Consider the following 46,081-nt stretch of genomic DNA (forward strand, 5'->3'; position numbering starts at 1 on the left):
CAAACCCGTCAGCTTAAATCATTGAGAAGTTTCGGATTGCCAGATTAGACCCGAAATTTGTGGATAAAATCGAGCACTCTGGATCAAAGACGGAACAGGCTGGCGCCCCACGAGAATCCGCCGCCCATGGCCTCGGAAAGGATCAGGTCACCCTTTTTCGCCCGGCCGGAGCGCACAGCATGGTTCAGCGCCAGTGGAATGGACGCCGCAGACGTGTTGGCGTGCTGATCGACCGTGATGACGACCTTCTCTTCCGGAATGCCGATTTTCTTCGCGACCCCGTCGAGGATGCGCTTGTTGGCCTGGTGCGGCACGAACCAGTCAATGTCCTCTGCCGTCAGCCCTGTCTCGTCGAGCACGGCCTGGATCGCCGAGGAAATATTCGTCACCGCATGCTTGAAAACGCGGTTTCCCTCCATGCGCACATGACCGATCGTCCCGGTCGAGCTGACGCCGCCATCGACATAGAGCAGGTCGGACTTGGTGCCGTCGGTGCGAATATGGTGCGTGATGATGCCGGCATCATCGGCGCCATCCCATTCGACCGCCTCGATCACAACCGCGCCGCCGCCATCGCCGAAGAGCACAGCCGTGCCCCGGTCAGACCAGTCGAGAATGCGCGTGAAGGTTTCAGCGCCAATCACCAGCGCCCGGTTGAACAGGCCCTGTTTCAGCATGCTGTCGGCTGTTGCCAGACCGAAGAGGAAACCCGAACACACTGCCTGCACGTCAAACGCCGCGCTCGGGCCGCAGCCAAGCTTGGCCTGCACGGCCGTCGCCGTGGCCGGGAATGTCTGGTCCGGTGTCGTTGTCGCCAGCACGATCAGGTCGATATCCTGAGCCGTCATGCCCGCTGCTTCCAGCGCCTGACGGGCGGCCGCCGTCGCGATGTCGGACGTCAGCTCGCCGTCCGCCGCAACATGGCGCTTCTGGATACCCGTCCGCTCGCGAATCCATTCGTCTGACGTGTCGAGCATTGTCGACAGGTCTTCATTGGTCAGCACCTTCTCGGGAAGGTATCCGCCAGTGCCGCGAATGAAGCTGCGTCGTGTCATGAAAGTCCCTTCCTTGCCCGTCCTGCCTATTCGGCGGCCAGGCCACCTTCTCTTATGCGTGCGAGATTGGCGAGTATTTCGTCGCGGTAGTGGCTGCTGGCAAGGTCTGCCGCAAGTTCACATGCACGGGCAAAGCCGCGGGCATCCGTGCCGCCATGGCTTTTGACCGAAACGCCGCCAAGGCCCAGCAGGACGCCGCCATTCACATTGCTCGGGTCCATTTGCGACCGCAGTGTCTTCAGGCCCGCCATGGCCAGCGCCGCGCCGATTTTGGTCATCAGGCTCGCGGTTAAGGCTTCGCGCATCCGGCTGCCCAGCATGCGGGCAACGCCCTCGCCGGCTTTCAGCGCCACATTGCCCGTGAAGCCGTCGGTCACCACCACATCGACGGCGCCCTTGGAAATGTCATCGCCCTCGACAAAGCCGCGATAGTCGATGTCCAGCTTGGCCGCGCGCAGCCATTCATGGGCCTCGCGCACCTCGTCATGGCCCTTCATCTCTTCCGAACCGATATTGAGGATGCCGATGGTCGGTTTGGCAATGCCCAGTGCCGCGCGGGCATAGGCTTCGCCCATGATCGCAAAGGTCACCAGCTGCGCCGCATCGGCCTCAAGGTTCGCCCCGACATCCAGCACGACCGTGCGTCCGCGCAGTGTCGGCCACAGCGCCGTCATGGCCGGGCGGTGTACGCCCTCCATCTTGCGCAGGATCAGCATGGAAATCGCCATCAGCGCGCCGGTATTGCCCGCAGACACAGCTGCGCCGGCCTCACCATTCTTGACGGCCTCAACCGCATTCCACATCGACGAGCCCTTGCCCCGGCGCAGGGCCTGGCTGGGCTTCATGTCGCTCGTGATGACCGTATCGGAATGAATGATCTGGCAGCGGCCCGCCAGGGCCTTTTGCGCCGCCACGAGCGGCGCCAGCACAGGCTCGTTGCCATGCAGCAGCACTGAAATATCCGCGCGATCTGCCAGCAAGGCTGCCAGGCCATCGACCACGACACCGGGCGCGGCATCGCCGCCCATGGCATCAATCGAGAGAATTGTGCCTTTAGCCATAAGGGCCTTCCTGCTGCGGGAAAACTTGACGCTTCCACTCTGGCGCTGTTTACGGCGCGTCACCACCCTTGGCAACGCTGCGCCTGTATGTGCTAACGCACTTTCGCGCCGGCCAGCCAGTCAAGATTTCCGGCCAGTATCTCCGAGTCCTGTTGCGCTTCAAGCCCATCGGCGAGCGTGCATAACCAGGCCCCGAGCCCTGCCGCGCGACTGCTTTCGGTCACCCCATTGCGGGCGAGCACGGCCTCGACACCGGATTTGCGTGTTTCCTCACGCTTTTCGTCCAGCGCGGCTGTCAGAGCGAGGCCCAGACCATAATAGGCCTCAGCCAGTTTGCGCACCTTTCGCGCAATCGACGAATCACCGACGCCCTGCTCGCGATAGGCGGCGTCAAAACCGTCCAGAACGCGCGTATTCAGGGCGGCAGCCAGCCGGGCGCCTTCCTGTCCGGGAATCGCCTTTATGCGCCGCAGCGCCAGCGCCGCGTGGACCATCACCATGCCTGCGCGGCCCTCGAACGTGTCCGCAACGTCGCCTGTCAGATAGAAATCAGGCGCCAGTGCCGCCTTCATCAGGCCGGCATAGGCCTTGCCTGCGGCTGCCTTGCGGGCCCGCCGCCGCGCCAGCCAGCCGATTGAAATTCCTGTCACCTATGTACTCCTGTGTTGCCAAGGGGGGGCTGCAACCGCTAGGTCTTTCGCGAAGCCTTAACAGGAGTTTCTCCATGTCGCGACGTGCGATTTTGGCCATTGGCCTTCTCACCCTGCCGCTTACGGCATGCCTCACGCCCGCGCGCGACTTTCACGGCTATGTGGCGGACGATGCCCAGCCCCGTGACATGAAACCCGACGAAGACACCCGCTCCTCTGTGCTGGCCCAGCTCGGCAGCCCCTCTACAGAGGGCCTTTTCGACGACAAGACCTGGATCTACATGTCAGACGTCCAGGAACGCATCGCCTTCCTGAAGCCGAAGATCACCAAACGCTCGATCACCGCCATCCGCTTTGGCGATGACGACAAGGTCGATGAAGTGCTCGAATACACCGCTGCAGACGGCGAAGTGATCAACTACGCCGCCCGTGAGACGCCAACCCGTGGCCGCGAACTCGGCCTCTGGGAACAGATCTTCGGCACCGTCGGCGCCGTCCGCCTGCCAAACAGCGACGAAGCAACACCGGGTAACCCGACAGGCCGCCGCCAATAGGCTGCCTATTCCGGCAGGGACAAGCTCAAAGACAGCACAAGATGGTCGCCATCGGCGTCCACTTGCATGAACGCTATCTTGCCTGGCGCAAGGGCATTTCCCGAAAACTGGATGAGTTGAGGCGTCACCGACGCTTCATTGCCCGCAGACACATACCCGGCTGCAAGAATCTTCTCCCGCAAGCCACTCGTCACGGCTTCCGCATTCATATCCGCCCAGGAATAGCCCTTCAGCCTATGGCTCACGGACGAATCCCCCGGCAGCTTTATCCGGTTCGTCTCGAAGATCACGAGGTCGTCCGGCAGCGGGATATCATCGGGCAACCACACCGGCCGCGCTGACGGCGCATTGCCCTTCGCTTCCGCCGCCGTCTGGCCCGTTTTCATCTCCTTCATCGGCGACTCGGCTGCCCCGCAGGATGCCAGCAGAAGTGCACCCGCCAGCAAGATCGCAGCACGCGTTCGGCTCATCGCCTATTCCTCCATGTCTGACGGATAGAGGTTGATCGACACCGACAAGTATCCCTCTTTCGGATTGAGCTGGATCTGGCCTTTCCTGTGGCCCTCGCCACCGAAAATGAGACTGCGGATCTTGCCGCTCGACTGGTCGTACAGCGTGTACCCACCCGCCTCATACTCGCCCTTCAGCGCCGCATAGCTGGCATCGACATCCTTCGGCAGCGGCGCCTTCCCATGAAAGCCGGTCAGGTCCTTCGCCTGATTGCACGTCTCGATTTTCAGCCCGTCAGGCACCGGAATGCCCTCCGGAAACGGTATCGCGCAGTCCGCACTCTGCGACGGCGTCTCACCGCCTGGCGACGGCGCCGATGGCTCGGCACTGGTCTGGCCACAGCCGACCGCCGTCACGAGGCAAACCCCAAACAAGAGCGCGCGTGCGCCGCTTCCCACACCTGGATTGAACCGCATCTGAAACTCCTCTGGCTGCATCTCCACTGCCCTCAACGCATGCGAGGCTTCGATCCCGCCACCTTTTATGGCGGGTCCGGAGCCTTTTTTCCGTGGAGCACAAGGCAGGATCACACCATCACTGGGGCAGGCGTTGAAATGAAAATACGGCACGACGCGGACACGCTTGTCCTGACCGAACCAAGCTGGGTCAGCGCCGCCCTGGTCTCGCTCGGCGGCATTGTCATGATCACCCTCGCGGCCCTCGATCTCGCCTCGGACGTGGAGCACGCCCGCCTCGTCCTGTTCCTCCTCGGGGTGGGCGTTCTCCTCGTCGGGTTGCTTGGCTCCAACCACCTGGAAGTGGTGTTCGACAGGCCGGCAGACCGCGTGACGCTGACGACCCAGCCCGTCATTCCCGTGGAATGGGGCTTCATGCGGAAACGCATCCTCGTCCGCAATCTGTCCAAGTTCCGCAATGCCTATGTGGAACTCGCCTATCGCTCGAACGCGGCCGGCGAAAACGGGGCCAAGCACTACAAGCTGGCCCTCGCCAGCGGCGATCTTCCCGAGGAGGTTCTGCAGGCAAAGCGCCGCCCCTTGCAGGTCGCGACCGATGAAAGCGTCCGCTGGATCATCAGCACGCATGCAAGCCTCAGCGCCCAGCATGCGCTCATGCTCGCCAGCGAGATCAATGGCTGGATGGGCGTCACGCCGCCGCCCCAGCACATCCCCTAGCAAAAACGTGGCGGACCACGTCGCCCCACTGCGTTGACCGGAATGACGGCCGATCCCGGCTATCTTCAATCGCCCAAGGAGCCCTCGCCCATGAACCGCATCTTTCTGCACGCACCCTTGGCGGCCTGCCTCGCCGTTGCGCTCGCCGCCTGCGGCAATTCGAAAGCCGAAACGCGTCATGAAGTCGCCGAGCATGCGAGGGAATCCACCAGCGACCTGCGCGATCATCTCAAAGGCCTCAGGAGCGGCGCCAAGGAAACCCTTAATGCCGCCCGGGCGCCCACCGAACGGCCGGACAGTTTCCCGAAAGACATCTGGCTACCTGACGATTTCGAGATCACCCAGGTCATGGACATGGGTAGCATCGGCTACAGCCTGCGCGCTATTTCCAATGAGCGTGCAAATGATTTGATTGCCGCCTACACGTCTCATCTTGCCGAAGCTGGCTATTATGTCTTTCCCCGTGAGCAGGTCGCATCGGCAAATCAGGTCGTGTTCGATGGCAAGGGCCTGAACTCCGGCACAGTCGACATTTTCGATGCCGACACACATCGCGAAATCCATATCGGCTTCGCTTCCGACTAACGCAGTCGCACGGCCTCCAGCGCCTGGCGTACGTCTTCTGAAGCCGCCGCCTTGTCTGCCGGTGTTCGGGCTGTCTTCAGTTTGCGCGCTGCTGATTTCAGGTCGGCAAGAGGGACTTCGACAGCGGACGTGGATACTCGCCGATTTGACGGAACGAAACTGTACTCGACCTTCAATAACACCTTGCCGGACGACGCGCCGGGCTGCCGGGCCATACTGTCCGACAAGGTTATCAGGTCAGAGAGCTTCTTTTCGGCTTCGTCGTCGATCACCTGTCCGCGTGATGGCGCAATGAAGGCCCGCTTTATCTGGTCGACCAATGCAACATATTCGTCTGGCGACACGGCCCAGGCAGGTTTGGCCAATGCCGCCAATGCCAGGAATGCCGCACTGGCGTGAAACAGGCGCTTGGACATAACGTTTCTCCTTGCTCAAGATGTCTTTTCAGCTCCTTCCACGTTCTCCAGCGCCAAACCCCGCCACACGAATGGCTGGCGGGGTTTCCCGTTGTGTCGCGTTGAAGGAAGGCAACCTGGATGTTCTGCGCATGCGATCTCGATTTATGGCTGTCGTTTCAGCACTGGCCTGTCTGGCCGTCTTGTCGGCCAATGGCCTGACAGCGTCCGCCCAGCAGAAACCTGTCGATGCATGTGCCGAAATTTCATGCCCCTCCGGCATGGCCTGTTACGAGGGCGCCTGCTTCCCGACGAGCTTCGGTGACGAGACGCCAGATGACCCCTGCGCGGACGTGTCCTGCCCGGCCGACATGGCATGCTATGAAGGCGGCTGCTTTTTGAGCATGGATGAACCGTCTGAGTCTTCAGACGATCCTTGCGCCGGCGTGACCTGTCCATCATCAATGGTCTGCTACGAGGGTGGATGCTTCGAGAGCATTGATGCGCCCGCCGATGCTTCATGCCCGCAAGGATCCGTCGCCAGCAATGGCGCTTGCAAGCCCTCGACAAAACGCCAGACGGATCCGTGCGCTGACGTGCTCTGTCCGGCTGGCGAGGCCTGCTACGAAGGCGGCTGCTTCCCGACAACCATAAAAGAGGCAACCACGCCACCCCTTGTCTATGTAGGCCGCACCCAGAGTTTCACCACGCCGCCTCTCGTCTATGCAGGCCGCACCCACCAGAGCTTCACCACACCTCCCCTTACCTATGTCGGCACAACGCAACCGGACACACCCACCCCCGCCCCCGCAGGTGGCCTCGAGATCATCGCCCTTCCCACCGGCCGGCGCACGTCGAGGTATCTCGCCATCGACGACGCCACCCTCGCCCGCGACGAGACCCTGCGCCTCACCTATTCCGGCTTGCCTGAGAAGCCCGCTCGCATCGTCCTCTTCTACATGGGTGGCGAAGCGCCACGATTCGGAGGGCGGTTCTACCTGCCCGTCAAAACCACGAGTGGCGTCTATGAGCGCGAGGGCCACTCGCTCGCCCCCTTTACCGGCCCGTATAAAGCCTGCATCGGCTTTGATCCTGACATTCCTGCCAATGCGTCTTCACCTGACGCCTATGCAGACTGCGTGGACTTCACGATGGCCGGCACCGGCAGCCGCGACGCGCAACCTGCGCTCTCCCTGTCCGTACCCGAACCTAAAGCCGGCAAGCGGTTTACCGTGAACTGGTCCGGCTTTCCGCCTGTCAACGCCATGATCAACCTGATCGACACGCGCACCGGCAAGAGCATCTCAAGAGTATATTCCTCGTCCAAACCGGCAGGCGAATGGGATGTCATCGTTCGCGAACCCGGCACCTATGAATTCCAAATCTACTTTGAGGGCGAAGCCCTGCGCGCCCGCATGCCTCTGGAGGTCACGAAATGAAACGATTTTGCGCACTATTTGCGGCCCTGGCCATCGCCTCGGCACTTGCGGGATTGAACGCCGGCGCCGAAACCGAGCCGGACGCACAATACGCTGCGGACAAAGCCGCTGCCTATGAGGCCTGCATCGCACCCTACAAGGAAAGGGACCGACAAAGCGCGGCCGCCTTTGAAAAGTGCCAGGAATCCGGGGAAGGATTTTGCTGGCCAGCTCCCTCCGCGGCCAATAACTCTGCCACACTTACTTTGTGCTCCGTCAGCGCCGAAGCAAAGGCGGACAAGCTCCAACGCGCGCGGTTCCTTGCCCAATCAGCTGGCGCCACAGACACCAACTTGCCCAAAACCACGCCCGGGACCACCAGCGTCAAGCTGCCCGGCCTGGACAAGCCGGCCATTAAAACACCCGTCACCCTGCCAGCCGCCGTCAGGCCGAAAACCGGCCTGACCCTGACAGTCCCGGTCAAGGTCACCAATTTCCACACCAGCTGGAACGGCCAGCAGCTCGCCTCCGGCGACGCCTCCATGATCGTTGCCTGCCGCGTCATCGCCAACGACTACAGCGTTACCGGAGAGGTCCACTCCGGGTTCACGGAGCTTCCCCCGATCGCGGAAGGCGGCAGTCTCGATACAAGTGTGGACGTGTTCATTGACGCGAACGTCCTCGGGCTGGGAGACGATTATGGCAATACGGCCGAATGCCTGCTGATGCGGCCGGACATGGACAAGAGCGAGGACACGTTCCTCGGGATCACGATGGAAAATGCCCCGATGCGGGCCTGCGGGGAATGGAACGACAACCCTGCCCAATGCCGCGTCGTCATCTACTGAATCGATCCCCGTCCTGATCTATAGATTTTACCTATAGGTCCGCATTCCAGTTTCAATTGGGGCGCTGTCTCCGTCCGTGTTACCCTCCGTCAAGTCGCAGAACATCTCTTCAACACACATCGGAGGAAACTATGGACGGAAACGACACACCCAGCGTTGGCAAATGCCCGGTCATGCACGGCGGCATGACCTCTATGGGACGCACCGTGATGGAATGGTGGCCCAACGCGCTCAACCTCGACATCCTGAGCCAGCACGACACCAAGACCAATCCCATGGGCAAGGACTTCGACTATCGCGAAGAACTGAAGAAGCTCGACGTCAAAGCCCTCAAGCAGGACCTCACCGACCTGATGACCGACAGCCAGCCCTGGTGGCCGGCTGACTGGGGCCACTACGGCGGCCTGATGATCCGCCTCGCCTGGCACGCTGCCGGCTCCTACCGCCTGTTCGACGGTCGCGGCGGCGCAGGCACGGGCAACCAGCGCTTCGCCCCCCTCAATTCGTGGCCGGACAATGGCAACCTCGACAAGGCCCGCCGCCTCCTGTGGCCAATCAAGAAGAAGTACGGCAACAAGGTTTCCTGGGCCGACCTCTACATCCTCGCCGGCAACGTCGCCTACGAATCCATGGGCTTCAAGACCTTCGGTTTCGCCTTCGGCCGCGAAGACATCTGGGCGCCGGAAGAAGACGTCTACTGGGGCTCGGAAAAGGAATGGCTGGCCGACAGCGTCCTGCGCTACGCCAACTCCGAAGATCCGGCCTCGCTGGAAGCGCCGCTCGGCGCCGTCCACATGGGCCTCATCTACGTCAACCCGCAGGGCCGCGACGGCAAGCCCGATCCGCTGAAATCCGCGCACGATGTCCGCGTCACCTTCGCCCGCATGGCGATGAATGACGAGGAAACCGTTGCCCTAACAGCAGGCGGCCACACCGTCGGCAAGGCGCACGGCAACGGCCTCGAATCCAATCTAGGCCCGGCGCCGGAAGCCGCCGACATCTCGGAACAGGGCCTCGGCTGGATCAACCACAAGACCCGTGGCATTGGCCGCGACGCCGTGACCAGCGGCCTTGAAGGCGCGTGGACCAGCCACCCGACCCAATGGGACAATGGCTATTTCGATCTCCTGCTCAATCACGAGTGGGAGCTGAAGAAGAGCCCCGCCGGCGCATGGCAGTGGCAGCCTGTCGACATCAAGGAAGAAGACATGCCCGTCGACGTCGAGGATCCCTCGATCCGTAAGATGCCGATCATGACCGATGCCGACATGGCGATGAAGATGGACCCGGACTACCGGAAAATATCGGAGCGTTTCTACAACGACTTCGACTATTTCTCCGACACGTTCGCCCGCGCCTGGTTCAAGCTGACCCACCGCGACATGGGGCCAAAGGCACGCTACTTCGGCCCGGAAGTGCCGCAGGAAGACCTGATCTGGCAGGACCCGATCCCGGCTGGCAGCACTGGCTATGATGTCGATGCCGTCAAGGCGAAGATCGCCGCCAGCGGCCTCTCCGTCAGCGAGATGGTCTCCACCGCCTGGGACAGCGCCCGCACCTACCGCCAGTCCGACATGCGCGGCGGCGCCAACGGGGCCCGCATCCGCCTTGCCCCTCAGAAAGACTGGGAAGGCAACGAGCCTGCCCGTCTGACAAAGGTGCTGAAAGTGCTCGAAGGCATTGCCTCCGGTTCTGGCGCCAGCCTGGCTGACGTCATTGTCCTCGCCGGCAATGTCGGTATCGAGCAGGCCGCCAAGAAGGCTGGCGTCGACGTGAAGGTGCCATTCTCACCCGGCCGCGGCGACGCAACCGCCGAGATGACCGATGCGGATTCCTTCAATCCGCTGGAGCCACTGGTCGACGGTTACCGCAACTACCAGAAGGCCGAGTACGACGTCAGCCCGGAAGAGCTGATGCTCGACCGCACCCAGTTGCTGGGCCTCACCGCGCCGGAAATGACTGTCCTTGTCGGCGGCATGCGCACCATCGGCACCAACCATGGCGGCACAAAGCATGGCGTGTTCACGGATAATGTCGGCACCCTGTCTACCGACTTCTTCGTCAACCTGACCGACACCAACAATTACTGGCGTCCGTCCGGCAATGGGATCTACGAGATCCGCGATCGCGCAACCGACGCGGTGAAGTGGACAGCCACCCGCATGGACCTGGTGTTCGGTTCGAACTCCGTCCTCCGCGCCTATGCGGAAGTCTACGCCCAGGACGACAGCAAGGAGAAGTTTATCAAGGACTTCGTCGCCGCCTGGACCAAGGTGATGAACGCCGACCGGTTCGACATCGCCTGATCGACACCGTCCCCAAAACAGGAAAAGCCCCGGCGCATGTGCACCGGGGCTTTTTTAATGGATCAGGCTCTGGCGCCTAGTGCGCGGCAAGCACCGCCAGAAGCAGCAAGGCCACGATATTCGTGATCTTGATCATCGGGTTCACGGCCGGGCCAGCAGTGTCCTTGTACGGATCGCCCACTGTATCGCCCGTGACAGCGGCCTTGTGGGCTTCAGAGCCCTTGCCGCCATGATGGCCGTCCTCGATATACTTCTTCGCATTGTCCCATGCGCCGCCACCCGAAGTCATCGAGATGGCCACGAACAGGCCCGTCACGATCACGCCAAGCAGCATGGCCCCGACAGCTGACAGGGCAGCGCCCGGTCCGGCGATCAGCATGATCACGCCGAACAGAACAAGCGGTGACAGCACCGGCAACAGCGACGGCACGATCATTTCCTTGATCGCGGCCTGCGTGAGAATGTCCACGGCCCGGCCATAATCAGGCTTCACTTCGCCTTTCATGATGCCCGGCATTTCGCGGAACTGCCTGCGCACTTCCTCGACCACAGCCTGCGCCGCGCGTCCCACCGCCATCATCGACATGCCGCCGAAGAGGAACGGCAAGAGACCGCCGAACAGCAAGCCAACCACGACGTAAGGGCTGGAGATCGAGAAATCGACCACGACATTGTGGAAGAACGTGCCCGGGTCGGCCTGAGAGATGAAGTATTTCAGGTCTTCCGAATAGGCCGCAAACAGCACCAGCGCGCCGAGGCCCGCCGATCCGATCGCATAGCCCTTGGTCACGGCCTTGGTCGTGTTGCCAACAGCGTCCAGCGCGTCCGTCGTCTTGCGGACGTCGGACGGCAGTTCGGCCATTTCCGCGATGCCGCCGGCATTGTCCGTCACCGGGCCGAAGGCGTCGAGGGCAACAATGATACCGGCCAGCGCCAGCATCGTCGTCGTGGCAATCGCGATGCCATAGAGGCCCGCGAGATTGAAGGTGAGCAGTATGCCCGCCATGATCGTGATCGAAGGCAGCGCCGTCGATTCAAGTGACACGGCCAGGCCCTGGATCACGTTCGTGCCATGGCCGGACTCGGAGGCTTTCGCAATCGAGCGGACAGGGCGGAACTTGGTCTCGGTATAATAGGCCGTGATGTAGACGATGAGGCCCGTCACAACGAGGCCGGTCACACCGCAGAGGAACAGGTCGAGCCCCGTGATCTCTCCGGTCATGCCGAGGCGCTGGGCCGCTTCATTCAATACACCGAACCCGTTCGGCAACACGCTGCTGATGGCAATCGCGAGACCACCAATCGACAGCACGCCCGTCACGATGAGGCCCTTGTAGAGCGCCCACATGACATCGGTGGAGTTCTTGCCGAGGCGCACGAAGAACGTGCCCACGATCGAGGTGACGATACAGACGGCGGCAATTGCCAGCGGCAGCATCATGACAGCGGAAATGTCCGCCGAGCCGGAGAAGTAGATCCCGCCGAGCACCATGGTCGCAACCAGCGTCACGGCATAGGTCTCGAACAGGTCGGCCGCCATGCCGGCACAGTCGCCGACATTGTCGCCCACATTGTCCGCGATGGTGGCCGCGTTGCGCGGGTCATCTTCCGGAATGCCGGCTTCCACCTTGCCCACCATGTCGCCGCCGACATCCGCACCCTTGGTGAAGATACCGCCGCCGAGACGGGCAAAGATCGAGATTAGCGAAGCACCGAAGCCGAGCGACACGAGCGCGTCGATCACCTGGCGTTTCTCGTCACGCACCGACAGGTCGAGATCGAGCGGCCCGGTCAGCAGGCCGTAATAGAGAACGATGCCGAGCAGCGCGAGGCCAACCACGAGCATGCCGGTAATGGCGCCAGACTTGAACGCCAGCGCAAGGCCGGCCGAAAGGCCGCTCTTGGAGGCTTCCGTCGTGCGCACGTTGGCCCGAACCGAAACAAGCATGCCGATAAACCCGGCTGCGCCCGACAGGACGGCACCGATGATGAAGCCGAGCGCCGATTTCCAGCCGAGAGCAACCAGCAGGATCACGACGACAACCGCGCCAACCATGGCGATCGTACGATACTGGCGTTTGAGGTAGGCGTTCGCGCCTTCCTGAATGGCCAGCGCTATTTCACGCATGCGATGGTCGCCTGACGGGGCCTTCATGATCGAATTGATCTGTAGGTAACCGTACAGGACAGACACAACGCCCGCGGCGAGTGCTAGATAAAACCACATGGGTATTTCCTTCCTTCCCTGAGTTCTTTAGCGGGCCCGGGTTGATCCCGGATCTCCAAAACCTGGTTATGGTGGGTAATTGCTGCCAGCCGCACCTGAATGAGGCAACCCGCCTCCCTTCAGGAGCGAATATCAGCTACCCCCACTAACCATGCTCGAACCCCAGAGTTTCAGGCAGGTTAACGTTTCGCCCCCCGCGTTCGAGGGAAAGGCCTGATCCAGCAACAATTTTCCCGATAGACGTGATTTCGATACCAGAATTTTTCGCCTCACGCGAGATCAACTTGGAATTGTTCTCCGGCGCCGTGAACAGCGTCTGATAGTCATCGCCCCAGGTCGCCAGCTTCAGCATCTCGGCAAGGTCCGTCTCGCCGCCTGCGAAGGCGACCGCATCCAGATCCAGCTCCATGGCGACGCCCGAAGCCTCGGCCAACGTCTTGGCATCGATCAGCAGGCCATCGGACACATCCATCGCCGCACTCGCGTGACCCGCCACCAATTTGGCGGTCGCAAGCGGCGGAAGAACCGGCAAACGGTAGGCATCGGCCCCGGAAGAACCCGGGAACGGACTCGGAATACCCCGGGAATGGTCCTGCCACGCCCGTGCGGCGGCCCCGATTGTCCCCGTCAACCACACCAGATCGCCCGGTTTGGCGCCCATCCGGCGCACCGGGCCCGCCTTGAAGCACCGCCCGGTCAGCGTCAAAGAGAGGAACAGCCCGCCGGGGCTCGTCACCGTGTCGCCGCCAATCAGCTGCGCCCCCCAGGCCGCCAGCTCATCGCCCAAAGCTGCTGCAAATGCTGCTATTTCCGCCTCGCCGCGCCCCTTGGGCCAGCCGAGCACGAGCAGCGCTTCCGCCGGCTCCGCTCCGCTCGCCAGCAGGTCCGACACATTCGTCCGCACCAGCTTGCGCGCCACGGTATCAATGGGATCAGTGCCAAGGAAATGCACCCCCTCCACCATCGCATCTGTTGTAATTGCTACAGGATCGGAGACATCCAGCTGCGCCACGTCATCGCGCAACCCGGCCGCACCAGCGCCCTGCGCCAGCGGCGCGAGATAGCGGGCGATCCAGTCCTTTTCCGCCATTGTCAGTCGTCCAGCGGGCGCTTTTCCCCTGCCAAAACAACGCCCCAGACCGGAATGCCGGTCCACTTGTCCCCGGCAACGGTCAGCGGATTGGCGCCCAGAACAGTAAAGTCCGCCTTCTTGCCAACCTCAATCGACCCGATCTCCCGGTCCAGCCCGGCCGCCTTTGCTGCATCAAGCGTTACAGATTCCAGCGCTTGGTAAGGCGACAGCGCCATCTCCGCCTCATACACGCCGCCCTCCTTGGTGGCCTGCGTGATATGGACGCTCGCCGCCCGCAGCGGCTCCGGCGGCGCCAGCGGCGCATCGGAGTGAACGGCCACGACAGCCCCCGCCTCTTTCAGCGCGCCCAGCGGCGTAATCCACTGTGCGCGCGGCTGTCCCAGCGGATCGGCATAGGGCTCGGCCATGTAGTAAACATAGTGGCTGGCGGCCGAGACATTGGCCTTCAGCCGCCCCGCCTCAGCCACCTGCTCCGGCGAAAACAAGCCGCCATGCTCGATGGTAAAGGAATTCCCTGCGCCGCCTTCGCGCAACTTGCTGAGCGCCGCCAGCGTCGCGCCCTGCGCGGCGTCGCCATTGGAGTGGATATTCACACCGAGGCCGGCATCCCAGTAAGGCTGGATAGCAGGCACGATCTGCTCCGGTTTCAGCACCCAGAGTCCCTCAGTCCCCTTGGATTGCCCCGAGAGGTATCCGGGCGGAGAGAGGCGCATCGTCTGGCTATAGAACGCCCCATCGGTGAAGAACTTCACCCGTGGCAGAACCGGCGCCGCAGCCCCGCGCGCGCCCGTCGCGAGATCAAGCATGGCTTGAACCCGCCCATCGCCATACGTCCGCGCCAGCGCGCGAAACTCCGGCACGAGATAGAGATTGTACCCGGATGTCTGCGGGTCCACCCAGTTATTCCGGATATTGGCGTCTTCCAACTCATAGCCAAACAGGCCGTAGCCCATCTCGACCGTCGTGGTGACACCCGCATGGCGCAACATCCGCGAAAAGCCATGGAAGCCCGCGCTCGCATTTTCCGGCGCCAGGATCACATCGGCATAGGCCTGCACCACGGCAAAGGCCGCATCCTCATAGATACGCCCCGTCAGCTCGCCCTTGGCATCAAGGTCCACACCATGGAACTTCTCCGCCAGCGCAGGCGTGAACCCGGCGCGCTTGATAGCCGCGCTGTTCAGATAGAAGTCGTGGCTGGAATAATGCCAGATCACGATCGGCCGTTCAGCCGATATCGCATCGAGATCAGCCCGCGTCAGGTCGCCGTGAACGAGGTTGTGATAGCCATAGATCACGGCGGGCTGGCCGGGTGGCATGGAGGCCGAGATGGCCGCGACTTCCGACAGGAAGCCCTCCCGCGTGCCAATGCCCATCCGCATGCCGTCCGGCGTCGCCATCGGCCAGGGCGGCGTCAGCGGCAGCGCATATTGCAGCGCGCCCAGCATCACATGCACATGCGGGTCGATCAGGCCGGGCACCAGGGTCAGCCCTTCGAAAGTGCGGTCCACCTCAGCCTTGGGCAGGTCCTTGGCAAGATCCGCCTCGCTGCCAACGCCTAAGATACGACCGTTCTTGACCGCAACAGCGGTCGCCATAGCGCCCTCGCCCGCCATCGTAACGATGCTGGCGGCCGGATAGATTACCGCGCCCTCACTGTGATGCTCATGCTTATCCGCCTCGCCGCGCGAGCATGCGACGGCCAGCAGCATGGCCAGTCCGGTAATGATATGGCGCATGGAATGCCCTCCAACGATCTGGCGCGCAGCCTGACGGTTCGGGCGGCCGATTACAAGCAATCCCTAAAGGATCTCGCGGCCAATCGCATAGAAGCGATCCCGGCGCTGACGGCGCAATTCCTGAGGCGACAGGCCTTCCAGGTCCTTCAGCGCGGAATCGAGCGCCTTGGCTGCGGCGGCCATGGCCCGTTGCGGGTCGCGGTGCGCGCCGCCGACAGGCTCTTTCACCACGCCGTCGATCACTTTCGTTTTCAAAAGGTCCGGCGCCGTAATCTTCATCGCGTCTGCCGCATCGCGTGCCTTGGCCGGATCGCGGTAGAGGATCGAGGCGCAGCCTTCCGGCGAGATCACCGAATAGATCGCGTGTTCCATCATCAGCACCGTATTGGCCGCCGCGATGCCAATGGCGCCGCCCGACATGCCTTCACCGATGATCAGCGTCACGAATGGCACGCCCAGCGACAGGCCGCGCTGCGTGCCGCGCGCAATGGCTTCGGCCTGCCCGCGCTCTTCACCGCCCTTGCCGGGATAGGCGCCTGCCGTATCAGGAAAGCTCAGGACCGGCAGGTTGAACTTCTCGGCCATGTCCATCAGGCGCACTGCCTTGCGGTAGCCTTCCGGGTGGGCCATGCCGAAATTGTGCTTCAGGCGCTTCTCGGTCGTGCGGCCCTTCTCGTGGCCCATGATGACCACAGAGCGGCCCTTGAAACGGGCCAGGCCACCAATAATGGCCTCGTCATTGCCAAACAGGCGATCGCCGGCCAGTTCCTCGAAATCCTCGAAGATGGTGTCGATATAGTCTGACAGGTGCGGACGGTCCGGATGGCGGGCCACTTGCGTCTTCCGCCAGGCCGACAGGTCTGAATAGATGTCTTTCAGCTGCTTGGTCGACTTGGCCTTCAGCTTGTTCAGTTCGTCCTTGATGGACGGCCCGCCCTTCTGGCCGGAAAGGGCTTCAAGCTCGGCAATCTTGGCGTCGAGTTCGGCGATTGGCTTTTCAAAATCGAGATAAGTCGTGCTCATGCTGAACTATCTAGCAACCCATGCCTGACTCGCCTAGCGCCCTTTTCACCCAAGTGCACCTTGCAGCATGACCACCGCTGGCAGGACCAGCACGCCCAAAAGCACCGGAAAAACGAAGAAAACCAATGGCAGCGTGAGTTTTGCAGGCAGGGCCATGGCCTTTTCCTCGGCGTAAAGGATGCGCCGCTGGCGCATATCGGCCGAAAACACGCGTAGCGTCTGACCCAGGCTCGTGCCCATTTCCTCGGCCTGGCGCAGCATCGTGGCCAGCGAACCGGCCTCCTCGATTCCCATCCGGTCGGCAAAACCGCGCCACGCTGCCTTGCGCGCCCGCCCGGCCCGGAGTTCCAGCGACAGCGTGCGCATATAGCCCGCAATGATCGGATGGCGCAGTTCCAGTTCCTCGCCGACACGCTGAACGGAGGCATCAAGGCTGAGCCCCGCCTCAACACAGGCGACCAGCAGGTCCATCATGTCGGGAAAGCCGGACGAGCATTCCTGCTGCCGCTTCTTGGTCCGCTGGTCGAGATACATGCCGGGAGCGATCAGGCCGATCAGTACCAGCATCACCGAAATCATGATCGGCATGGTTCCGGGCAGTTCTGTCAGGTACGGCAGCGCCGCCAGCAGCGCCAGTTGCGGCAGGACAATGCAGAGCAGACGCGCAAAATAATAGCGGGCGACCGCCGACTGACCAGTAAAGCCCGCTGCAGCGAGGCGTGCCTTGGCCACACTCACGCCCTGCTCGTCATCGCCGGGGGCCATCTGGTCGGCCAGGCCGGTGACCGCGCGGCCAATGCGGCTCTTGTTACGCTCGGCCTCAGCCACTGCTGACACAGGCCCACGGCGCGCAAGGCGGCGCTCGACGCTTTCCATGTCACGGCGGCTTTTCAGGAATGTCAGGACGGCCGGAAATGCCAAAGCCAGCGCCGCCCCCAGCATTAGCAAGGGCGCCCACAGTGCAGGAGAGGATGAAAGGTCAACGTTCATTGCCCGGCCCTACATCTTGAAATTGATCATTTTGCGCATGACCATGTTTCCAATGAACATCCAGATGAACAGGCCCGCAAAGCCATACTGGATAAGAGGGTCGTGGATAACGCTGCCATAGAATTCCGGCCGCGTGAGGTGGATGGCGAGCATCACGAGAAAGGGCGCCGAGGTCAGGATCATTGCCGAAGCGCGGCCCTCTGACGAGGCGGCCTTGACCTTCAGGCGCATGGTCTGGCGTTCGCGGATCGTCGTCGTATTGGCCTTCAACAACTCACAAAGATTGCCGCCCGTTCGTTCCTGCAGCCGCACCGTGGCGCCGAACAGTTCAACATCGGGGTCGCCTGCCCGCTCGGCCATCCGCTGCACGGCATTGGTCAGCGAAAAGCCATAGGAGACTTCGTCCGCCGTCATGCCGAATTCCGTGCCGATCGGGTCCGGCATCTCCCGCGCCACAAGGGCGACAGCGGTCGCCACCGGGTGACCGGCCTCAAGGCTGCGGCAGACGATCTGGAGGGCGTCGGGCAATTGCGCCGCCAGTTGCTTGCGACGCTTGCCCGCGACATGTTTGAGGAAAAGAAGCGGGCCGACGGCAAAGACGAGCAGAGCGATGCCCGCCGCCGGCATCCAGCCGCCAACAAAGTACATGTACGCACCCGCGGCCACGGCGCCACCGGCCGCCGACATAGCCCACCATTTAAGCGGCTGAAAGGCCAGGCCCGAGCGCACGACCAGCTGATTGAACCGCTGCAGCGGCATCGCAAAGTTGCCGTCGGAATCCAGCCCCCGGCTCTTGCGCAATTCCACCATGGCTTCGCTCGTGGACGCGTACTTGTCCTTGAATTGCAGGCGCCGGTTCACGATCCGCTGGGTCTTGGCCTGGTTCAAAAGGTCCAGAACCGACTGGATGACAAAGAAGAACGCCCCCGCCGCCATGATGGCAGGGATCACCAGGAACAGGCTGAGACCGGAAATGTCTGGCAGGCCAAACACGGCTAGAACACCGTTGACGGATCGAACATGCCCTTGGGCATATGCACGCCGCGCCGTTCCATTTCGTCGAGGAATTTAGGGCGCAGGCCCGTCGCCACGAACTTGCCGATCACCTTGCCTTCTTCCGACGTGCCGGTGCGCTCGAACTTGAAGATTTCCTGGATCTGGATAACCGAGCCTTCCATGCCGGTAATCTCGGCAATCGACATCACCTTGCGCGAACCGTCCGACAGGCGGGAAGCCTGAACAATGAAGTTCACGGCGGAGGCGATCTGCCCCCGGATGGCCTCTTCGGAAATCTTCATGCCGCCCATCATCACCATCTGCTCAAGGCGTGTGATCGCGTCGCGCGGGTTGTTGGCGTGGATCGTCGCCATGGAGCCTTCATGGCCCGTGTTCATGGCCTGCAGCATGTCGAAGGCTTCCTCGCCGCGCACCTCGCCAAGGATCACGCGGTCAGGGCGCATACGCAGCGCGTTCTTCACCAGCTCACGCTGGCGTATCTCGCCCTTGCCTTCGATATTCGGCGGCCGCGTCTCCATGCGCGCGACGTGCGGCTGCTGCAGCTGAAGTTCCGCCGCATCCTCGATCGTGATCATGCGCTCCTTCGGGCTGATCGCAGAAGAAAGTGCGTTGAGCAAAGTTGTCTTGCCCGACCCCGTACCACCGGAAATCACTGTGGACGCCTTGCACTTCACGGCCCCCAGAATGAACTCGGCCACGGGCCCCGGAATGGCGCCAAAACCGACCAGCTTCTCCATCGTCAGCGGCGACTTGGAGAATTTCCGGATCGAGACGAGCGGACCGTCAATGGCAATCGGCGCGATCGCCGCGTTGACCCGGCTGCCATCCAGCAAGCGTGCGTCAACCAGCGGCTGGCTCTCATCCACGCGCCGGCCCACGGCGGACACGATACGCTGAACAATGCGCAGCAGGTGATCATTGTCAGCAAAGCGGACAGGCGCCAGCTGAAGCTCGCCATGGCGTTCGATATAGACCTGGTCATAGCCGTTGATCAGGATGTCCGCGATGGAATCATCCTTCAGCAGCGGCTCGATCGGGCCAAGCCCTGTCATCTCGTCCATGACAGCGTCAGCGAACGACATTTCCTCAACCGATGACAGCGCCATCTCTTCCTTGCGGATGATCTCGGAAATGATGCCGCGCACGCGCTGGCGCATCGTGGCATCGTCCATCTTGTCGAGTGCAGACAGGTCCAGTTCGTCAATCAGCTTGGCATGTACACGCAGCTTGGCGTCCAGCAGGTCGAAAGCCTTGTCATCGCCTTTTGACTTGCCAACGGCCGGCATCGTCGCGGGCTTTGTCTCTGCTGCGGGCGTCGATGGAACGACAAGGGGTGTCACAGGCGCAGTACTGGATCCGAAACGGCTCATTTGGCGCGCCTTTTCTTGCTGGCTTGCGGCGATGCCTCAATGGCATCTTCAGGCAAAAGCTTCTCCACGAATGCCGCCACGTCGGCGACAAGCGGGCTCTTCGGCTTCACATCGGCAATCGGCTTGCCGAGATTGACCGCAGTGCGTGCCGCATCCCAATCAGATGTAATCGTGGTATGGATCTCGCGTTCAATGGCCTGTTCGGCCTTGTCGACGGCAAACTCAGCGCGGAATCGCTTCTTCGGGAACATGCGGTTCAGAACCAGTTTGGACTTGGCGCCATCCGCGCGCAGGGCATCCGTTTCGCGGCACATGTCTGCGGCCGCATGCAGGCTCGGCACGGTCAGCTCACTGACGACAATCGCTTCATCAACGGCGCCGAGAACGGACTTGGTCCAGGGCATCATGTGCCGGGGCATGTCCACGATCACATATTCGAACGCGCTGCAGGCCACATCGAGCAGGCGCAGGATCGCCGCTTCCGTCGCCAGCAGGTCCGCATCCGGGTTGCGCGGCGCCGCGATCAGCGACACGCCATCTTCATGCTCCCAGCACCAGGCCGCCAGAAGCCGCTGGTCCAGTCGCTCCGGCGCTGCCGCCAAGGCATGAAGGTCCAGCTTCGGCACGGCTTCCAGAAACGACGTTGTCATCCCGTCGGCAAGATTGAGATCAACAAGACACACCTTGCCGGGGCCAACCTTGCGCGCAAGCCCGAAGGCACTCTCGATGGCCAATGTCGAGACTCCCGCCCCGCCCACAGCGCCGCGAAAGGCCCAGCATTTTGATGTCGCGCCCGAGCCCTGGATGGACTGGGTCTCGCGCAGCTGCTCTGCCACGTCGATGATTTCCTCGACGCCCGCAGAGGTCGGCACGATGTCGGACGCCTCCAGCTTCATCAGAGCCCGCACCATATGTCCAGGCAGCTGGTCGGAAATGACAATCACCGCTGTGCCCGGTCGCTCAACGGCCAGCGTCAGGATCACCTGGTCATAGCCCGTCACGCCCTGCTCAACGAGCACAAGGCCGCCGCCATGACGCAAAACGATCTCGGATGCCGAAAGGCCAGCGAGGTCGGAGAGTTCGGCGCAGCAGCCCTGAAGGGCTTCCATCAATGCAGGTCGCGCCAGCGCGGCAAGTGCGGGAATGGTGCGGCCGGAAGGCGGCCCGCTGGCTTCAGGCTTTCGGACGGGGTCAAACATGTCAGCTACCTGTCTGGTTGGCTGAAGCCTGTCCCAGCTCCTGCGTCTTGCCCTCATTGAGGGCCTTCACAGCCTTGACCGCGCGCACACCGGACGAGGCCTCGACCTCACGGGAATTCGGCAGGTTCACATCGCGCACCGATTGCGCCGCGATATTCCGTTCATTCGCGTCGCCCAGCAGGTACACATCCTGATGGTCAAAGCTCGCGCAGCCCGTCAGCACAGACATGCCCACCACCGCACAAACCGTTTTCAAAGCATGTTTCATTGTGCGGCTCCTGTACCTGCGGGTTGAACAATTGCGGTCTTGTCGAGCAGGAAGAGTTCCGCTTCGGTCGGCTCGGCAAACGCGTCAAAGGGCGTCTCAAGCATGCCCGGATGCGGCGCCGGCTGCACAAGGCGCGGCGTCACGATGATCACCAGTTCGCTCTCGTTCTTCTGGTAGCGCTTGGAGGCGAACAGGTTGCCCAGGATCGGCACGCTGCCGAGCCAAGGCGTCTGGCGCACATCATTGGAATAATCGTTCTGGAGCAGGCCCGCGATGGCAAAGGCCTGGCCGTCGTGCAGCTCGATGGTCGTGTCCGCACGCCGGACCGAAATGCCCGGTATCTCGATATTGTTCGCACGGATGCCATTGCCGCGATCCAGCGCCGAAACTTCAGGACGCACCCGCAGGTTCACAAGGCCGTCGCCCAGAACCGTCGGCGTGAAATCCAGGCTCACCCCGAACTTCTTGAACTCGACCGTGATCTCGCCATTGTTGCTCGACACGGGGATGGGATATTCCCCACCCGCCAGGAAGCTCGCCGTATCGCCCGAAAGCGCGACGAGGTTCGGCTCCGCCAGTGTACGGATCACACCCTTCTGCTCGAGGGCCCGCAGCGTGATGTCGACATTCTCGTTCCCGACATTGGTGAACAGCGCGATGGTCTTTTCGGCGATGCCCGAAACCGTGCCGCCTTCGGTCACGCCGACAACATCATTCGCATCGAACGAGTTGCCAAAGCCGATCTCTTTCACGGCCGTCCGGCTCGCCTCGACAAAGCGCACCTCCAGCAGCACCTGCTGGCTCTGCCCCACAGAAAGGCCATTCGCGACGCCGCCCGGCACATGCCGCTCGGCCAGCTGCAGCGCCATCTCGGCGGCAGCGGCCGTGGTCACCTTGCCATCAAGGAACAGGCCATCATGCACGGGATAGACATTGATATCCTCGCCCGGCAGCAGGTTCTTCAGGTCCGTGCGCAGCTCGTCGAGCCCCAGCTCCACCTCGACATCGATCAGTTCCGCAATCTCGCCGGCGGCATTATAGATCAGCACCGTCGTCGTGCCCGGCACCTTGCCACGCAGGAAGAAGGACCGGTCCGACGTCGCCATCGCATCGGCAATCTCCGGATCCGCCACCACAAGCGTGGCAAACTTCGCCTCGGCTTCGACGACCGTGGAGCGACCCTTTTCCAGCACGAGCACAACTGCGCCCTCCGGCGCGCTGCGCTGCAGCCACGCAAATGCAGGCGGCGCCATCATCGCAGCCAGCGCAAAGGCGGCTGCGCAAAACCTGTATGTCATTTTCATTGGCTCGCTCCTCCGGCAGGCGCCTTGGGCGCGGCCACCGGCGTTGTGACTTCTGTCTCGGCGTCACCGTTGATCACGCGGATGCGCGCCGTCGACGGCGCCCGCACGATACGTGGCCGCGAAACAGGCACCGGCGCCTTGCGGATTTCCGCCACGACCTCTGCCTCTTCCTTGCGGCCGATAAGCGCCAGCCCCAGCGCGCCGCGCTGGCTGGCTGCGCCAAGCATCAATGCGTCATCGGGCGAGACTTCAAGTGTCACCGTGTTGGAAGGCCGCGCGCCCTCCAGGCCCTCATCAAAGGTCTGGTCGATGGCCAGCACTTTCACATTCTTTATCACAGACCGCGCAATCACATTGCCCGACATCCGCTCGCCATCATGCGCCCTGCCGCCGCTCGCCTCATCGCGCGGAACGAACTCGTTCACGTCGACGCGGTCTCCCGGCAGCACAAAGCCTGCCACGCCGGTATCACTGCCAACGACGACCGCGACCGCGCGCATGCCGGGGGCAATCGCCGCCGCCAGCGTCAGCACGGATCCTGTCTCGTCAATCTTTGTACGCATCAGCGGTTCGCCCGGCACGATCAGGCCGCGCGCATAGGCGACGTCCTTGATATCCTCCAGGCTGCGCACTGCATCGGCGGGCACGGCGTCTGCCGGCCATGGCGTTGCCTTCAGCGTGGAATGGTCGATCAGGTCGCCGGTCTCGATGACAGACGTCGCAACGATCACGGACGACATTTCAACAGCTGGCATGACGCTTGCTGCAGATGCCTCGTTCTTGTCAGACGTCATGTAGCTGCGGCCCAGAAAAACCGCGCCGACGCCCAGTACGAGCGACAGGCCAAGGCTTATCAGCGTTGTTGCCTTCATAGTCGTGTGTCTCCCAGTCCACGCCCCGTGATTGGGTCAGATTGGGATATTAGGTACGAGGCGATAAGGTCTATTGAAGACGGCGCGCCAAATCTTGGGCGACGACAGAACGCCCTGTTAACCAAAAGACAATCTGTATTAAGCGCAAATGAATCATGGCTTTGCGCTCAAAACATGCTCCGCTGGCATATGGCCTTCGGGCAGTTTTCTTAGCTATGAAGGAAGGTCGGCGCCTTGCCCGGCACCAGGATCGCCGCCGTGAGCTGGCCCCCATAAACGGCGCCTGTATCGACATTGATGCGACGTCCGCCATGCGCCACGTCGGGCTCATTGTCCTCTGTCGGAGAGTGCCCATGCACAACCGTCTGCCCGACAAGGTCCGGTGACGTCCAGCACCGGGCATCGAAGAAATCCTTGCGCCGGGTCCACATCTGCACGCGCTCGCCGCAGTCGGGGAAATTGTGCGGGTCCACCCCCGCATGGACAAAAACCAGACCCTGCTCTGTGTCATGGTGCAGGGTTGGCAGGGACTGCAACCAGTCGAGATGATGATCCGGTGGTCCGTCCAGGCCCCGGCGCCGATAGCTGTCCATCGTTTCTTCGCCGCCCCATTCAAGCCAGTGGCTGCGCGATTCCGCATTCTGCTCGCGCACCGCTTCGATCATCATCTGCTCGTGATTGCCACGCAGCGTCACGGCGCGCGGGCCCATCCGTGCTTCCAGATCGATCAGGTAGTCCACCACGCCGCAGGAATCCTGTCCCCGGTCGATCAGGTCGCCGAGGTGCACCAGCGTCACGTCCGCATCGCGCAGGTACTTGCGCACATGAAAGCCCAGCTGGTCGTGCAGGTCCTTCAAACGGTCAAGCTCGCCGTGAATATCGCCAATGGCGCAGTAAATGCGTTGTGTCATGTCACCGAAATAAGGCGTCGAATGCCGGGAAAAAAGGTCAGCTCCACATGCATCAGCTCTCAGCCGGCCAATGCTCCGGCCTCAGCCCCGTCCCCACCGCCCGCGCAGTCAGCCCTCTCAGGACCGGAACGCAGTTAATCAGTTTGAGAATGAAGGGCGCCTTCAGCGGCGTACCGCCGCGAATAACGGGCACCAGAACACGGTCCTGCGCCGCAATCTGCGCCCGCTGCGTCATCCGCGCGGGCCACTCGCGCCGCTTCTGCACAGCGGCCAGCGCCGCGTCAGGAGCCCGCCCCTCGCGCAGCTCCGGCGCCAGCATGCGTGCCGCCGCCGCTGCATCCTGGACCGCCAGATTGATCCCCACGCCGCCGATGGGTGACATGGCATGGGCCGCATCACCGATGCAGAGCAGCCCGGTCCGCCACCATCTCTTCAAATGGTTCATCTGCACCGTCAGCAGCTTTACGTCATCCCAACTCTTTATCTCGCCCGTCACCGGCGCAAGGTCCGGCGCCAGCCGTCCTATCCGCTCCCGGAACGCTTCCAGTCCCTCGGCGCGGATCGTGTCGGCTGCGCCCTTTGGAAATGGCAGCGCGCATTGCCAATAGTCGCCCCGGTTGATCAACACGAGGAAGCCATCCACGTCAGCCAGTGCCATGGAGTCGAGCGCGCTCTCCGCCGCGCGCGGCAGGCGCATCCAGAACACATCAATCGGCGCCCCCATATCCTCGACCTCAAGGCCGGACTGGTCACGCAACTGCGAGTCGCGCCCGTCAGCCGCCACAGTCAGCACACTGCGCACCTCGAGAGGCCCATCCGGCCCCTCCGCGCGCAAACCCACCACCTCGCCCTCTTCTTCAATCAGGCTCGCCGCTTTGGCCGACATGAACAGGCGGAAGTTGGGTAATTCCCGCGCCGTGTCTGCCACGAAGTCCAGCAGGTCCCATTGCGGCATCATCGCGATGAAACCATGCTCCAGCGGCAGGCGGCTGAAATCGGCTATCTTGTAGGGTTTGCCGGAAATGCTCACCGAAAGATGCTCGGTCTTCTGGTAGGGCCGCATCAGCAGTCCGTCATCAAGGCCCAGTTCCTTGAACAATTGCAGCGTGGAGGGATGAACCGTGTCGCCCCTGAAATCGCGCAGGAAGTCAGCGTGCTTTTCCAGCACGATCACGTCCACGCCCGCGCGTGCCAGAAGGTATCCCATCATCAGGCCCGCTGGCCCGCCGCCAGCGATACAGCATTGACTGGTCAACATGGTCATGGGGCGCTCCTTTGCAGGCGCGCCAAGTGTATCACATGGCTGGTCCGAAATTTAGTCGCGGCCTGCGAGCACATCCGCATAGAGCGCCGCGTCCACATTCCCGCCGGTCACGACCACGCCAACGCGGGTGCCGCGCATCGCGTCGGGCAGTCCGCGCACCGCCGCTGCCAGCGCCGCTGCGCCGCCCGGCTCGCCAACGATCTTGAGATACCTGAAGGCCTGCCGCATCGCTTCGCGCACGTCGGCATCGCTCACCGACAGGCCACCAGCCAGCAGGCGCTTGCCAATCGCGAAAGTCAGGTTGCCCGGCTGCGGTGTCACGATCGCATCGCAGAAGGTGCGCATGCCTGGCGCATTCGCCACGATCTCGCCTGCCGCGAGTGACTTCGCCCAGTCGTCATGGGTCTTCGGTTCTGCCGTCCATATCTTCGTGCCAGCCGACAGCCCCTCAAAGGCCAGCGCGACGCCGCTGATCAGCCCGCCGCCGCCCGCACAGCAGATCAGATGGTCCAGCGGCTTGCCCATGGCCGCCGCCTGACGCGCAAATTCCAGCCCCAGCGTGCCCTGCCCGGCAATCACGTTGAAATCATCAAAGGCGGGCACCACAATTGCCCCGCCGCTGGCCGCCGCAATATCGCGGGCAATCGCTTCGCGGTCTTCACTGTTGCGGTCATAGAGGTGCACTTCGCCGCCATCGGCCAGCACGCCGTCCACTTTCACCTTTGGCGCATCAGATGGCATCACGATCAGCGCCGGCATGCCAAGCAGCCGCGCAGCCCGCGCCACCCCCTGCGCATGGTTGCCGGACGAGAACGCCACGACACCCGCCTTGCGCCCGGCTTCCGGTATCTGCGCCAGCCGGTTCATCGCGCCGCGTATCTTGAAGCTGCCCGTCACCTGCAGGCACTCGGCCTTCACAAGCAGCTCAGCCCCGGCCGCCGCATCGAGCGCCGCATGGGTCAGGATTGGCGTTTCACGCACAACGCCCGCGATCCGCTTTTCAGCGGCCAGGACATCTTCGAAAGTCGGGAGGGAAAGCGTCTCGGTCATGCGCAAGCCCTTAGACCTGCGCGCCATCCAATTCAAACCGCATTCGCCGGGATGCGATCAAAAATACGTAACGAATGGCAATATCGCGTGCCCTGTCCCGCCAACGGACACGGAACGGTCCGAGAAGGGGCACGGAACGGACAGGCTGGCCGCACGAACGGTCATGAAGTGGCACATGAAGCGCCGCAGAAGACTAGAGCCCGCCAGCCATCTTCCTGACCAGTTCGCGTGCGCCCTCAGCCGTTTCCGGATTGTCGAGCGCAAAGGCGAGAACCGCCTCGAAATAGCCGAGCTTCGAGCCGCAATCATAAGGCAGGCCTTCGAACTCGTAGGCGAAGAAGTCCTGCATCTCCATCAGGCGCGCCATGGAATCGGTCAACTGGATCTCGCCACCCGCGCCTTTGCCCTGATCGGCAAGCAGGCCGAACACTTCCGGCTGGAGGATGTAGCGGCCAGTGATGGCGAGGTTCGACGGCGCGGACTCGACCGGCGGCTTCTCCACCATGCCCGACATCTTTATCAGACGGCCATCCCGCGATTCCGGCGCGATCACGCCATAGGACGACACACGCTCTATCGGCACTGGGTCGACCGCTACGATATTGCCGCCCACCTCGTCATAGGCCTTCACCATCTGCGCAAGGCAGGATGGTTGTCCCTTGACGATCACGTCCGGCAGCAGAACCGCGAACGGCTCATTCCCGACAATATCCCGTGCACACCAGATCGCATGGCCAAGGCCCAGCGGCGACTGCTGGCGCACGAAGCTCGCCGTTCCGGCAGGCAGCAAGGTCTCCTGAACCTGCTCGAGGATCGCCGCCTTGTTCTTCTTCTTGAGGGACTCTTCCAGCTCATACGAGATGTCGAAATAGTCCTCGATGGCGCCCTTGTTACGCCCCGTCACGAAGACGATGTGCTCGATGCCCGCTTCAAGCGCCTCATCGACAACATACTGGATCGCCGGCCGGTCAACGACGGGCAGCATCTCCTTGGGAATGGTTTTCGTGGCGGGCAGAACCCGTGTACCAAAGCCCGCAACCGGGAGAACTGCTTTCCTGACGCGCATCGAAGGCTCCTGTAAAAGATCAGATTTGGAATACCCTATCGCCCGGATTGGACGCAAAGGCCAGATGGAGGCGCCTAGACCAGCGCGCTGTAAACGATGATCCCCGCCACGCAGGTGGACAGCAGCATGACCAGCACGGTCGCCAGAATGCGGCGCCCGGAGAAATGGTAGGATGTGTTGAGGCTCTCAGCGATACGGACCTGCAGCGCATGCGCCGGCGACGCCACGTGACGGAACGCACCCGGGTTTTCGATAGCCTTTACCTGGCTCTCGGCAGATGCCTGTTCGGCTTCGGTCTGCGGCAGTGGCTTTTCGACGGGCTTGGCAGCCATGGGGCTCTCCGGTGCATTGGTTACCGGCTTATGGCAGACAGGCCCTAAGTTTTGCCTAACGCAGCGTATTGAAATGGTTAGGCCTTTATTGACCTTGCCCGCGCGTCAGAGCGGCATCAGCAGGTGCCCGCCATCGACCACGATCGTCGATCCGGTCATGAAACTGCCGGCATCCGACGAGAGCAGCAGCAGCGCCCCGCTCAACTCGCCATATTCCCCGAACCGGCGCATCGGCACCCGCTTGCGCATTGCCTCGCCGGCATCGGAGTCGAGATATTCGTCATTGATCTCGGTCTTGAAATAGCCCGGCGAGATCGCGTTCACACGCACGCCGAAGCGGGCCATCTCCACCGCCATCTGGCGTGTCATGTGGTCGACGCCCGCCTTCGACACGCAATAGGCCGTCGTCATCATCTGCGGCTGGTGCGCCGTGATCGACGCAATATTCACGATCGATCCCTTCGCCCCGGCTGCCACCATGGCATTGGCGCCATGCTTGGCCACGCGCCATACGCCGGTGAGATTCGTGTCGATGACGGCGTTCCAGTCCTCTTCGGCCATGTCGCGAAACCAGCCTTCGCGCGACATGCCGGAATTGTTGATGATCACATCACACGGGCGGCCCAGCGTCTCGCCAATCGTCGCAAACGCGTCGCTGACGCTCTTGTCGCTGGTCACGTCCATCGCGACCGTCATGGCCTTGCCGCCGCGTGACCCGATCTCGGCCGCCACTTCTTCCAGACGGTCCATCCGCCGCGCGGCCAGCACGACGTGTGCGCCAGCATCTGCCAGCACACCGGCGAAGTGGCGGCCCAACCCGCTCGATGCGCCGGTGACCAACGCCGTCCGATTAGCCAAACTAAACATACTCATGCCCCTGATCTCCAAATTTGGTGTTGCGTGAGGCAATAAATTGCCCCTATCTCCCCCACATGAAGATATCAGTGCTGAGGGAGCGACGCTCCGGTGAGACCCGTGTGGCCGCAACACCGGAATCCGTCAAGAAATTGGTTGGTCTGGGACATTCCGTAACCGTTGAATCGGGGGCGGGAACAGTCGCGGGCTTTATGGATGATGCCTACAAGGCCGAAGGCGCAAGGATTGGCAGCGATGCCGCCGAAACCGCCAAAGGGGCTGATGTAGTGTTCAAGGTACGTGTGCCGGAAGTTGCCGAAGTGGCATCCCTTCCGGACGGCGTTGCCCTGATCACGCTGATGGACCCCTTCGCGCTTGAACCCGGCCTGCTGGACGCGCTCAACGCCAAGAAAATCGCAGCCCTGTCGATGGAATTCACCCCGCGCATATCCCGCGCGCAGTCCATGGACGCCCTCTCTTCCCAATCCAACCTCGCAGGCTACCGCGCCGTCATCGAAGGCGCACAGATCTATGGCCGCGCCATGCCAATGATGATGACAGCCGCCGGCACGATTGCTCCGGCCAAGGTATTCATCATGGGCGTCGGCGTTGCCGGCCTCCAGGCCATCGCAACGGCCCGTCGTCTTGGGGCTGTTGTTACGGCAACGGACGTTCGCCCCGCCGCCAAGGAACAGGTCGCCTCGCTGGGCGCCAAGTTCATCGCGGTCGAGGATGAAGAGTTCAAGGCCGCCGAAACCGCTGGCGGTTACGCCAAGCAGATGTCGCCGGAATACCAGGCCAAGCAGGCCGAACTCACCGCCAGCCACATCACCAAGCAGGATATCGTCATCACGACGGCCCTGATTCCCGGCCGCGCGGCACCTGTTCTCGTCACCGAGGCCATGGTCAAGACGATGAAGCCCGGCTCGGTCATCGTCGACATGGCCGTGTCGCAAGGCGGCAATTGCCCGCTGTCGAAATCCGACGAGATTGTCGATGTCGGCGGCGTGAAAGTCGCTGGCTTCTCAAACCTCCCTGCCCGCCTGCCCGCCGATGCGAGCTCGCTCTTCGCCAAGAACCTGCTGGCCTTCCTGCCACTCGTGACAGCCGAAACCGGCGCGCTCAACCTCGATACCGATGACGAAATCGTCACCGCCATGCTGCTCACGCGCAATGGCGAAACCGTGAATGACAGGGTGAAATCATGAAACGCCTCAGCAGCCTCGCCGCCTCGGCGTTCCTACTCGCTGCGCCTGCCTTTGCAGACGCCGGCGGCGTAAACCCCACCATCTTCCTTGCCGCCATCTTCGTTCTGGCCTGCTTCATCGGCTATTATGTCGTCTGGAGCGTCACGCCCGCGCTGCACACGCCGCTGATGGCCGTTACCAACGCCATCTCGTCCGTTATCATCGTCGGCGCCCTCGTGGCTGCTGCGGCTGCCGGGCTCACCGCCGACAACTGGATTGCCAAGATCCTCGGCGGCGTTGCCGTGATGCTCGCCAGCGTCAACATTTTCGGCGGCTTCCTCGTCACCCAGCGCATGCTCGCCATGTATAAAAAGAAGGGGGAGTAATCTGATGGATAGTTTCCACTCCACCCTCGCGCCCGCACTCTATCTTGTTGCAGGCGTACTCTTCATTCTGGCCCTGCGCGGCCTGTCCTCCCCGGCAACCAGCCGCAAGGGCAACCGCAACGGCATGCTCGGCATGGCCATCGCCGTCGGCACGACCATTGCGCTGCTCTGGAACCAGCTTGATCTCGCCACATGGGGCATCATCCTCGGCGCTGTCGCCATCGGTGGCACCGTAGGCGCCGTCATCGCCAAGCGCATCGCCATGACCGCGATGCCGCAACTCGTCGCCGCCTTCCACAGCCTCGTCGGCCTCGCCGCCGTGCTGGTTGCCGGCGCTGCGCTCTACGCCCCGCTCGGCTTCGGCATTGCAGACGCAGAGGGCATCCACGTGGCTTCGCTGATCGAGCTGTCGCTCGGCTCGGCCATCGGCGCGCTGACCTTCACCGGCTCGCTGATCGCCTTCGCCAAGCTCAACGGCAACATGGGCGGCGCGCCGATCATGCTGCCCGGTCGCCATGTGCTGAACATCGCGCTGGCTGCAGGCATCGTTATCCTTGTCGGTGTCCTGATGGCCAGCCACGGGCACGCCCACTGGGCCTTCCTTGCCCTCACCGCGCTCGCGCTGATCCTCGGCATCACGCTCATCATCCCGATCGGCGGCGCCGACATGCCCGTCGTCGTGTCGATGCTGAACTCCTATTCGGGCTGGGCCGCTGCAGCGCTCGGCTTCACGCTCGGCAACTTCGCCCTGATCATCACCGGCGCGCTGGTCGGCTCATCGGGTGCGATCCTGTCCTATATCATGTGCAAGGGCATGAACCGCAGCTTCATCTCGGTCATCCTCGGCGGCTTCGGCGGCGACGATGCAGCCGCGGGTGGCGGCGGCGTTCAGGTCGACCGTCCGTTCAAGCGCGGCTCTGCTGAAGATGCAGCCTTCATCATGAAGAACGCCTCCAAGGTCATCATCGTGCCCGGCTACGGCATGGCCGTGGCGCAGGCCCAGCACGCCCTGAAAGAAATGTGCGACAAGCTCAAGGAAGAAGGCGTCGAGATCAAATACGCCATCCACCCCGTAGCAGGGCGTATGCCTGGCCACATGAACGTGCTCCTCGCCGAAGCGCAGGTGCCCTATGACGAAGTCTTCGAACTCGAAGACATCAACTCCGACTTCCGCAATTCCGAAGTCGCCTTCGTCATCGGCGCCAATGACGTGACCAACCCGGCCGCCAAGACCGACAAGACATCGCCGATCTACGGCATGCCTGTCCTCGACGTGGAAAACGCCGGCACGGTCCTCTTCATCAAGCGCTCTATGGGCTCCGGTTATGCCGGTATCGAAAACGAGCTCTTCTTCCGCGACAACACGATGATGCTGCTCGCTGACGCCAAGAAGATGGTCGAGGATATCGTCAAGAACCTCTAGGCGGCGAAAGCGGCCCGGATCGCGTCAGTCGCGTCCGCATCCAGCACGCAATCATCCGGACGGCCCGCCGCTTCAAGCGCGCGGGCCGTTTCCTTTACGGGCACCCCGTTCACCACCAGGCCCGGCGCAATCTCCGCCAGCGGCATCAGCACGAACAGACGCTCATTGATGCGCGCATGCGGCAGGGTCAGCACGTCGCTCTCCAGCGTCACGCCGTCCATCGTCAGAATATCGATATCGATCTCGCGCGGCCCCCAGCGCTCGCGCTCCACACGCCCCAGATCGCGCTCGATGCCCTTCACCGCCGCCAGCAGGTCGAGCGGCGCCAGATCGGTCTCTATCAAGGCACAAAGGTTCAGGAAGTCATCCTGATCGGTCTTGCCCCATGGCCGTGTCCGGTAAACGGACGAGGAACGGACTCGGAAGCACCCGGGAATGGACTCAATAGCCCTCAAAGCGGTCACTAGATGGTCCACACGGTCACCCATGTTCGACCCAAGGCCCAGCGCCGCCTCAGCCATCGCGGCTGCGCGTCACGGACACACCAACATGGTCGACCGCATACTTTATAGGTGCCGATGGCTTGCGCACCGTGATCGTAACCGTCTGAACAAGCTCGAATTTTTGCAGGATGGCCTCAGCCAGCTTGTGTGCCAGTGTCTCAATCAGATTGAACACTGTTGCCGCCGAAACCTCCGTCGCCAGGTCACACAGCTCGCCATAGTGAACCGTATCACTCATCTGGTCCGCCGCATCAGCCGGCCGCGCCACAGCGCAGTCAATATCGACCATGAAGCGCTGTCCGAGCGACTTCTCAGCCGCCATCACGCCATGATGGCCATGGATATGCAGGTTCGAAACGAAAATCCGGTCTGTCATCCTGCCTCGTCTATCGCCTTCAGCATTTTCAGGGCGTCCGCGTGTTCACGTACATCGTGCACCCGCAGGATCGTGGCGCCTCTCTGGACGCTGGCGAGCCCAGCGGCAAGCGTGCCGATCAGCCGGTCCTGCACTTCGCGCTCCAGAAGGCGGCCAATGAAGGACTTGCGCGAGACACCGACCAATACCGGCACATCGAAATCCATCAGTACATCCAGCCGCGCCAGCACGTCGAAATTCTGCTGCCACGTCTTCCCGAAACCGACACCGGGATCGAGAATCACATGCTCACGCGGAATGCCCGCCGCTGCCGCCATGGCAAAGGCATTCGCGAAGAAATCGCGCATGTCGTCAGCAATGTTGATGTCGGGCTGTATCTCGCCGCGATTGTAGGTAACGACCACAGCGCTGTCAGTTTCGGCCACGACTTTAGCCATGCCCGCATCACGCGTCATGCCCCAGACATCATTGATGATGACAGCGCCTGCTTCCGCCGCAGCATGGGCCACCTCGGCCTTGTATGTGTCGATGGAGACAATTCGGGAATAGCTGGCGCAAAGACCCGGGATCACGGCCAGCACACGCGCGGTCTCGTCTTCCGCGCTGACAGGCGCAGCGCCCGGCCGCGTTGATTCCCCGCCAACGTCGATAATGTCGGCTCCGGCGTCATCAAGCGCCTCGGCCTGTTCAAGCGCCGCGCGCGGATCGACGAACATGCCTCCGTCCGAAAAGGAATCGGGCGTGACGTTCAGAATACCCATCAGCAGGACCTGATCCTTTGCGCGGGCCAGTATCTCGTCGCGCAATGCGGCGCGCTTCCTGCGATTTCCGTTCATGGCCATGTCCAAGCAACCTCGCGGCCGCTTATAGGCTTAGACTGCCTCCAAGCAAGCGCAGTCGCTAGCGCTTGGTCTCTACGCCGGGATCGTTCTTCGAATAAGCATCTTCCAGTATTTCATTGTCAGGCGCTGCCTTGAGGGCCCCGGGCGTGGCCTTTCGGCTGCCCTTGTCCGCGTTCAGCGTATCAGGCGTGTTCGGCATGCGCTGATCGCGGGGGCTCACCACGGGATTGCGCTGGGCATCTATATGCTGGCTGTCATCGCCTTCGGGCCGGGGCTGGCCGTCATCGCGAAGCACACCATGGTCACCGCCCATGTCAGTGGCCTCACCGCGGCGGAATCCTGATTCGGCAGTCTCGTCCTTGCGGCCCGGCGTTTCGCCATAGCCCCGCTGCTCGCTGAGGTCCTGTTCGCGTTGCGGGTCTTTGTCGGCTGTTTCCTTGGTCATCTGGATCTCCTTCATGTCTGGAGAACCAATGACTGAGAGGGCCGCACGTTCCGCTTCGAGGGCATGCCTGCCCGCTCTATGGGGGTTTTGGGACGATGCAGGGCTTCGATAAGGTTTCCCGCCGGGTCTCTGACGGGTTCTGGTGTGGGAATTCCTGGCGTATATAAGCGACGTTTTCCGACGCCGCGTCCCGCCTTTCAAGGGCGCGTTTTGTTTGAAAGAGGGGGGATGGTGTGCCCAGCAGGGTTCGAACCTGCGACCTACTGATTAAAAGTCAGTTGCTCTACCAGCTGAGCTATGGGCACGCCGAAGGCGCCATTTAGGCAACGGCGCCTTCCGGGTCAACCGCTACCTGCACAGGATGGCTTGATGTCGCCATATTTTTCACTTCACCCTCGCCTCATGAACGCAAAAATCGCCTATCTGGCCCTGTCATTGGGTCTCGCCGCCTGCGCCAGCAGTCCGCAGTCCAGCCAACCCGTCGAGAACGCGGCGAACCCGTCCCTGCGCGAGGATGTCAGCATGGCGGCCAACAGCGCCATCGCGCAGACGCGCAAGGGCCTGCCGGACGCTGCCCTCTCGCCGCTTGAAGATCTGAACCTGCGCCGGGACGAGATTCCTGAGGTTCTGGAGGGCGTCGAGAGCCCTTACGAGCTGCCGCCAACCATGACCTGCGAGGATGTCGAAGCGCGCCTTGCCAGCCTCGACAGGGTTCTCGGTCCCGACTGGGACACACCTAATCCCGATGACCGGCTGAAGACGGAAATCCTGGCTGATTCGGCAGCGGAAGCGACGCTGAATGCGCTGGCCTCAGAGGCGCGCGGCTTCATCCCTTTCCGCGGCCTTATCCGCAAGGCCACCGGCGCCGACCGCCACGAAAAGAAATACAACCGTGCCTTCAAGATCGGCGCCCAGCAGCGCACCTATCTCAAAGGCTATGGCCTCGCGAAGGGTTGCCCGCCCCCGGCCCGGCCGGATTTCATGGTTCAGCCGGCGCCAGACAATACAATCCAGTTCCGGGGCGACACGCCGCAGCCCCTGCCCGCGCCTAAGCCTCAGGTTCAGCCTTCGGAGACGACTTTGTCGCGGCCCACCGCACCGCCAATTCAGAGCGAAGGGCTTCAAACCGTCCCTCCAGAATACTGAGGCGGATCTCCGCCATCAGCGACTGGAAGAAGGCCGTATTGTGCCAGCTGAGCAGCATGGGGCCCAGATACTCGCCGGCCTTGAACAGGTGGTGATAATAGGCCCGCGAATAGTCACTGCTGGCCGGGCAATCGACCCCCTCGTCCAGCGGTGACAGATCTTCGGCGAACTGCGCGTTCTTTACGTTAACGGGGCCAGCCCACGTCCAGGCCTGCCCATGACGGCCTGAGCGCGTTGGCAGCACGCAGTCGAACATGTCGATGCCACGCGCCACGCTCTCGACAAGGTCTATCGGCTTGCCGACACCCATCACATAGCGTGGCAGATGGTTCGGCAGGTGAGGCACGGTCATGTCGATGGTCGCACACATCTGCTCATGGCCTTCGCCAACGGCGAGCCCGCCCAGCGCGATACCGCCAAAGCCCTGCGCCACGACACCCTTGGCCGACTGCTCGCGCAGGTCAGCGAAGTTGGAGCCCTGGATGATGCCGAACAGCGTCTGACTGTCGCGGTCACCGAAAGCGTCCAGCGAGCGCTGGCCCCAGTCGAGCGACAGCGTGAGGCTCCGTTCGGCTTCCTTGTGGGTGCACGGGAAGTTGGTGCACTCGTCGAGCTGCATGGAAATGTCGGCGCCCAGAAGGTCGGCTTGGATCTCGATACTGCGCGCGGGCGTCAGGCGATGCGTGGAGCCGTCGATATGGCTCTGGAAGGTCACGCCATTAGCGTCCATCTTGCGCAGCTGGGCGAGGCTCCAGACCTGGAACCCGCCACTATCTGTCAGCATCGGGCCATCCCAATGGGCAAAGCTGTGCAGGCCGCCGAGCCGCTTCACGCGCTCCGCGCCGGGCCGCAGCATCAGGTGATAGGTGTTTCCGAGGATGATATCGGCGCCTGCCGACTTCACCTGGTCCATATAGAGCGCCTTGACGGTGCCCGCCGTGCCCACGGGCATGAAGGCTGGCGTGCGGATCTCGCCGCGCGGCGTGGTCAGCGTACCGGTGCGGGCGGCGCCCTCGGTGGCTTTGATCTGGAAGGGGAATGTGGCCATGGGCGAGGCCTATAAGGGTTGCGGCCTTTCCTGCCTAGGGTTCCGATGCGTCACGACTTGTCGCCGCGACATGCGGGGCGCATGCTTAAAGAAAACGAGGGATGGAAATGAAAGATCTGGCTGGCAAGACGGCATTCGTAACAGGCGCAGCATCAGGCATTGGGCTCGGCATCGCGACAGCCCTGGCGCAAGCGGGCGTCAAAGTGATGATGTGCGACATAGAGAAGGATGCGCTCGACATAGCGATCAGCAACCTGAAGCAGACCAATGCGGACGTCGCCGGCGTGATCGCGGACGTCTCCCTGAAGGACCAGCTGCAGGCCGCTGCCGACGAAACGATCAAGCGCTTCGGTAAGGTTCATATCCTCGTCAACAATGCCGGCGTCGGCGGCGCAGGCGGCTATGGTCAGTGGAACGACGCCGCGTGGGACTGGACCATTGGCGTGAACCTGATGTCCGTAATCTGGGGCATCGAGATATTTGGACCGCTGATCGAATCGCATGGTGAAGGTGGCCAGATTGTTTCGACAGCCTCCATGGCGGGCCTCGTGGCTGCTGTCGCGCCAGCCTATAATGTGACCAAATATGGCGTCGTCGCCCTCTCGGAGGGCCTGCGCCCGGAACTCGCACTGCGCGGTATCGGCGTTTCCGTGCTCTGCCCAGGCTTCATCCGCACGAAAATCATGGAATCAGGCCGCAACCTGCCCGGCCGGTATTCGGACAAGATCGACATGGAAGCGGCAGCCGTCCAGGCCAACAAGTCCGAATTCGCCCAGATGGCGGCCGACCTCATCAACAAGGGGATCGATCCGCTTTATGTCGGCGAACTGGTGCGGGAAGGCATTGAGGAAGATTGGCCGTACATCTTCACCGACACCATGTTCGAGTCCGGTGTGGATGAGCGGTTTGCTTCGATCAAGGCAGGCTTTGACAAGATCCGGGACCGGACACCGCGTCACTAGAACTCGATTTCGGCGCCCACGAGTTCCGGCAGCTGCAGAACGATCAGGAGGTCGCGCATTTCCTGGCGCGCGGCCACATGGCTCATCGTGAAGGACACGTTCGAGCCCTTCTCGGTGAGGTCCAGCAGGGTCAGACCCGCCGGGAAGAGTTCGCGATAGATCACGCGCTCGGACAGGCCTGGCGCAAGACGGAAGCCGATGCGCTTGGAGAGATTCTCAAGCGCTTCGCCGACGCGTTCCTTGTTCTTGGCCGCCAGCGGTGACATGCGGTTACGCATCACGATCCAGTCGATCGGACGGCGGCTGGCCTGCGCCTTCTTCTTGCGGCACGACCAGACCATCTCGGAATAGAAGCTCGGCCGGATGACTTCCAGCGTCTGCGGGTTCACGTCGCCCAGCAGGTCAAAGTCGACAAAGCTGTCATTCAGCGGCGTGATCAGGCTGTCGGCGCTGACATGGGCAAGACGCGACAGGAACGTGTCGCCGCCGGGTGCATCGACCAGCACGAAGTCACAGGCTTTCTTGAGGCGCGCGAGGCTGGAGAGGAAACGCTCGGTCTCTTCGGCTTCGGCCTTGTCGAGATCACGCTCGGTGCTGGCATCGACGCGGATGATTTCCGGCATCGGCAGCTTTGCGCCGGTGGACTGCATCCAGCGCAGGCGGTTTTCCAGGTAGCGGGTCAGGGTGCGCTGGCGCACGTCGAGGTCAACGATGCCGACCTTCTTGCCCATGCGCATCAGCGCGACGGACAGGTGCATGGAGACGGTCGACTTGCCCGCACCGCCCTTTTCATTGCCGACGACAATCACACGCGCGTCGCGTTGCTGCACTGACATGTCCGGGACACCCACCTTACTTACTGGGGCGAATCCATCAGCGGGCATGTTGAGCGACTCCACACGTTCTCAGCGGTTAAAACAAACAAGGTCGAAGCCCTCAGGCGACGCGCGACACGCCTTCACTACCGCGACGTGTCGCAGCTGGCATATACATCGGTGCGTCCTCAAAGAGGTAGGCATCTTCGGCCGGCGCGGGACCATAGCTTGCAGCCATTGGTTCGCCGTCGAAGAGGAATGCGTCACCGACGAGCGCGCCGAACGGAGCCTCTTCCGGAATGGCATCAAATACTGGCGCATGCGCCGAAATCTGTGTGAGCAGTGACCGCAGGCCGCTGAGGGCGCCGGACACGCGCGACATCTCGCGCGAGAAGACATGCGCGTCTGCCGAAACCGGCGTTGCGCGACCTTCAAACATCCAGTCGTCGGACATGTCTTCAGGTGCGAATGACCTGACTCTCGGCTCTGGCGCCGTGGCTTCAAGTGTTTTGAACCTGCCAGCAGCGACCCGAAGGGCTGCAGAAAGCGCGAAAGACTTAATCGGAGCGAGGATGCGGTGTGTCATGGCTTTAAATTTCCCTCGATTGGGTTAACAACTCGTTTACTTCATAGCCAGTCGGGGCCTTTTCAAAGTGAATTCGAGTACAGGTAAACCGGTTGCGGTGGTTCGCACGCGCGCCGAGTTGGGACAGCACATCCGGGCATGGAAACAGGCAGGCGAGACAGTCGGTTTCGTGCCCACGATGGGTGCCTTGCACGGGGGACACCTCTCCCTCGTTGAAAAGGCACGGGAAAAGGCCTCCCGCACGGTCGCCAGCATCTTCGTGAACCCCACCCAGTTTGCGCCGGGCGAGGATTTCGACACCTATCCGCGCGATCCTGAAGCCGACATTTCGAAGCTCGCTTCGGTCGGGTGCGACCTCGTTTATTTGCCAACAGTTGAAGAGATGTATCCCGACGGAAATACCACCAACGTGCGCGTCGAAGGCATGTCGGACCTGCTGGATGGCGTATATCGCCCGCATTTCTTCTATGGTGTGGCCACTGTCGTCGCGCGCCTCTTCCTGCACGCACAACCAGACGTCGCCGTTTTCGGAGAGAAAGACTACCAGCAGCTGCAGATCATTCGCCGCATGGTGCGCGACCTCGGATTTCCTGTGGATATAATCGGGGGAGAGACGACGCGGGACGCTGACGGCCTCGCCCAGTCGTCGCGCAACCTCTACCTCACCGCCGATGAGCGAATCGCTGCGGGCGCCCTGCAAGCCGCCTTGCACCGCGCGTCAGTACGGCTCGCGATCGGTGTGACCCCATCCGTGGCCCTGGACGAAGCGCGCGCCCTCGTGACGGCAGCTGGCTTCCGGAAGCTGGACTATATCAGCCTGGTCGATCCGGACACGCTGCTCGACCTGCCGGATGTGCCATTGGCACCAGGCACTGTGGCCCGCCTGCTGGGTGCAGCGTGGATGGGCAAGACCCGCCTCATCGATAATATCAGTGCGACGCGGTGAAGTCCTTCAGCGCGGCCAGCACGGCCTCGTTGTCCTCGGCTGAGCCGACACTGATACGCAACCGCGTCGGCAGGCCGTAGCCGCCAACGGCGCGCACGAGGATGTCGCGCGCCTTAAGCCACTCATTCGCCGCTGCCGCCCGTTCGGCTGAGCCAAAGTCGGGAATCACGAAGTTCGCGTGCGACTGAGGCGTCGGCAGGCCCATAGCGTCCAGCGCCTCGATCAGCTTGCCCCGCCAGAGCGTGTTGTGCTCGCGGCTCTTGGTCAGGAAATCCGTGTCGCCGATGCTGGCAATGCCCGCCGCGACCGCGAGGCCGTTCACATTGAAGGGCCCGCGAATGCGCTGGAACACCTCTGAGACACCCTGCGGCAGGTAAGCCCAGCCGAGGCGCGCGGCAGCCAAGCCATGGATCTTGGAGAAGGTGCGCATCATCACCGTATTGCTGCGCCGGTCGACCAGGTCGCGGATCGCAGCCTCGTATTCCGGGCTGACATATTCGGCATAGGCGCCGTCGATAACGAACAGGACATGCGGTGGCAGGGCGTCCTGCAGGGCCGTCAGCGCCTCCACCGACATCATCGTGCCGGTCGGGTTGTTGGGGTTCGCGAGGAACAGGATTTTCGTGCGCTCCGAGACGCCGCCGAGGATGGCATTGGCGCCGGCCGTCAGGTCCGTCTCGGGCACCGAAATGCAGGTTGCGCCGTGCGACATGGCCGAGACGGCGTACATCGAGAAGGCGTGCTCGGTCTGGAGGATCTCGTCGCCGGGACCGGCATAGCACTGGGTGAGAAGGTGGATGATCTCGTCGGAACCGGACGAGACAGCAATCCGGTTCGGATCGGCAATGCCGGTTGCCGCAGCAATCGCCTCACGCAGCGCGCCATAGCCCGGATCGGGATAGACGTGAACGCTGCTCGCCGCCTCGCGCATGGCGTCGATGGCCTTGGGGCTCGGCCCGAAGGGGTTCTCGTTGGAAGCCAGCATGGCCACGCGCCCCTTGGCACCGGCCAGCTTGCCGCCGGGCACATAGGGCTTGATGTTCAGGACATGCGGAAGGGGACGGATATCACTCATGCCGCGCGGTTACACCAAACTTGGTGTGTGGGGAATGGCGATTTCATCCAGGAAGCGCTCAGGATGAGCCACGCCCCGACCTAGTTGACCGAGCCGTACTCTGCACCGGCTTCGGTGAAATAGGCCCGCCAGAAGGCTTTCACATCAGACAGCGGCAGGTCGTATATCTGCCGGGGCACGATGCGGGCAACAACCTGGACATGGTCCATGTGGGGCTTGGTCTCGGCCGCCTTGGAGCCAAGATAGGCGTCATAGTCCGCGCCGACCTTGTAGAACGAGAAACCGTCCGAATGCTGCATCAGGTCCGATACGACCACGACGCGGCGGTTCTCGGCGCTCGACTGGAAATCGGCCCTGTCGGCAATCGTGTAGAGAGACTCAAACAACGGCGAGCTTGGCTGGCGCGTGTCCTGAAGGGCCGTTTCGATTTCGGCGATCAGCGGCTTGTAGAAGGTCGACTGCCAGGTCTGCTCGATCATCTTCGGGTTCTGCGTGATCGGGTTGGCATCGGCAACGCTGCCCGGTGAACATTTGACGAAGATGACCTTCGGATCATAGGGGCTCGCCGCATTCGGCGTCATCACGGTCAGCCGGCCATATTTCGGCAGGGCACGGGCCTCGTTGTCGACAAACTCGTGCACCCAGTCGAGGTCGTTCGGATTGAACGGGTCTGACTGGTCCAGCAGGATGACGGTATGGGCGGGGTCCTTGCGGTCCACACGGCAGGCCGTGTCCGGCATGACGGAGGGCGGAATGTTGAACGCCACCAGCGCGAACAAGCCGAATACGCCCGCCAGCATCGCGCCGATCATGCCACGCCAGAACCAGGGTCCTCTTTCTCGTCTTCTAGCCATTGTCTTGCCTCCTGCCGCCCGCTGTTAGGCGCGGCGAGCCTCGTCCACGGATACGAAGGCCTTGCCGGCGGACTTGCCTTCACGGACCTTCTCGATTTCTTCGCCCACTTTCTTGTCGATGCTCGAAAGGCCCTTCTGGACCTGCTGGATATGCTGCTCCAGCCACTCGCGGGTCATGTTCAGCGCTTTCAGGTTCTGATCGATTGCCTTGATCGCGGCATTCGCCTGCTCACGTTCCTTCGTATAGTCGAAGGGCGGCAATTGGGGCGTGACGATCTCGTCAAAGTAAGCCGGGCATGCGGCCTGCTCGCCGAGCTTGTCGCGCAGCTGGTTGCGGGCACGTCGGTGGGCCTGACGGTAGGCCACCTTGAGCGAACGCTCCTGGTCGGCGGCCTTGGCGGCGATCGCCATGGCGATGTCGCGGCGGGCTTCAAGCTCGTTCAGGGCTTTCTCGATTTCACGCTTGGCCGAGACATGGCGTGAGAGCTGGGTCTCGAACCACATGCGGCACTGGGTGAAATAGTCCGACAGGTCGTCGCGCACCTCATTGCGCACCTGCTGACGGCGCTCATAGGCCTTGCGCTCCTTGCGCCAGACACGGCCATAGCCGGGGTAGCGGTCGGAGATGCGGTCATAGCCTTCATAGACGGCGAGGCCGAACACGGTAAGCCCCATGAAGAGCAGACCAAGCGCGATGAAGCTGTGCAGGCCAATGATGTTCGGGAACATGCCGGCGATCACATCGCCGGGCGCAATGTTGAACATGGAGAACTCACCCATCGTGCCGGCAGCTGTGGCAGCGATCAGGCCGGTTTCGACAGCGTCGCGGAAATGGGCGACGAAGAAGTTCAGCAGGATGCCGCTGGTCAGGCCGACCGCGAGAACAACACCGCCGATGATTTTCATGGCAATGTGCGGATGGTTCAGCGCATAGCGCATGCCGAAGAAGCCGGTGATCACACCGAAGCACACGTTCACGGCGCTGACGGCGAAAGCGATCATCAAGCCGCCGAGAAGGCCGGAGGCCTGCGCATCCTTGAAGAGGAGCGCGTTGAAGCCGCCTTCGAGCAGCATGATGAAAACAAGGATCGCGACCGTCTGCTCGACATTCTTCTTAATGTCGGGCGTGCGGTCACCAATCCGGTCGCCGTGGCGGGCGCGGAACTGCTGGAGTTCCACAATGGCGGCCGAATGGCTCTGCTTGGCCTCGCTGACATCGTCGAGTTCGTAGTGACGATACTCGTTCTCTTCCGACTTGATCGCTTCACGCAGCTGGTCGGGATAGATGTCGATGGGCGTGCAGTCGTGAATGAAATTACGGATGCCCGCTGCGGTCGTGCTGAGCCAGGTGGTGAGCCCCCGGCGCACGGATTCCGCGCGTTCTGCAATCTGCTGTTCGCGTTCGCTCCACTGGTCCTGCGTGATCGCATCGGACGCAGGAATGGCGTCTTCGGCATCCTTCTTGGCGTCGCGCTTGGTCAGCGCGCGATTGAAGCCGAGTTCGCCTTCGGCCAGCTTACCCTTGAGGCCGAACTCCGACATGTCAGCTTTCAGGTCGAGCGGCTTGATTTTCGACTGACAGCCGACGTCTGCGCCCCAGCGCACAGTTTTCTTCAGCATTGTATCACCTCTTAACAACGGAAGGCTTGGTATTAACCTTCGCCCACAATGCGCCGGACCCGTAAACTAAGCCCTAAAGCCGCATCATTCTTGCAGATAGGTAATGATGGTTAACGCACGGCCCGTTGCTTGGGGCCTGTCTGTTAATTTTCCGAAACTATTCAACCAATTGCGTTAACGACAAAGGCCGCAGCATGCCCTTTCGGGGCCGCTGCGGCCGTAAGATTTTGCTAAGGCCTGCTGAACTTTTTGCAGCGCCTGCCGGAACAGGTTTTACAGATAGCGCGTAGCTGCCGCCTAATTGGCCCCGGCAGGCGCCATCACGTCTGGAACCTCGGTGAACGGCTTGATGCCGAAATACGGGTAGATCTCGGTCGGGAAATAGATGGTCCCGTCCTTGGATACGAGTTCGATCGTCTTGATCGCCTTCAGGTCGTCGAGCGGGTTATCGGGCACAAGGAAGAAATCCGCCTTCTTGCCGGGCGTGATCGAGCCAAGCTCGTCGCCAAGGCCCATATAGTCAGCTTCTTCCTGCGTGGCGCGGGCGAGGATCTCGGCCGGCGTGAAGCCGATCTTCTGGTAGAGTTCCAGTTCGCGGTGCAGGGTAAAGGCGCCGCCCATGTCCGTGCCCATCAGGATGAAGATGCCGCGATCCTTCATGCGCTTCAGTGTGCCGGTGATCTGGTCGAAGGCGCCGGCATAGGCGGCATCATCTTCCGGCGTTTCGATATTGGACCAGGCGGCGCGGGCATCGCGCTGTTCGCCGACGGGCATGTGATCAATATAGTCCTTCACGCCTGCCTGCACTTCGCCATTGCGGGAGAGAAGCAGCGCCTCGTGGATCTCATAGGTCGGATCGATGGCGACCTTGTTCTCGACCATGAGGTCAAGCGTATGCTGGACCTGCGGACCGTCGAGATCAACCTTGGGCAGGCGCTGGAGGGCGGTGAGGCGCAGCAGCGTGCGCGTGTCCTCAGTGGGATCAAGCACCCAGCCGAGCATGACCTGGTTGATATGGGTCATTTCGTCATAACCGGCTTCGATCATGTTATCGGCATTGGTGAAGGCCGGGACGTGGCCGGTGACGCCGAGGCCGCGCTTCTTCGCTTCGGCGACCATGGCAGGCACCCAGTCCGGGTTTATCGAATTGTAGATCTTGATCTGGAAATAGTCGCCCTGGTCAGCATACCAGTCGACGGCCGCGACGGCTTCTTCCTCGCTGGAGACGAGGATGCCGTTATTGGAGTTGAACGGGCTCTTGCCCTCGATGAAGCCGTTCTTGACGATGCGCGGGCCGGCGAGCGTGCCGTCCTCGATCTTGCCGATCAGCTCGGCGAGTTTGGCATTGTCATTGCCCATGTCGCGGATCAGCGTGACACCGGCGGCGATGTTGAGCAGCGCGTCGTCCTGGCCGACATGGCCGTGCATGTCCGTCAGGCCGGGGATCAGGGTTCCGCCATTGCCGTCAATGACGGTCTCGTCGGGATGGCTGGCGTTTGCCGCTTCGATGGCCTTGATCGTTGTGCCTTCGACGAGAACGGAAACCGGGCCGGTCAGCGCCTTCTTCACCGGATCGAAGATGCGCACATCAGCGATGCGGACGGGCGTGCCGTAATTGTGGGCGGTTGCGGTCTGGATCGTCTCGTAGCGTTCGGAAGCGAGGCGCGTGGCCAGATTGGTGAGCTGGGCCTCGGCGCCTTCATAGCCTTTGCGGATAACGAGGAAGCGCGGGCTGATGACGGCGAAGAAGGCGTCATCCTCATCCATCAGGAAATAGGTCGGGTCGAGGCTTTCGCCGGTCAGGGCATAGGCTGTGGTGCCGATGGGCTCCGGACCGCCCTCGACGGTGACGTTTTCGATTTTCTCAAGATGGAGCGCGCCGGCCGGATAGGCCGAGAGTGTCTGGTCATCGTCGGCCAGGAGCGCGTGGGCGTAGACCGCGAGCGCATAGGGCGAAGCGTTCTGGGCGATATAGATTTTCGCCTCGTCGGCGTCGGCCATGCCCGGGCCGGTCGTATCGACCCAGCGGGCGGTGCCGTCATCGAGGGCGAAGGTTTCGGTGACCTTGTTGCCGAACGTGGTGTTGCCATCGACGGTCCAGCTGACGGGAAGACCGTCCTCGCCGAGGAGAATGGTCTCGGCCATGGTCGGACCGCGGCCATTGTTGCGGTATTCGTAGTCGACCTTGATGCCGGGGCCTGTGGTCACAGCCGTCATCTCGCCGATATCGGCGCCGAAGAGGCGGACCGTATAGGTCTCGGTTACCGGCTCCGGCGCTTCGGGCGCTTCGGCCTCGACGATGGTTGCGGGCACAACTTCTGTCTCGTGGGCACAGGCGCCGAGAAGGAAGGCGCCGCCCAGCGCCATAAGAGTGAGCCGGTTGATCATCGCGTTGCCTCCGCCGTGTCGCGCGCCCTTGCGGCGCGATCAGCGGATTAGGTGGCACAGATGATCCGGGGAATCCAGATTGGAGGGCAAATGCTGGCGACGCCTGTGAGGGCGCTTGGGGGTGGTTTGGGTTTTTCGGAGGCTGGATTCGCGGTCAGGTGTCCGGCAGCGGCAGCCAGTAGCCCCGTGTCCCCTGCGCAGGCAGGGGCGCGGGCGTGCGACGGGCCGGGATTCGCCGCCCCTGCCTGCGCAGGGGACACGGACTGATTATTTTGTCGGCCAGGGCGAGCGCCCGGCCCAGCCTCTCCGATACCGGTGCACGGAAAATGCACGAATGATGCACGGACAGATCGTCGGATGCACGAATGAGGATAACCCGACCGG

Annotated in this window: 46 protein-coding genes and 1 tRNA gene; 12 read left to right on the plus strand and 35 right to left on the minus strand. The window is 62.3% G+C overall.

Annotation, left to right across the window (positions count from 1 at the left end; genetic code table 11):
- Positions 1-83 precede the first annotated feature (83 nt).
- From HY30_RS04375 to HY30_RS19040, 3 genes are all read right to left on the minus strand, one after another.
- The gene (locus tag HY30_RS04375; protein WP_034737520.1) at positions 84-1,055 is read right to left on the minus strand and encodes a beta-ketoacyl-ACP synthase III; all 972 of its coding nucleotides are present in this window, start codon (positions 1,053-1,055) and stop codon (positions 84-86) included.
- A 26-nt stretch (positions 1,056-1,081) separates the two neighbouring features.
- Complete coding sequence (gene plsX, locus HY30_RS04380) at positions 1,082-2,116, minus strand: phosphate acyltransferase PlsX (RefSeq protein ID WP_081812050.1); 1,035 nt, start codon at positions 2,114-2,116, stop codon at positions 1,082-1,084.
- 92 nt (positions 2,117-2,208) lie between these two features.
- Positions 2,209-2,766 (minus strand): ubiquinol-cytochrome C chaperone family protein, encoded by a 558-nt coding sequence (locus HY30_RS19040; protein ID WP_051614817.1) that lies wholly within the window; start codon positions 2,764-2,766, stop codon positions 2,209-2,211.
- A 74-nt stretch (positions 2,767-2,840) separates the two neighbouring features.
- On the opposite strand from HY30_RS19040, the gene HY30_RS04390 reads away from it, so the two are divergent.
- On the plus strand, positions 2,841-3,320 hold the full coding sequence (locus HY30_RS04390; protein ID WP_034737522.1) for an outer membrane protein assembly factor BamE: 480 nt from the start codon (positions 2,841-2,843) through the stop codon (positions 3,318-3,320).
- Between the two features lie 5 nt (positions 3,321-3,325).
- Here the strand turns inward: HY30_RS04390 and HY30_RS04395 are convergent, their stop codons facing one another.
- Positions 3,326-3,790 (minus strand): hypothetical protein, encoded by a 465-nt coding sequence (locus HY30_RS04395; protein ID WP_034737524.1) that lies wholly within the window; start codon positions 3,788-3,790, stop codon positions 3,326-3,328.
- Positions 3,791-3,793: 3 nt separating this feature from the next.
- Complete coding sequence (locus HY30_RS04400; protein ID WP_155839244.1) at positions 3,794-4,246, minus strand: hypothetical protein; 453 nt, start codon at positions 4,244-4,246, stop codon at positions 3,794-3,796.
- 138 nt (positions 4,247-4,384) lie between these two features.
- Between HY30_RS04400 and HY30_RS04405 the strand changes: the two genes are divergently transcribed.
- Complete coding sequence (locus HY30_RS04405) at positions 4,385-4,963, plus strand: hypothetical protein (RefSeq protein WP_034737528.1); 579 nt, start codon at positions 4,385-4,387, stop codon at positions 4,961-4,963.
- Positions 4,964-5,053: 90 nt separating this feature from the next.
- Positions 5,054-5,548: a hypothetical protein gene (locus HY30_RS04410; protein WP_155839245.1), complete on the plus strand. Its 495-nt coding sequence runs from the start codon at positions 5,054-5,056 to the stop codon at positions 5,546-5,548.
- On the opposite strand, the gene HY30_RS04415 is transcribed toward HY30_RS04410, so the two are convergent.
- Positions 5,545-5,964, minus strand: coding sequence for a hypothetical protein (locus HY30_RS04415; RefSeq protein WP_034737533.1), 420 nt, complete (start codon positions 5,962-5,964; stop codon positions 5,545-5,547). The two genes, HY30_RS04410 and HY30_RS04415, sit on opposite strands and share 4 nt — an antisense overlap.
- 131 nt (positions 5,965-6,095) lie before the next feature.
- Here HY30_RS04415 and HY30_RS04420 point away from each other — a divergent pair, with 131 nt between their 5' ends.
- The 3 genes from HY30_RS04420 (at position 6,096) to katG (ending at position 10,515) form a co-directional block, all read left to right on the plus strand.
- Positions 6,096-7,382, plus strand: a complete 1,287-nt coding sequence (locus HY30_RS04420) for a hypothetical protein (protein WP_155839246.1) — start codon at positions 6,096-6,098, stop codon at positions 7,380-7,382.
- Positions 7,379-8,209, plus strand: coding sequence for a hypothetical protein (locus tag HY30_RS04425; RefSeq protein WP_034737537.1), 831 nt, complete (start codon positions 7,379-7,381; stop codon positions 8,207-8,209). The genes HY30_RS04420 and HY30_RS04425 overlap by 4 nt, the downstream gene beginning before the upstream one ends.
- Before the next feature lie 131 nt (positions 8,210-8,340).
- Complete coding sequence (gene katG / locus HY30_RS04430; RefSeq protein WP_034737539.1) at positions 8,341-10,515, plus strand: catalase/peroxidase HPI; 2,175 nt, start codon at positions 8,341-8,343, stop codon at positions 10,513-10,515.
- A 76-nt stretch (positions 10,516-10,591) separates the two neighbouring features.
- Here katG and HY30_RS04435 read toward each other — a convergent pair whose 3' ends face one another.
- The 17 genes from HY30_RS04435 to HY30_RS04515 form a co-directional block, all read right to left on the minus strand.
- Positions 10,592-12,742: a sodium-translocating pyrophosphatase gene (locus HY30_RS04435; protein WP_034737541.1), complete on the minus strand. Its 2,151-nt coding sequence runs from the start codon at positions 12,740-12,742 to the stop codon at positions 10,592-10,594.
- Positions 12,743-12,887: 145 nt separating this feature from the next.
- Positions 12,888-13,832: a thiamine-phosphate kinase gene (gene thiL / locus HY30_RS04440; protein WP_034737543.1), complete on the minus strand. Its 945-nt coding sequence runs from the start codon at positions 13,830-13,832 to the stop codon at positions 12,888-12,890.
- A gap of 2 nt (positions 13,833-13,834) precedes the next feature.
- On the minus strand, positions 13,835-15,574 hold the full coding sequence (locus HY30_RS04445) for an amidohydrolase (RefSeq protein ID WP_034737545.1): 1,740 nt from the start codon (positions 15,572-15,574) through the stop codon (positions 13,835-13,837).
- A 63-nt stretch (positions 15,575-15,637) separates the two neighbouring features.
- A complete protein-coding gene (locus HY30_RS04450) occupies positions 15,638-16,597 on the minus strand; it encodes an acetyl-CoA carboxylase carboxyltransferase subunit alpha (RefSeq protein WP_034737547.1) in 960 nt (319 codons plus the stop codon).
- A gap of 45 nt (positions 16,598-16,642) precedes the next feature.
- The gene (locus HY30_RS04455) at positions 16,643-17,587 is read right to left on the minus strand and encodes a type II secretion system F family protein (protein WP_081812051.1); all 945 of its coding nucleotides are present in this window, start codon (positions 17,585-17,587) and stop codon (positions 16,643-16,645) included.
- A 9-nt stretch (positions 17,588-17,596) separates the two neighbouring features.
- Positions 17,597-18,580: a type II secretion system F family protein gene (locus HY30_RS04460; RefSeq protein WP_241765638.1), complete on the minus strand. Its 984-nt coding sequence runs from the start codon at positions 18,578-18,580 to the stop codon at positions 17,597-17,599.
- A gap of 2 nt (positions 18,581-18,582) precedes the next feature.
- Positions 18,583-19,974 carry a TadA family conjugal transfer-associated ATPase gene (locus HY30_RS04465; RefSeq protein WP_034737551.1) on the minus strand — a complete coding sequence of 464 codons (1,392 nt, stop codon included), beginning with the start codon at positions 19,972-19,974 and terminating at the stop codon, positions 18,583-18,585.
- On the minus strand, positions 19,971-21,173 hold the full coding sequence (locus HY30_RS04470) for a CpaE/TadZ family protein (RefSeq protein ID WP_034737553.1): 1,203 nt from the start codon (positions 21,171-21,173) through the stop codon (positions 19,971-19,973). The genes HY30_RS04465 and HY30_RS04470 overlap by 4 nt, the downstream gene beginning before the upstream one ends.
- A 1-nt stretch (position 21,174) precedes the next feature.
- Positions 21,175-21,441: a hypothetical protein gene (locus HY30_RS04475; protein ID WP_034737555.1), complete on the minus strand. Its 267-nt coding sequence runs from the start codon at positions 21,439-21,441 to the stop codon at positions 21,175-21,177.
- A complete protein-coding gene (locus HY30_RS04480) occupies positions 21,438-22,745 on the minus strand; it encodes a type II and III secretion system protein family protein (protein WP_051614819.1) in 1,308 nt (435 codons plus the stop codon). Before HY30_RS04480 ends, HY30_RS04475 begins: the two co-directional genes overlap by 4 nt.
- Complete coding sequence (gene cpaB / locus HY30_RS04485) at positions 22,742-23,617, minus strand: Flp pilus assembly protein CpaB (RefSeq protein ID WP_034737557.1); 876 nt, start codon at positions 23,615-23,617, stop codon at positions 22,742-22,744. The genes HY30_RS04480 and cpaB overlap by 4 nt, the downstream gene beginning before the upstream one ends.
- Positions 23,618-23,826: 209 nt before the next feature.
- Complete coding sequence (locus tag HY30_RS04490) at positions 23,827-24,528, minus strand: metallophosphoesterase family protein (RefSeq protein ID WP_051614820.1); 702 nt, start codon at positions 24,526-24,528, stop codon at positions 23,827-23,829.
- A 52-nt stretch (positions 24,529-24,580) separates the two neighbouring features.
- Positions 24,581-25,792: an FAD-dependent oxidoreductase gene (locus HY30_RS04495; protein ID WP_034737559.1), complete on the minus strand. Its 1,212-nt coding sequence runs from the start codon at positions 25,790-25,792 to the stop codon at positions 24,581-24,583.
- Positions 25,793-25,843: 51 nt separating this feature from the next.
- On the minus strand, positions 25,844-26,842 hold the full coding sequence (locus HY30_RS04500) for a threonine ammonia-lyase (RefSeq protein WP_034737561.1): 999 nt from the start codon (positions 26,840-26,842) through the stop codon (positions 25,844-25,846).
- A 193-nt stretch (positions 26,843-27,035) separates the two neighbouring features.
- Positions 27,036-27,908, minus strand: a complete 873-nt coding sequence (gene galU, locus HY30_RS04505; RefSeq protein ID WP_034737563.1) for a UTP--glucose-1-phosphate uridylyltransferase GalU — start codon at positions 27,906-27,908, stop codon at positions 27,036-27,038.
- A 74-nt stretch (positions 27,909-27,982) separates the two neighbouring features.
- Complete coding sequence (locus HY30_RS04510; RefSeq protein ID WP_034737565.1) at positions 27,983-28,240, minus strand: hypothetical protein; 258 nt, start codon at positions 28,238-28,240, stop codon at positions 27,983-27,985.
- 105 nt (positions 28,241-28,345) lie between these two features.
- A complete protein-coding gene (locus HY30_RS04515; protein WP_034737567.1) occupies positions 28,346-29,113 on the minus strand; it encodes an SDR family NAD(P)-dependent oxidoreductase in 768 nt (255 codons plus the stop codon).
- A gap of 59 nt (positions 29,114-29,172) precedes the next feature.
- Here HY30_RS04515 and HY30_RS04520 point away from each other — a divergent pair, with 59 nt between their 5' ends.
- The 3 genes from HY30_RS04520 to HY30_RS04530 are packed head-to-tail and all read left to right on the plus strand — an operon-like array spanning position 29,173 to position 32,091.
- Positions 29,173-30,303 (plus strand): Re/Si-specific NAD(P)(+) transhydrogenase subunit alpha, encoded by a 1,131-nt coding sequence (locus HY30_RS04520; protein WP_034737569.1) that lies wholly within the window; start codon positions 29,173-29,175, stop codon positions 30,301-30,303.
- Positions 30,300-30,668 carry a proton-translocating transhydrogenase family protein gene (locus tag HY30_RS04525; RefSeq protein ID WP_081812052.1) on the plus strand — a complete coding sequence of 123 codons (369 nt, stop codon included), beginning with the start codon at positions 30,300-30,302 and terminating at the stop codon, positions 30,666-30,668. The genes HY30_RS04520 and HY30_RS04525 overlap by 4 nt, the downstream gene beginning before the upstream one ends.
- Before the next feature lie 4 nt (positions 30,669-30,672).
- Positions 30,673-32,091: an NAD(P)(+) transhydrogenase (Re/Si-specific) subunit beta gene (locus HY30_RS04530; RefSeq protein WP_034737571.1), complete on the plus strand. Its 1,419-nt coding sequence runs from the start codon at positions 30,673-30,675 to the stop codon at positions 32,089-32,091.
- Here HY30_RS04530 and folK read toward each other — a convergent pair.
- The 5 genes from folK to HY30_RS04555 form a co-directional block, all read right to left on the minus strand.
- Complete coding sequence (gene folK / locus HY30_RS04535; protein WP_051614823.1) at positions 32,088-32,612, minus strand: 2-amino-4-hydroxy-6-hydroxymethyldihydropteridine diphosphokinase; 525 nt, start codon at positions 32,610-32,612, stop codon at positions 32,088-32,090. The two genes, HY30_RS04530 and folK, sit on opposite strands and share 4 nt — an antisense overlap.
- The gene (folB, locus tag HY30_RS04540) at positions 32,605-32,970 is read right to left on the minus strand and encodes a dihydroneopterin aldolase (protein ID WP_034737574.1); all 366 of its coding nucleotides are present in this window, start codon (positions 32,968-32,970) and stop codon (positions 32,605-32,607) included. Before folB ends, folK begins: the two co-directional genes overlap by 8 nt.
- Positions 32,967-33,806: a dihydropteroate synthase gene (gene folP / locus HY30_RS04545; RefSeq protein ID WP_199286277.1), complete on the minus strand. Its 840-nt coding sequence runs from the start codon at positions 33,804-33,806 to the stop codon at positions 32,967-32,969. Before folP ends, folB begins: the two co-directional genes overlap by 4 nt.
- A gap of 64 nt (positions 33,807-33,870) precedes the next feature.
- Entirely contained in the window at positions 33,871-34,257 is a 387-nt protein-coding gene (locus HY30_RS04550) for a hypothetical protein (RefSeq protein ID WP_155839247.1), read from the minus strand.
- Between the two features lie 229 nt (positions 34,258-34,486).
- Positions 34,487-34,562, minus strand: a tRNA-Lys gene (locus HY30_RS04555).
- A gap of 64 nt (positions 34,563-34,626) precedes the next feature.
- On the opposite strand from HY30_RS04555, the gene HY30_RS19045 reads away from it, so the two are divergent.
- On the plus strand, positions 34,627-35,403 hold the full coding sequence (locus HY30_RS19045) for a hypothetical protein (RefSeq protein ID WP_162176891.1): 777 nt from the start codon (positions 34,627-34,629) through the stop codon (positions 35,401-35,403).
- Here the strand turns inward: HY30_RS19045 and tgt are convergent.
- On the minus strand, positions 35,306-36,451 hold the full coding sequence (gene tgt / locus HY30_RS04565; RefSeq protein WP_034737578.1) for a tRNA guanosine(34) transglycosylase Tgt: 1,146 nt from the start codon (positions 36,449-36,451) through the stop codon (positions 35,306-35,308). The two genes, HY30_RS19045 and tgt, sit on opposite strands and share 98 nt — an antisense overlap.
- 107 nt (positions 36,452-36,558) lie before the next feature.
- Here tgt and HY30_RS04570 point away from each other — a divergent pair, with 107 nt between their 5' ends.
- The gene (locus tag HY30_RS04570; RefSeq protein ID WP_034737620.1) at positions 36,559-37,413 is read left to right on the plus strand and encodes an SDR family NAD(P)-dependent oxidoreductase; all 855 of its coding nucleotides are present in this window, start codon (positions 36,559-36,561) and stop codon (positions 37,411-37,413) included.
- On the opposite strand, the gene HY30_RS04575 is transcribed toward HY30_RS04570, so the two are convergent.
- Both HY30_RS04575 and HY30_RS04580 read right to left on the minus strand, forming a co-directional pair.
- On the minus strand, positions 37,410-38,249 hold the full coding sequence (locus tag HY30_RS04575) for a division plane positioning ATPase MipZ (protein WP_051614835.1): 840 nt from the start codon (positions 38,247-38,249) through the stop codon (positions 37,410-37,412). The genes HY30_RS04570 and HY30_RS04575 overlap by 4 nt on opposite strands.
- Positions 38,250-38,349: 100 nt before the next feature.
- On the minus strand, positions 38,350-38,814 hold the full coding sequence (locus HY30_RS04580; protein WP_034737580.1) for a hypothetical protein: 465 nt from the start codon (positions 38,812-38,814) through the stop codon (positions 38,350-38,352).
- Between the two features lie 67 nt (positions 38,815-38,881).
- Here HY30_RS04580 and panC point away from each other — a divergent pair, with 67 nt between their 5' ends.
- Positions 38,882-39,760 (plus strand): pantoate--beta-alanine ligase, encoded by an 879-nt coding sequence (gene panC, locus HY30_RS04585; protein ID WP_034737582.1) that lies wholly within the window; start codon positions 38,882-38,884, stop codon positions 39,758-39,760.
- Here panC and hisC read toward each other — a convergent pair.
- From hisC to HY30_RS04605, 4 genes are all read right to left on the minus strand, one after another.
- On the minus strand, positions 39,744-40,835 hold the full coding sequence (gene hisC / locus HY30_RS04590) for a histidinol-phosphate transaminase (protein ID WP_034737584.1): 1,092 nt from the start codon (positions 40,833-40,835) through the stop codon (positions 39,744-39,746). The genes panC and hisC overlap by 17 nt on opposite strands.
- Before the next feature lie 80 nt (positions 40,836-40,915).
- Positions 40,916-41,689 (minus strand): hypothetical protein, encoded by a 774-nt coding sequence (locus HY30_RS04595; RefSeq protein WP_155839248.1) that lies wholly within the window; start codon positions 41,687-41,689, stop codon positions 40,916-40,918.
- A gap of 24 nt (positions 41,690-41,713) precedes the next feature.
- Positions 41,714-43,309 carry a hypothetical protein gene (locus HY30_RS04600; RefSeq protein WP_034737589.1) on the minus strand — a complete coding sequence of 532 codons (1,596 nt, stop codon included), beginning with the start codon at positions 43,307-43,309 and terminating at the stop codon, positions 41,714-41,716.
- A gap of 297 nt (positions 43,310-43,606) precedes the next feature.
- On the minus strand, positions 43,607-45,697 hold the full coding sequence (locus tag HY30_RS04605) for an amidohydrolase family protein (protein ID WP_034737591.1): 2,091 nt from the start codon (positions 45,695-45,697) through the stop codon (positions 43,607-43,609).
- Positions 45,698-46,081 lie beyond the last annotated feature (384 nt).

The organism is Hyphomonas chukchiensis (assembly GCF_000682695.1).
Classification (GTDB): domain Bacteria; phylum Pseudomonadota; class Alphaproteobacteria; order Caulobacterales; family Hyphomonadaceae; genus Hyphomonas; species Hyphomonas chukchiensis.

Excerpts from the sequence above, each read along its gene's own strand:
- HY30_RS04570 (WP_034737620.1), top strand. The coding sequence starts at position 36,559 with ATGAAAGATCTGGCTGGCAAGACGGCATTCGTAACAGGCGCAGCATCA.
- HY30_RS04415 (WP_034737533.1), bottom strand. The coding sequence starts at position 5,964 with ATGTCCAAGCGCCTGTTTCACGCCAGTGCGGCATTCCTGGCATTGGCG.
- HY30_RS04530 (WP_034737571.1), top strand. The coding sequence starts at position 30,673 with ATGGATAGTTTCCACTCCACCCTCGCGCCCGCACTCTATCTTGTTGCA.
- katG (WP_034737539.1), top strand. The coding sequence starts at position 8,341 with ATGGACGGAAACGACACACCCAGCGTTGGCAAATGCCCGGTCATGCAC.
- HY30_RS04600 (WP_034737589.1), bottom strand. The coding sequence starts at position 43,309 with ATGCTGAAGAAAACTGTGCGCTGGGGCGCAGACGTCGGCTGTCAGTCG.
- HY30_RS04455 (WP_081812051.1), bottom strand. The coding sequence starts at position 17,587 with ATGAACGTTGACCTTTCATCCTCTCCTGCACTGTGGGCGCCCTTGCTA.
- HY30_RS04480 (WP_051614819.1), bottom strand. The coding sequence starts at position 22,745 with ATGAAAATGACATACAGGTTTTGCGCAGCCGCCTTTGCGCTGGCTGCG.
- HY30_RS04420 (WP_155839246.1), top strand. The coding sequence starts at position 6,096 with ATGCGATCTCGATTTATGGCTGTCGTTTCAGCACTGGCCTGTCTGGCC.
- HY30_RS04580 (WP_034737580.1), bottom strand. The coding sequence starts at position 38,814 with ATGACACACCGCATCCTCGCTCCGATTAAGTCTTTCGCGCTTTCTGCA.
- HY30_RS04465 (WP_034737551.1), bottom strand. The coding sequence starts at position 19,974 with ATGAGCCGTTTCGGATCCAGTACTGCGCCTGTGACACCCCTTGTCGTT.
- HY30_RS04390 (WP_034737522.1), top strand. The coding sequence starts at position 2,841 with ATGTCGCGACGTGCGATTTTGGCCATTGGCCTTCTCACCCTGCCGCTT.
- HY30_RS04500 (WP_034737561.1), bottom strand. The coding sequence starts at position 26,842 with ATGACCGAGACGCTTTCCCTCCCGACTTTCGAAGATGTCCTGGCCGCT.
- galU (WP_034737563.1), bottom strand. The coding sequence starts at position 27,908 with ATGCGCGTCAGGAAAGCAGTTCTCCCGGTTGCGGGCTTTGGTACACGG.
- HY30_RS04605 (WP_034737591.1), bottom strand. The coding sequence starts at position 45,697 with ATGATCAACCGGCTCACTCTTATGGCGCTGGGCGGCGCCTTCCTTCTC.
- tgt (WP_034737578.1), bottom strand. The coding sequence starts at position 36,451 with ATGGCCACATTCCCCTTCCAGATCAAAGCCACCGAGGGCGCCGCCCGC.
- cpaB (WP_034737557.1), bottom strand. The coding sequence starts at position 23,617 with ATGAAGGCAACAACGCTGATAAGCCTTGGCCTGTCGCTCGTACTGGGC.
- thiL (WP_034737543.1), bottom strand. The coding sequence starts at position 13,832 with ATGGCGGAAAAGGACTGGATCGCCCGCTATCTCGCGCCGCTGGCGCAG.
- folK (WP_051614823.1), bottom strand. The coding sequence starts at position 32,612 with ATGGCTGAGGCGGCGCTGGGCCTTGGGTCGAACATGGGTGACCGTGTG.
- HY30_RS04475 (WP_034737555.1), bottom strand. The coding sequence starts at position 21,441 with ATGAAACATGCTTTGAAAACGGTTTGTGCGGTGGTGGGCATGTCTGTG.
- HY30_RS04400 (WP_155839244.1), bottom strand. The coding sequence starts at position 4,246 with ATGCGGTTCAATCCAGGTGTGGGAAGCGGCGCACGCGCGCTCTTGTTT.
- HY30_RS04410 (WP_155839245.1), top strand. The coding sequence starts at position 5,054 with ATGAACCGCATCTTTCTGCACGCACCCTTGGCGGCCTGCCTCGCCGTT.
- HY30_RS04450 (WP_034737547.1), bottom strand. The coding sequence starts at position 16,597 with ATGAGCACGACTTATCTCGATTTTGAAAAGCCAATCGCCGAACTCGAC.
- HY30_RS19045 (WP_162176891.1), top strand. The coding sequence starts at position 34,627 with ATGTCGCCATATTTTTCACTTCACCCTCGCCTCATGAACGCAAAAATC.
- HY30_RS04445 (WP_034737545.1), bottom strand. The coding sequence starts at position 15,574 with ATGCGCCATATCATTACCGGACTGGCCATGCTGCTGGCCGTCGCATGC.
- HY30_RS04510 (WP_034737565.1), bottom strand. The coding sequence starts at position 28,240 with ATGGCTGCCAAGCCCGTCGAAAAGCCACTGCCGCAGACCGAAGCCGAA.
- HY30_RS04575 (WP_051614835.1), bottom strand. The coding sequence starts at position 38,249 with ATGTCAGTGCAGCAACGCGACGCGCGTGTGATTGTCGTCGGCAATGAA.
- HY30_RS04595 (WP_155839248.1), bottom strand. The coding sequence starts at position 41,689 with ATGGCTAGAAGACGAGAAAGAGGACCCTGGTTCTGGCGTGGCATGATC.
- plsX (WP_081812050.1), bottom strand. The coding sequence starts at position 2,116 with ATGGCTAAAGGCACAATTCTCTCGATTGATGCCATGGGCGGCGATGCC.
- HY30_RS04375 (WP_034737520.1), bottom strand. The coding sequence starts at position 1,055 with ATGACACGACGCAGCTTCATTCGCGGCACTGGCGGATACCTTCCCGAG.
- HY30_RS04495 (WP_034737559.1), bottom strand. The coding sequence starts at position 25,792 with ATGACCATGTTGACCAGTCAATGCTGTATCGCTGGCGGCGGGCCAGCG.
- folP (WP_199286277.1), bottom strand. The coding sequence starts at position 33,806 with ATGAACGGAAATCGCAGGAAGCGCGCCGCATTGCGCGACGAGATACTG.
- HY30_RS04515 (WP_034737567.1), bottom strand. The coding sequence starts at position 29,113 with ATGAGTATGTTTAGTTTGGCTAATCGGACGGCGTTGGTCACCGGCGCA.
- HY30_RS04395 (WP_034737524.1), bottom strand. The coding sequence starts at position 3,790 with ATGAGCCGAACGCGTGCTGCGATCTTGCTGGCGGGTGCACTTCTGCTG.
- HY30_RS04405 (WP_034737528.1), top strand. The coding sequence starts at position 4,385 with ATGAAAATACGGCACGACGCGGACACGCTTGTCCTGACCGAACCAAGC.
- HY30_RS04425 (WP_034737537.1), top strand. The coding sequence starts at position 7,379 with ATGAAACGATTTTGCGCACTATTTGCGGCCCTGGCCATCGCCTCGGCA.
- HY30_RS04520 (WP_034737569.1), top strand. The coding sequence starts at position 29,173 with ATGAAGATATCAGTGCTGAGGGAGCGACGCTCCGGTGAGACCCGTGTG.
- HY30_RS04435 (WP_034737541.1), bottom strand. The coding sequence starts at position 12,742 with ATGTGGTTTTATCTAGCACTCGCCGCGGGCGTTGTGTCTGTCCTGTAC.
- HY30_RS04550 (WP_155839247.1), bottom strand. The coding sequence starts at position 34,257 with ATGACCAAGGAAACAGCCGACAAAGACCCGCAACGCGAACAGGACCTC.
- folB (WP_034737574.1), bottom strand. The coding sequence starts at position 32,970 with ATGACAGACCGGATTTTCGTTTCGAACCTGCATATCCATGGCCATCAT.
- HY30_RS04490 (WP_051614820.1), bottom strand. The coding sequence starts at position 24,528 with ATGACACAACGCATTTACTGCGCCATTGGCGATATTCACGGCGAGCTT.
- hisC (WP_034737584.1), bottom strand. The coding sequence starts at position 40,835 with ATGAGTGATATCCGTCCCCTTCCGCATGTCCTGAACATCAAGCCCTAT.
- HY30_RS04470 (WP_034737553.1), bottom strand. The coding sequence starts at position 21,173 with ATGTTTGACCCCGTCCGAAAGCCTGAAGCCAGCGGGCCGCCTTCCGGC.
- HY30_RS04525 (WP_081812052.1), top strand. The coding sequence starts at position 30,300 with ATGAAACGCCTCAGCAGCCTCGCCGCCTCGGCGTTCCTACTCGCTGCG.